Below are 57,548 nucleotides of genomic sequence, written 5' to 3'. Positions count from 1 at the left end.
TTGAAACTCAAACTGTAAAAACTACTGTTCCCGTTGAAAAAGAACGAGTCATAATTGAACGGACAACTCCCACAGAAACGCGCATTTCTGACACTCCTCGTGATGCTTTCCAAGGAGAACAAGCAATGCGAATGGAAGTTTACGAAGAAACTCCTGATATTAGAAAAGAAACTGTTGTCCGCGAAGAAATTAACATTAGAAAAGAAGTAGCACGGGATACCGTTGAAGTCAAAGACACAGTACGTCGTGAAGAATTAGATTTAGATACTGAAGGTAGTTCCAAGATTAATGAATTACATTCGCCAGATGACCATTAATTAATTAAAAATTACAAAATTTTGTTGATTTTTGGTTAGGGATTGATTGAAATCAAACTATTACAAAATACAAAACAGAGGAGGTTAGTTTATCATGCCCGAACGCTGGCATTTACCAATAATGAGTGCTATACTTGCTGTTCTAACAGCTTTTTCAGGTTTCATGGCTTTTTTGGGCAAACCTGAACAGGGAATAGCACAACAATCAGAGCAAAATTTTCCTGATGTAGCCCCTAGTTATTGGGCTTATCCATTTATTGACAAGTTAGCCGAAAACAACATTATTGCTGGCTATCCTGATGGTAGATATAGACCAGAACAGTTGATGGATAGAGATGAATTTGCTGCCATCATCCGTCAATCTTTTAATCAAGAAAGGATTAGAAGTATACCATCAGGAAGTGCCTTTAATGATGTTCCGAGAAACTATTGGGCAACCCAACCCATTGAAGAAGCCTATGAAATGGGATTTATGGGAGCTTTTAATGGATTTAGATTTCGGCCCCAAAATGAAATTACCAGAGCACAGGCATTAGCATCAATAGCAAAAGGTTTGAATTTGAATTACGATCGCTCTAGGTCATCTTCGTCGATAAATCGAGATAGAACTGCTAGGAATCGCTTGGTATTTCCTTTAGCAACGACTGCTTTAATGCAGCCATTATTACCAATAATTTCCCAGCGGCAACAACCCAAACCTAATAACGTTGAAGGAGCGAAAACAGCTGCTAAAATACCTGCACAAAGATATCTCAATCTTTACTATGATGATGCTAATCAAGTTTCGCCATCTTTAGTTAATCCTGTGGCAGCAACTACACAAGCAAATGTAGTGGTTAACTATCCGCAACCTCGATTGCTTAATCCTAACCAACCTCTTAAACGTAGTACTGCTGCTGCAATAATTTATCGAGCTTTAGTTTATCAAGGTAAACTACAACCGCTTCCTAATAATATCCAGGCTACTAAATATTATCCTAAGCCTGTGAAAAACGTTACTACTCCAGCAAAGTAGGAATTTAGTTTAGTGGAATAGTACTAACTCGATTTGCTAGTGATGATAATTGAGTTCAAATAAGGTAAGCTGTTACGCATTTAAAAGTCATATTGTAGGGTGCGTCAGATTTAGATATTTTCCTTTCTATATCAGGCTTTACTGTCTGACGCACCCTACTCGTTAATAAGTGATTTAAATGCGTAACAGCTTATGTTGTTGTGCTTTAGCAGTCTAATTTTTAGAGGTAATAAGAGCGTTAAAGTGCAACAACATACTTAGAACTTACGCACTCAGATCCCCCAACCCCCTTACCAAGGGGGCTTGAGAAATTCCCCCCTTTGGTAAGGGGGTTGAGGGATCGGGGTTTCAAGCTGAGAGTGCGTAAGTCCTAATACTAACTAGCAAATAAATTTATTGTCTTTGACGATCGCCAATGTTAGCAATATTTTTTTGCACCTAACTTTTTCAGGGTGTTAATTTCTGCATTCGTTAAACCAGTAATGTCACTAATGTTCATTTCCTGGTATGGTCGATCGCTTTTCCATATTTGCAAACATTCTCCGGTTTGAACATCCCAAATCCTGATAGTTTCATCTTCGCTGCTGCTAATAAGTTGACTACCATCTGGTGAAAACTTAATAGATAAAAGTTGATTTTTATGCCCGGAAAACTCTTTTAAGCATACTCCTTGTTGCGGACACCATAAACGAATTATGGCATCATTGTTTGCAGTTGCAATAATTTGACTGTCGGGACTCCAAGCGATCGCACTAACTACATCAGGATGGGATAATATATGCAAACAAATTATAGATTTACCTTCTGTAATTTCAGGATTTATAGACCAAATTCTTACAGTACGATCGTAACTACCACTTGCCAAATATTTGCCGTCAGGACTCCAACTAATACACCATAACCAATGTTGATGTCCAGTTAAAATTTGAACGCATTCCCCAGAATTTATATCCCAAATCCGAATTGTTTGATCGGCGCTACCACTGGCTAAAAATTTTCCCGTTTTGTACCAGTCTACTGCTACTACCCAATTACTATGACCTGGTAATGTTTGTTTTAATGTTCCCGTTTCAGAATTCCAAATTTTAATAGTTCGATCGACACTACAACTAGCTAAAATTGATTCGTTAGGATGCCATGCTATTGAGCAAATCCAGTTAGTATGTCCTTGTAAAATGTGTAAACATTGCTTAGTTGAAATGTGCCAAACTCTAATTGTGCGATCGTGAGAAGCACTAGCTAAATAATTACCGTCAGGACTCCACTTTACATCAGAAATTAAATTAGAATGACCGGATAAATGCTCAAAATTAATTTCTGCATTAGGTTGCCAAAGACGAATTATTGTGTCATCACAACCACCAGCGATTAAGTTATGATGAGGATGCCAAGTTAGCGATCGGATCGCAAATTGTTGTCCCTGCAAAGTTTTTAAACATTTCCCAGTTTGTCTATCCCACAACCGCAATGTGTTATCATGAGAACCGCTTGCTAATATTAGTTGATTGGGATGAATAGCTGTAAACCAAACCCAGTTTGTATGTCCTCGAAAAATTCTTAAACATTCCCCAGTTTGAGCATTCCAGAGTCGAATAGTGTTATCGTGCGAACTACTAAGCAAAGTTTTACCATCAGGATTCCAAACTATACACCAAACTGAATTTTGATGCTCAGAAAAACTTGCTTCCCATCTCTCAGTTTGCAGGTTAAAAATTTTAATTTCCCCATCTTCGCTACAACTAGCAAGTAAAGGTTGATTTGGGTGCCATGCTACACAACGGACTGGGGTATTATGTTCTGTGATTGTATGTAAAAGAGTGCCAGTTTCTTGATGCCAAATTTTGATTATGCGATCGTTACCTGCACTAGCTAATAGTGTACTATCGCAATTCCAACTTACAGTATTAATTGTGTCTTGATGTCCCTGTAAAACTTTCAGACATTCGCCATTTTGGGGATGCCATAACCTAATTATAAAGTCATTACTGCCAGAGGCGAGAATTCCGGTTTTGCTCCAGGCGATCGCTCGAATTGCGCCACTTTCTGGCATGATAGTATTAACTAAATTTCCCGTAGTAAATTCCCAAATTTTAATTGTTTGGTCTTCGCTACTGGTGGCAATATATTGTCGATCTGGACTAAGTGCGATCGACCAAATATAACTATCATGAGCGTGAATAGTTTGGATTGGTTGAATTTCAGGAACTCGCCACCAACGCAAATTTCCCGTACTATCTCCCGTTAATAAAGTATTTCCATCAAAGCTAAAAGTTCCTGAAAATAAACTACCAAAGGTTTCGGTAAACAGAGATTTAATAAAATGACATCCTGAAAAATTAACTTGTTTTAAGAAAATACCTCGGAAGTCTGCATGACGAATTGTTAGATGGGAAAAGTCGTAATGAGACAGGTCAATTTTTAGGAAATTACATAGATTAATTAAATTACCGATCGCATAACTTGATTGCATCGATACTGATTGGCGAATTTTGGTTAAAATGCGAAGGATTTGTTGCTCGATCGCTGCAACAGAAGTAAATTTAGTAGAGAAAAAATCAGCAATTTGTGAAAGGATTAACTGCTTTTGGCTATCCCGAATATAATCATAAACATTCGTTTTAATTAGGGGATAGTTAGCGAAAAATAAAAATTCAGTTGTTACTAATTCATTGCTTATTTGGTCAATTAAACATTCGGTAACATATTCCATTACTACAGGTTGCTGAGTATAACTTCCTGCGTTATTTTCAATTAAACCTCGCCATTTGAGCGACTCTAAAGCGTCAATTAAACGAGTACGAGAAACCGGAGGAACGATATCTTCTGCTAAAGTAGCGATCGCCGTCCATTCCCGATTAATTGCCAGCCAATACATGATAGACTGTTCTAAATTTGAAAGTCTTTGAAATTGTTCGTCAAGTAAGCGACGAATACTATTAAAAATAATAGTTTCTTCTGCTAAAAATTGAGAGATTTCCCCCGCAAACAAATCTTGAATTGTGGTAGAGACAATTTTCAGAGCGAGAGGATTGTAACTGTAGCGATCGCACAAAACTTGCTGCTGTTCAATAGTACCAATTAATCCTTTTGCTTGAATCAAAGAATGAGCAGTTTCCACCGATCCGCTCAACTGTAAAGAACGCACAAATCCATCTAATCCTTCTAAAGTAGCAAGTTCAATAGGCTTTTCCCGGCTAGTAATAATTAAACAACTTTGGTGCATTGTTTCACCAATTAATTTAAAAAAATCCCCGTATAATTCATAATTTTGGCGATAATAACCTGCGCGATCGCCTGCTTTAAGAATAGTTTCTATATTGTCAAGAATAATTAAACAGCGACGATTGCGTAAACAATGCAATAATTGAGGTAAATCAGTTTCGCTACAATGTTCTTGTGAGAGAAATGGGACAATTTCTTCTAATAAAGTGCTGAGATTTGGCGCATGACGGAGACTTCGCCAAATGATGCGATCGAATTGATTTTGTAGCGACTTTCCTAACTTAATCGAAAGAGTAGTTTTGCCAATGCCGCCCATACCCAGAATAGCAATTAAGCGGCATTGTTGCTCTAAAATCCATCGCTTGAGGATGCTTTGTTCTTCATCTCTTCCGTAAAATTGGCTAACATCTGGAGATTCTCCCCAGTCAGTTTTTAGAGAAGTTGATTCTGAGGATAAATTAACAATAGAAGAGGATTGTTGCTGATTTTTATGACGCTTAATAGCCGAGCGAAAATTCTTTTTATTAACTGATTCGCCCAAAGATTGACTTAACGCTTTCCAAAATTTTGGCCCTGCATCGGTAGTAAGATAATTAACAGAATAACCTGCTCGATCGGCAATTTGCGTGTAAGTTTTACTCTGCCAAGCACCTTGGAAAATCACCGTTTCAATGTCACTGAGTTGTCGCCCCAGTTGGTGCTGCATGAGACTGTTAATGATTGCGATCGCATCTTCTAAAGTCATGAAACTAACTGAAACATTTTAAGTTTCCCAAAAATCCTGAAATGCTGATTCTTCAACCAAATAAGCTTGTTCGCCATCTCGAATCGCCCGTTTATTGTGGCGAGGAAACACACCAATATCCACAGCAGCTTTCTCGCCCCCAACTAAATAAACGAGTTCTTCATCAAAAGGATTGCGAAGATGATGAGGTTTTTGAGGTAAACCAAACCCCATAAAGTCGCCAGTTTCTACTTCATATTCTGTATCGTCAATTTCAGCAATACCACGCCCCGACAAAATATAAATCCATTCTTCTTCATTGCTATGAGCATGATAAATAAAAGATTCTTTACCAGGAGGAATACGCGCCAAAGTAACAGCAATGCGATTTAAACCTGTTGCTTTACTTAGCGATCGCAAATACACTTCTGAATTAGAATTTAGAGGATGATGAAATTCAAACTCGCTGATAGCAGCAATATCGGATGCTTTGATTAACGAGGGTTTAGAGTCAGTCATTGAATTTAAATTTTAGGTGAATAATTTTACAGGTAAATTTGCGAGGTTAGACTAAAGTAAAAACTTTTTTGCTTATTCAATTAACACATTATAATAAATTAGCATAATTCCGCTCGCATATTCTTTAGTTGCTTGCAGAATTAATTTAGTTTGAGGAACTGAACTTTCAAATAATGGTTTTCCACTGCCAAATATAACAGGATTTAGTTTAATGATAACTTCATCAATCAGTTTTTCTGACAATAGTTGAGAAGCTAAATTAGCTCCACCGCACAACCAAATATCTTTACCATTTTGACTTTTTAGATCTTTGACAATTTCAACAACATTCTCGGAAACTAAATTAACACTCTCATCTGGGCTTTCTTTCATCGAACGGGAAAAAACATATTGCTGCATCGTTGGATAAGGGCTAGTTTTCCCCTCTTTTAAACCAACTTCATAAGTTTTTCTCCCCATTAAAACCACATCAAACCAACTGTATGAATTTATAAAGTCAGCAACAAATTCATCATCCCAAACAAATCCATCAAAAGAGCCATCTTCATGAGCAATAAACCCATCCAATGTAGTAGCAATATAATATTTTAGTTTTCTCATGATTTTCTCTCTCATACTTATGGTGGTAAATTTCGTAGGACAGGCATCTTGCCTGTCATCTCCAATCCCTAATCTAATTTCTAATCCCTAATCTAAAGATTGCCACAAATTAACATAGATTTCCATAGGTTTTCCGATCGCCAACTCCATAGGTTTTCGGTAACGACAATCGCTGAACTTCCTATTACTGTGGGAATTGAAAGTTAGATTGCACTGAAAGCAAAAAATCATATTTGCACAAACCTTTGCCGATCTCTTCAGTATGGATGATACTACCTGGAAACGTCATGCTAATCCCTGGTGTTTTTGGACTCGTCTTTCTGTTATTCCTGTTTTATTTTTAGCGGTTTGGAGTCGATTTTGGTTAGGTTGGTGGTCATTGTTACTAATAGCGATCGCACTTTTCTGGGTATGGTTAAATGCCAGAATATTTCCTGAACCAAATTCAACAAATAACTGGGTATCAAAAGGTGTTTTTGGCGAACAAATTTGGATAAATCGAAATCAAATCCCCATACCATCTCATCATCGTTATTTTCCCCACATTCTCACAACTATTTCTGCATTTGGTTTAATTTTTGCAGTTTGGGGTTTAATAACGCTCGATCTTTATTTCACTGCGCTAGGAACATTGCTGATTTATGTTGGTAAGCTTTGGTTTCTCGATCGCATGGTATGGCTTTACGAAGACATGAAAGATGCTAATCCAAAATATCGAAGCTGGCTATATTGAAAGGAGAAATTAATGGACATTAACGTATTTTCTAAATCGGAAGTACCAATAGTTTTAGGAGCATTAAAAACTGTAGCAGCCGATCCGCAAGCTTTAACAACACAAGAATTTCAATTTTTACAAACGCTCAATCAACTTTATCAGAATGATAAGTCTGTAGATAATTTGCCTGATATTAAATTGCTAGATGTTGCTGAAAAAATTACCGATTTTCATCGCCGGAAACGACTTTTACAACTAGCAATAGTTATGGCAATGGTAGAAGGTAAAATATTACCTCGGCAAGAAGTGGGGTTAAAAGCGATCGCTCAAATTTTATCTGTTAGCGATCGCAGTCTCCAAATCCTCCATGAAATTAACAAAGGTCATCAACTATTCGCCCAAATTTTGATGATGCAACGAATCATGGGTAACTTTCTTGTAACAGCATATCGAGAACAAGGACTAACAGGACTTAGCCAAATCCTTAAACCTTTATTGTGGCAACGGGGAGGCGAATATCCCCCATTAGCAGAGCGATTTTATCAGCTAAAATTGTTACCAAAAAACACTTTAGGTTATTGTTTTTGGCAACATTGCACCGAGCGAAAATTTAAATTTCCTGGGGAAGAGGGAGCAATTCCAGAACGGCTAGTATTTCATGATTTTGGACATATTTTATCAGGCTACGATACTAACCCAATGGGAGAAATTCAACAAGGCGCATTTCAAGCAGGTTTTGTCCGCGATGATGGTTTCAAATTTTTAGTATTTGCAATTCTCCAATTCCATTGGGGAGTAAAAATTACGCCAGTTGCAGATGCTCAAAAGGGATTATTTGATAGTGCGCGAGTTATGCAGGCGCTTCAACGGGGTGCAGCTTGCAAAGTAGATTTATCTAAAAATTGGAATTTTTGGGAAGTAGTAAATGTGCCGCTTGATGAGTTGCGCGATCGCTATAACATCCCCGCACTAGCCTCAGTCACCTAGCAATAATTAAAGAGGATAAGCCTTATGTTACACACAGAAATTAGCAAAAACTATGCTTTAAAAGCACCAATTATTTCCGCAGGAATGGCATTTGTTGCCACACCTCCCTTAGCTGCTGCTGTTAGTAATGCCGGAGGAATGGGAATGTTAGGTGCGGCAATGGTGCCACCAGAGGGACTAAAACAAATGATTCAATCAACTCGAACTCTGACGGCAAAACCTTTCGGTGTTGACTTCATTAGTGAATTTGTAACTGATGAACATATCCAAGTTTGTATTACGGAAAAAGTTGCTGTTGTCGTGTTTTTCTGGAGTTTTCCCAAACAAATTTGGGTAGAAAGATTGCAAGCTAATGGGATTCGAGTTTGGATGGAAGTCGGCTCAATTTCCGAAGCGAATCAAGCCAGAGAATTGGGTGTTGATGCGATCGTAGCCCAAGGAAAAGAAAGCGGTGGACATAACAAAGCCGAAGCCAGCACTTTTAGTTTACTTCCCGCAATTTGCCAAACAGTTGCTCCAATTCCTGTTATTGCAGCAGGGGGAATTATTGATGGTAAAAGTTTAGTTGCTGCCCTTTCTTTGGGTGCGGAAGCTGTCTGGTGTGGCACTCGTTTCTTAACAAGTTTGGAAGCAAATGCTCACTCAGAATACAAAACCAAAGTGTTAGATGCAAATGTGGGCGATACAGTCCGAACTACGCTTTTTGGCCCAGAATGGCCTGGACAAAATATGCGTGTAATTCGCAACCGAGTTGTCAAACAATGGGCAGGAAAAGAAGCAGAAGCGGTGAAGTTTGCCTCTACTAATGAAATCATTGGTTCAACAATTATGGATGGACAAACGATACCTTTACCAAAATTTTCTACTATGTTACCTACTCCTGAAACAACTGGAGATTTTGAAGAAATGGCTTTAACTGCCGGAGAAAGTAGCGGCAATATTACAGAGTTAAAACCTGCGGGTGAAATTGTGAAAACGATGCTGAATGAAGCAAAGGAAACAATTCAATCTCGTTTAAGTTCCCTGATTATTTCAGAAGTAACTGTTTGAAGAAAATCGCAAGGAGTTATTATGTCTAACAAAATTTTGCAAATCAACTTTAAGTTTAATCTTTCTGCTTCTGAACTTAAGGAATTATTTTCTCATGCAGTAGATGCGATCGCCAAATTCCCCGGTCTAGTTTGGAAAATTTGGATTATTAACGAAGACCAAAAAGAAGCCGGAGGAATCTACTGTTTTGAAAGTCAACAAGCACTTTCAGCTTACCTCGAAAGCCCAATAGTAGCTAACCTCAAATCTCATCCCGCAATTTCTCAAATCAGCGTTAAACACTTCGATCCTGTAGAAGATTTAACCACAACAACACGCGGCCCAGTCCCCATAAAAACTGCGTAATTTGTAGGGTGCGTTACGTTATTACTAACGCACCATCCACCGCACCAAACTTAATGTATTGAAACTAAAAAAACAGCAATGAAGATTACAATTATTACCGTTGGTTCTCGTGGAGATGTGCAACCTTATATCGCCCTTGGGGTTGGTTTACAAAATGCTGGCTACACTGTTAGATTGGCAACTCACGACACTTTCAAAAGCCTAATTATTAGCTACGGATTAGACTTTTTTCCAGTTAGCAGTGATATTCAATCAATCACTCAAAGCGAAACTGGCAAACAACTAATTGAAGCTGGAGGAAATCCGTTTACAGTTTTAAAACGCTTGAGTAAAGCATTTGAACCGATCATGGAAAGCATTTTAAAACAGAGTTGGATTGCTTGTCAGGATGCGGATTTAATTATCAGTGGTAGCATTGCTTTTTGGGGTTACGATATTGCCGAAAAATTAGGTATTCCTTTTGTTTTTGCATCATTACAACCCATTTATCCGACTAAAAGTTTTATTAATCCGTTATGTCCACCTTGGTTGCATTTGGGCGGATGGGTGAATCGACAAAGCTACATTTGGATTAGCCAAATTCTCTGGCAATTATTTCGTAATCCTGTCAATCGATGGCGTGTTGAAACATTAGGAAAACCATCAGATAATCAATGTTTATTTTTAACAGATGAATGGGATAATGTTCAGAAACTCTTCGGTTTTAGTCCTTCTGTGATTTCGAGTCCAAAAGATTGGAACGAATCATGTCACGTTACGGGATATTGGTTTTTGGAAACTCCCGATGATTTTGAACCACCTCCCGGACTTCTCGACTTTCTGGAAGCAGGAAAACCGCCGATTTATATTGGTTTTGGTTCGATGGCAAGTCGTAATCCTGAACAAATGACTACGATCGCTCTACAAGCCCTAGAAAAAACTCAACAACGTGGTATTTTACTTACAGGATGGGGAGGAATTAGTAATACAAATTTACCGAATTATGCTTTTAAGTTAGAATCAATTCCTCATGATTGGTTGTTTCCCAAAATGAAAGCGATCGTTCATCATGGTGGCGCAGGAACAACAGCAGCAGCGTTAAAATCGGGCATTCCTTCTGTTGTGATTCCCTTCTTTAGCGATCAACCATTTTGGGCCGATCGCATTACCAAATTAGGCGTAAGTCCTACCCCAATTCCCAAACAAAAGTTAACAGCAAATCGGTTAGCGAATGGGATTCAAAAGGCGATCGCAGACAACACAATACGTCAACGTGCAGCCCAATTTGGGGAAACAATTCGCGCCGAGAATGGCATGGGGGAAGCTGCCAAAATTATCAGAAATTTACAGTTTGCGGGAGGTAAATAGAATTGAGCGTTTAATTTGAAGTTAATTCTGGCAAAACTTTAGCACCAAACACTTCAATGAACTGCTCTTGTTCCCGGTTAACATTATGTAAAATCAGTTCATTGAAACCTAGTTCAATATCTTTTTGTAACCACTCAATATGCTGCTGTGGATCTGCCGAAACCCGAACGTGATTAAATAATTCTTCTGGTTGAACAAATTCCCCAGCAGCATCAAATTGAGCCGGAGTAATTAGTTCGGTTAACATCTTGCTTTTGAAAATATTATTACGCCATTGGTGATAAGCACCTTGTAATGCTTTCTCCTCAGAATTATCATAAGAAAGCTGTACTTTTAAAATCATTGGCTTGCCTTCTCCACCACCTCGACGAAAGGCATCAACGACTTTTTTTAACTTTTCTGGTGGGCGAGAAGTGGTAATTAATCCATCTGCCCAACTTCCCAACCATTCAGCAGTTTCGGGAGTAATTGCTGCCCCAATAATTGCGGGAAAAATTTCTGGGCGAGTGTAAAGTTTTGCCTCTTCAACTGTTACTAAACCGTGATGGGTAACTGTTTCTCCTGACCAAAGAGCGCGGATAATATCAACACATTCTTTTAAACGGGCGTTGCGATCGCCTTTTGTCGGCCATTTTTCCCCAGTAATATGTTCATTAACTGCCTGACCGCTACCCACAGTTAACCAAAAACGATTGGGAAACATTTCCGCTAAAGTTGCCGCAGCTTGGGCAATAATTGCCGGATGATAACGTTGTCCGGGAGCACAAACAACTCGATAAGAAAGTGTTGGCGTTGCCTGCATTGCTGCACCTAACCAAGACCAAGCAAAACCACTTTCTCCTTGCGCTTCTGACCAAGGATGAAAATGGTCTGAAGAAAGCGCCAAAGTAAACCCAGCTTGTTCTGCCAATTGCACATTTTTTAGTAATGTACTGGGTTTAAATTGTTCGTGTGACGAGTGATAACCAATGTTAGCCATAATTTTCAGTTGTCAATTGTTAATAGGAGAAATGCAAAATTCAAAAAGTTGTAGTTGTAGTGTGCGTCAGAAATTTTCATCCTCATACTCTCGATCGAATTTATGGTCTGACGCACCCTACTAATTGGGCTTGAACCTTTACCCCGTTCCCAGTCCCCTAATTAACACATTCGGTTAACTCGAAACCAACGATAACCGTAGCCTGATAAAGGAACAGAACTCAAATCTCCATCAAGGGAATCATATTGCCGATCGCCAAATAAGTCGAACAAATGAGTGTAATTATTCGCTTTCAGCGACACTCTACAGGGTTGGTCAGCCAAATTATGTAAAGCAATAACTGTCTTACCTTGCCACTCACAACAATGAGCGAAAACCGCAGGTTCATCAGTGTCTAAAATTGTCCATTCGCCCCAACCAAATTCTGGGCATTGTTTGCGAACTCGAATTGCCCGTTCCATCCAATTTATTAATGAATTAGGTTCCAGTTGTTGACGAGTAACATTCACTTTTTTATAGCCATATTCTCCGCCTTTAATTGTTGGTCGAGTCAATCGATCTGGTTCAGCTTGAGAAAAACCTCCGTTCTTTTCATCTGACCATTGCATCACTGTGCGAACACTATTTCGGTCTTCTAAAGACAAATCATCGCCCATCCCAATTTCTTCACCGTAACGGACTAAAGGTGTACCGGGAAGGGTGAAAAGTAAGCTGTAAACTAATTCAATTTGACAGCGATTTCCACCCATCATAGGTGCTAATCTGCGGCGAATTCCATGCCCGTAAAGCTGCATATTTTCTTCCGGTGCAAAGGCAGCGAAAATTTCCTGTTGTTCCGATTCGCTAATGCGATCGAGCGTTAATTCATCATGATGGCGAACAAAATTTAACCATTGACAAATCCCTGGACTTTTCGGCAGTGTTTTCAACCCATCTCGCAGAGTATTTGCATCTTTTCGCGCCAATGCCAAAAACATATACTGATTCAACAAAAAGTTGAATAGTATGTGCATTCTGTCACTTTCACCGAAATATATAGGAATATTTTCTGAGGAAACATTTGCTTCAGCTAACAACACCGCATCACCTCGACGTGACGCTAAAAACCTGTGCATTTCTCCCAAAAAACCTTCTAATTCTTCAGGATTAGCACCTTCAATGCCAATTCCTTTAATTAAAAAAGGAGCCGCATCAATGCGAAATCCAGACACACCAAGTTCTAGCCAAAATCCCATAATTCGACAAATTTCTTCTCGCACTTTGGGATTGCCAATATTCAAATCTGGCTGTTCTTTGTAGAAGTGATGCAGATAGAAAGCTTCGGCTTTTTCGTCATATTCCCAGATACTATCCTCGGCATTGGGAAAGGCGAGTAACCCTGGCTCAAAATCTTTCGGCGGGTTTTCTGTCCATACATAGTAATCGCGATATCTGGAGTTTTTATCGCTACGTGCTGCTTGAAACCAAGGATGTTGAATTGAGGTGTGGTTAACTACTAAATCAATAATTACTCGAATTCCTCTTTCCTTCGCTTGGTGCATGAATTCAACAAAATCTCCCAGCGTTCCTAAACGTGGATCGACACCGTAATAATCCATGACATCGTAACCATTATCTCGATTAGGAGAAGGATAAAAAGGTAGTAACCACAAACAAGTAATTCCTAATCCAGATAGATGATCTAAGCGATTAGTAAGTCCTGGAAAATCACCGACACCATTATCATCTGAATCTAAGAAAGTCTCGACATCGAGAGAGTAAACAATTGCGTTTTTGTACCAATGATTTTGCATGATTTACTGTTTTTAATTACTGCTGGAATATGCGATCGTACTAAGTAAAGCGTTCTCCGATTGCCGGGAATCTAGTCGTGTATGTTGCACCACAATTGGCACATCAGAAATAAATACGCTAGCGTAATCGGTATCACGAGGAATTGGTTCAGGATCGGTTAAATCATTAAAGCGTAAATGCAATGTCCGTCTGGCGGAAACTGTTACCCGATAAGGGCCTACAGGTTCTTTGTCTTTGAAATAAATGGTGATTTCTACATGAGCATCTTGTTCTCCAGTATTCAACAAACAAGCGGTTTCATGACTAGTAAATTGCGGTTCGGGGCCATTACCGTAAGCAGGAATGTAGCCTTCTGCGATCGCCCAACAAGTATTCCCAATTGCTTTGCTCATAATTTAACTCCTTGCTAGTAAAATTTGAAATTTAATCTCAATTAGCGTGCTGTTTCCCAACGATCCAACACATCCTTAATTACAACTTCTCTAACCCAAGTTTGCAGCACAATCAAAATTGGTAAGGCTAAAAACAAACCTAAAAATCCAAAGAAAACTCCAAAAGCTGTCAAAATAGCTAAAGTATAAGCTGGTAATAAGGACACCTGCTTTTCCATCACTATAGGAGTAACAAAATTACCTTCAATTTGTTGAATTAAAGTATAGAGTACAATGACAAAAACAGCTTTTATTGGAGAATATAACAAAGCCAGGAACATGGGCGGAACTACACTTAAAATTGCTCCAATATAAGGAATTAAAGCGAGAATAGTTGCTAAAAGTCCATTAACAAAAGGCAAAGGCACATCTAAAAACCATAACCCAATAGTTGAAGTTATGCCAATAAAAATCATACTTAAAGCTACTCCTTTTAACCAGCCGATTAAACCTTTTTCACATTCAGTAAGAATCTGATCTACTCGCCGACGATAAAATGCCGGAAACAGGGAAATAAAGACATTTCGATAAGGTTTGGGATTGACTAAAAGCATGATTGTTAAAACAATAATTAATAAAAAGTTAAGCAGTAAAGCTAGAGAATTTGATAAGACAAGATATAAATGAGTAACTACCCAACTAAAAAGTTTTTGTAATTGTAAACTTAAATCACTAAAACTAGGAACATTATTAATAAATTGACTGGGAACTCTTGCTTGCAGCGAAGTAGTCCAAGTTTCAATTTGATCTATTCCATAAGGAATTAGCTGAACCAATTGCTGTAATTGTTTGGTTAAAGGCGTGAAAATTAAGAAAAAACATAAAAGTGTAATTGTGATTACCATGCCCACAGTTAAGCCAAGAGCAATACCTCTTTTTGCTCCTGACTGTTGCAATCGTTTCACTACTCGATTAAGAGCAGTTGCGAAAACGACAGATGTGAAAAACATGAGAATTATCTCTCTAATTTGCCAGAGGATATAGAGAGATACAACTAAGACGAAAAAACCAATCCACTTTCCGAAATTCATAAAGCCGCCTTTTACTCGCCAACGCTTAATTGTGCTAAAGAAATTTGTTTGCACATACTTTCTACAGCTAAAGTAAGAGAGCGCATTAATTCCGAATTCTCCTCATATTCTGCGGGAGCTAAGTTAACAACTCGCTGACTTTCAGAAATACCAAGTTCCCGGCTCCATGCTTCGGCTGTACTATTTTTATGTACCCCAATTGCTACCCCTCGCTCTTCATTTAACAGGGAAAAACAGGGAATATCAGATGCTCCATCACCCACATAAATAACTTGGGATAAGGGAATGCGTAATTCTTCTTGTGGTAAATCCCGATAAACGTAACTTTTTCCATTATTTTGATGATCGTCATCTCCTTTAGCTAACTGGAACAAATAGCGGGTTTTTTCTGTGTGAGTGACAAGCTTTTTCATAAATTCTATACCGCCTTTTTCGTTGTAGTGAAACTCACAACCCCACATGGCTTTAAACTCAGAAGCAATGCAATTATGACGGGCTACTTCTACCATGCCACAAGTGATTAAATAAAACTCAATTTCTACTTTGGGGTTGATTTTTTTAGCACTTTTTCGCAGGCGATCGAACATTTCAGAAACACCTTTAAAAGGAGCTAATTTTCTGCCAAATTCGGCAATGTATTCCTGAGTTATTTTATGATTTTGTCGTTTTGATTCAGCAATCAAAGCGTAAAATCGAGCCATGATGTTATCCCAACCTTGATTAACTAGAGGTTGAATTTGTTGTTGCCGAAATTCTTGATGATCGATCGATAAACTTTCCAGCAAATTATCGACCGTATCTGGTACGAGAGTATCATCGAAGTCAAAGACAACAGCGATGTAATTAGAAAGGGGTTTAGTTGCGAGAGACATATTAAGCACCAAGTATTGTTAGCCTAAATAAATCGAAAGCAGGGCAAATAATGCAAAACCTCCTACAAAAGTAAATGTTTCTTTATAAGTTTCTTTTTCTTTAGCAACTGCTTCGGGAACCATATTTTCAATTACTACTGTTGTGAGTATTCCTGCTGTAAAAGCAAGCAATACAAACTTAATTAATTCTGATTGACCACGTACTGTCCAATAGCCAATAGTTGTGCCTAAAAGAGTAGGTAATAAAAAACCCAAAAATACGATTCGGCGTTGTTTTCGGGAAACACCTTTTTCTTTAAAACTAGCAAGGGTGACTAATCCTCCGGGAATGTTAGCCATTATTTGACCTAAAGCTAAAATTAAACCTAATCCAAAAGCAATGCTAGAACCAGTTCCTACCATTAGTCCATCGCTGAACAAATCTACTCCTACACCTAAAAAAATTAACCAAGCTGTTGCTTTTTTCTTAACTTTATTCACCCGGTTTTGTATCCATTTAATTAACCAACGAATGACAACGAAAAAGCCACCTCCACCAACAAAAGCTAAAATCACTAACCAAGGGGGATTTGCTTGCAAAATTTGCGGCATTAGTTCGACTCCAACAACTGCTAAAGCGATACCTGCGGCTGCATGAAGAGCTAAACTCAAGTTACGGTTGGATAGGGCTAAATATTCGGCCCACCATCCTCCTAAAATGCTGCCGATCGCAGGTAATGTAGATAAAGCTAAAGCAATCAGATACTCGGTCATTTATTCCCCATTTCGCTCTTTATTTAAGTAACTACTATTGACAGTAATTTTTACTATTTTTAACCTCCACTACCTGAACCAATAACACCTGTTAGTTGCAACAGATAAATTACAGCGAATACGGCAAAAAATAGCCCAGCAATTACAGTTCCACCCAAAGACAATTTAGAGGGTTTTAGTTCTTTGGGTAACATTCGATGATTTAAATAAAGCGTTAATCCGGTAACAACTGGAATATGTGCCGCTTCAATTCCTCCTGCTAATTGAAGTAACCCAACTGGTTGACCAAAAATTAGGTAAATTGCGATCGGTAAAGCTGCCACTAAGACAATAATGTAGGTTTTTTGCAGTAACTTTTCATTTGTCCAACGACCGCGCACCCCAAAGCCTTGTAAGATGATTTGAGTGCCATCAGCAAACATTCTGCCAAAGCCATCTTGAACCGAAAGAGTAGTACTACAAAAGGTAATAAAAACGATCGCAATCATGAACCAAAAACCAAATGGTCCCCAAAGATCGCCTAATAAATTACCTAAAGTTTCTGCCACTTGATTTTCTTGCGGAACTAACCCTTGAGGACGCAGTAATTCTCCGCCAAGAATCAAGAAAGCTAAAGCTGCTAACAGCGCACCAACAACCGCTAAAGTGTTAGATAAAGTCATTAACGTTACCCAACCACGCAAGCGTTTTTTCTCTTCATTACTAATTTGATCGGCTTGAAGAGGTTGTTCTTGATTTAATCCAGCAGCACCATATCCTCTAGCTTCTACCCAATAGGAATACCACATTAATCCGGCGGCTCCTGCTAACATAAAACCTAGCCAAGGTAGAATTTCTTGATATTTCACATCGGCAGGTATTTGCGGAACCAAACCAGCGGCTAATTCTCTGACATTGGGAAATACCAGAGTAGCCGCAACAACAACTGCAATTGTCCGAGCAATACCAATATAAGATGAGATTTTTTCTACTACGTTATATTGCCCCAAAAAAACAATTGCTGCGGTGACTAAGATAATAATTACCGTCCAAAGTTTGACCGTTCCTCCTGTTACTAAAATTAAGGCAGTAGCGGCGGCTCCTGCAAGTCCGGCAACAGTGGCGATCGCTACAAAAAATTGTGGCACTAAAATCAACCAAATTGCCCAATTTTTCGGCCCCGGAAGTCGTTTAAAACCTTCCAAAATTGTCGCCCCCGTACACACTGAAAACCGCCCAACTTCTCGGTTAATAAACCACTTCAAAATCACAGCTGCTAGTAACGCCCATAACAACGAATAACCGTAAAATGCGGCAATTCTCGGAGTAAAAAGTAACTCACCAGAACCAGCAGCTGAAAGCATCCATAAAAAACTCGGCCCTAACCATAAAAAGCGTGTCCATCCTCTTGGTGCTTCGGGTATTAATTCTTGGTTTTCCTGTTGTTCATTACCTGTATTTACTGAGGCAGAAGCTTGATTTTTTTTTGTCATTTTTGTGCCATCTCCTGATGTTCTTGAGATTGATTTTGCGAACTCCGATCGTTCTTATTTTTCCAATGCAACCAGAGCAATATACCGCCAACTACTGCGAAAATAATGTTTAACCAGAAGGTGTACCCTGACTCTGCTAATTGTCTCGGAAACCAAAATTTAGTAATGATATAAGCGTAAATAATCAGATGAAGAAATAAACCCAAAAAGACCTGCTAATATTGCCTGTTTTGCTCCACGTTTACCAAGTATTCTCGCCATTTGAGAACGAGTGACAATTACCTGAATTGCCGCCGAAACTGTATATCCAAATACCAGCGCCCAAAATGCTTTCCAAAGAATGCCTGCACTGGTAATTAATGCGGAAAGAATTTGGTCAAACATCATTTATTTCGTTCTCTGATACACAAAAAATAGAGAGTTTTAAGACTTACGCAAAAAACCCAGTTTTTGGGTAAAATCGTAGGTTTAGACGAGCGAGGTTAACGTAGAAGCCGAGTTTTTGGCTCTGTGTGAGTAAGTCCTGAGTTGTTCTCCCCTGTTAGAATAACTGTGATTATTAGTATCAGCCTCTACTAAAGGAAAGGTTAAATTTATATCTCAAGGTAGAGTTATATTTCCGGTTACTCCAAACTTTACTTATAAAACTGTTTGTTTAAATTACAAAAAACAAAGAGGTAAGCAAGAAAGGAACTTCTACTACTTTCCTTTCCTACTTACTCAAGTTATAATTTATGCTTTATTGAGCAACGGCAGAAGGATATACCCCTGTAGAAATTAACACAGGTTTGTTTCTGTATTTTGCTTCTAGTTCTCTTCTCACATTCAAGTCCCAAGTTATGTCATAGTCTCGCTCAATTTCTGTCACTACAAACGGACGTACAACACCAGTGACAACTACTTTTCCCCCATCATTAATCGCTGTTACAGGAGTGGTGTGAAGTACTAACAAATCTTCTCCACCAACTAATTTCTCTTCATCCAATGTGAAGGTATTTGGGCCAGTAACATTTTCAACTTCACCCGCAATGGCAACCGTTTTCCCATAAAATTGGGCAGGATTTTCAGTAACTTCACCCGGATTGGGAGCTAAAGCCAATGATTGAGCAATAAGTGCTGGTTTTCTCTCGAACTCTGCGTATAGGTTCGGGTCTAATGTTAAATTGTACTCGCGCTCGAGATCGGCAATTACAAAGTTGCGAACTGTACCTGTTACCTGAATTTCTGTAGCGTCATTTTCAGGCAGTAGAAAAGGTTGTCCTGAAGCATTAATCACTAGAATTGGTTCGCTACCAAAAAACTGTTCATCGCTAACGGTAAAAGATGCTGTGCCTATTTTTCTTAAAGGTTCACTTCTTATTGTTACTGTTCTACCAATCAGTTGATTAGTGTTATCACTTACTTCTTCAGTGGTAACATTTGTGGGAGCATTAGGAAGGTTAACTGTTTCCTGTTCGTTGGCGCAAGCAGGAAGCAATACAGCTGCTAATGCTAAGGCAAAAATCTTCTTCGGTTCTAGGATTTTTTTAACTATGTTAATTCTCTTGTTCATAGATTTTGATCCTCCTTAAATTTTTCTGTGAATTTGCTGAATAGGTTAGTTTCGCTGCTGTAATTTAGCTAGCAAATCTAACTTTTGCTGACTTTATATGACAACAAATTTTTTTTCTCTGCTAACTTCATTAGTTGGCAGATTGCTATTAATTTTTCGCAGGTTTATTTGACCTACAAGTTTATGGTACATTCCGGGACTATAATAGTCCTATAACCCTTGACTTAAAACTCTGCTGATCTAAAGAATTAGAATTAATATGGCAGTTTAATATTTTCTGTCGATCATCTATCTGGCGAAGTAAATCGACTGAGTATGTCGTAAATTTTAATGTTTAATAACTACAGATTAATCCTGATTACCAAGAGCTTTTAAATAGTTATTGATACTTAATGCCTATTGTGTTCATTTGCTCTGCGTAAGTTATTATGCTGATTTACTGAATTTCGATCGCGATTTGTCCATTCTTGCAAAGCCCAAAGACTAACAAAAGCTGCTACAATTGCCCCTAAAGTATCCATGACCAAATCGATAATTGTGTCGTTTAAACTTCCAATTATTTGAGTCGAAAGAATTTTCCCAGCTGACCATTCCGTAATTTCCCATAAAGCACCGATCGCAATCCCAAAACTAGCAATTGTTAACAAGTACAAAACTGTATGTTGCCGGAAAATTGTCAACATTCGCTGATATACCAAAAAACTCACTGCTAAAGTAATGGCAAAGGTAGTAAAAGCATGAACAATTTCATCATAAAGTCCAGGCATCCCAAACAAACCCCAAACCCAACCAGCGGCATTTAATAAAGCTGCTAAAACAAATAAAAAATCAAATAATGTCGGCAATCGATCTTCTTGAATTACAAACACTAAAGATGCGATTAAAAAACCACCAAGAGTAACTACATTCCACCAATTACCTTGAACTGCTGCAAAGATAACCGCTATTGTTAATAACCCTTGTCCTACCCATGCTGCTTGACGATAACCCCGCCATTTTACACTAAGCATAATTTTCTCCTAACTTTCGATCGCTTTAATCACTCTTTGATACTTCTCTTGTACTTGCAAACAATCTTCTTCTTCAGATAACCCTTCTCGACTACCTCGAAAAATCATTTCTGCGTGTTTATGTAGGTGATATTTATATTTGGAGTTTTCCGTATAACTAGCAATAGTAGCTAATGATTCTAGCAATTTTAAATTAACAGCTAAGTCTGAGTTACCGTATAACCTAATTTGACTAAAAGCTCGATCGACTATTTCATTAAAACCTGTAGTTTCAGCAATTATTCGCAAACTATTGTCTCGATCGTAACGGTAAGAAGAAGGGAATTTTCTTTGGCAAAGATGAGACAGTCCAGAGGTAATGCGATCGATACAACGAATTGCAGTAAAAGGATCGTTAATCCCAGGAGAAAGGGCACGCATTGCAATTTCTACCAATTGAGCGATCGGAAATTCGATATCTTGTTGTTCTGTGCGTTCTTGGCCTAAAATAAATACTTTATCTACTTCGTTGAGAACTTTTTGATTTACTCGTTGATCGGGGTAACTCATTACTAGAGTTTCCCCTTGAATTATAAATTCCCCTGGTCGAAATTCCAAGCGTAACAACAAATCATAATTACAAGCAATTTTCATCAGTCGTTCATTATCAATAGCTTGTAAATAACCTGTTTTAGTAGCTGGAATTGGGTAGGCTACGGTAGCAAAATTTTGGGGGATTTCAGCAACTATCCGTTCTGGTTTAGCTTCACCTTTTCCAATTTTTTCAGGATACAAATTATCGATCGTTCTGTGTAAATCCCTACTCACATCCTGAATTACATGAGATGCTTGAATAATTGTGGAAGCATGATGAATAAAGAAAATTAGGACAGCAATACTGGCGATTGCTAATAAAATTGCTATTGTTATTGAAAGCTGTGGTACAAATAACTTGTAATCTTCTCCGCGCACTGTTCGCAGAATTAGCAAACAGTAAATGAATGTGCCAATAAATGTTCCTAAAACAATCTGATTTCCCGTATCTTGCATGAAATTTCGTAGCAGTCTAGGGCCAAAATTAGCAGATGCTAATTGTAGCGCCACAATAGTAATAGAAAAAGCCGTAGCTGCCACACTTACCATTGAACCTGCGATCGCCGAAAGTAGCGATCGCGCCCCCTCTGGCCCACCCGTATAAATCCAACTCCATTCCTCCATTTTTACCTTATCCATCCGGTCAAGAGTTAGGGTAGAAAATGCTAAAATAATTCCCCCTAAAACCATCACCGATGGTAAAAACCAGTAGCTAGAATGCAGCGAATCCCAGATTTTTTTCAACTTAACATTTTTCATGACTTATTATTCGGTGAAGGTTGATTATTACCATTTTTCTGAGTCTGTAATTCAACTAATTTTCGTAAAGAACCGCCTATGCTGCGAGGTTTTGGCGCTTCATTTCTGCCAGCAGGCCAACCTTCTCTTTGACGAGCGCGATCGCCATCTGTCTCCTCTGTTTGGTCATGAAACAAAATTTGTTGCGTCGGAAATGGCAGATCGATTCCGTTAGCAGTCAGCTTATTTTTAATCCCAGTTAAAACTTTATCTTGCAACTCCAAAGCATCAGATCTTCGCGGAGGTTGAATCCACCAACGAGCGCGAATATTCACACTACTTTCAGCTAAATCTACTACAATTGCATCCGGTGCAGGTTCTCTTAAAACATCTTGGATTTCATACATTGCCTCCAGAATTAATTGTCTAGCTTGTTCAATATCATCACCGTAACCAATGCCAATGTCGTATTCCATTCTTCGGTTTTCAAAAGCAGTATTAACCGTTACTGAATTAGTAAAAAGTTCCGAATTTGGAATTACTATCCGTCGCCCATCATAAGTTCTAATTGTTGTCGCTCTGGTTTCGATATGTTCGACAGTTCCCTCAAAATTCTTAAATACAATTTGGTCATTAATTTGAAACGGTTCTGTTAACAAAATTAAAATTCCCGCTAGAAAGTTTTGCAAAATATCCCGAAAAGCAAAACCAATTGCTACCCCACTAATTCCTAATAGCTGCACCAAATCGTTAGCTTTTATCGAAGGAATCACAATTGATAGAGCCACAAACAACCCCACCAAAACAATAACACCCTGCGCTAACCTTCCTAACACTAATCCTAAATTTCGTGCTTGACGACGATTGCGTGTTATATGTCTGACTATTCTTTTAACCGATCTACCAACAAAGAAGAAAATTAAAAAGACGATAAAACCGATCGCAATATTCGGTAACAGAGCTAAGAAATCATTAATCATGCTCTGCAACTGTTGCCAAGCTGCCGATATTTTTATATTCATTTCACTTCCTAACTCATCAGTTACTACTGCTGTTATAAGCAAAACCAGCAAGTTAAAAATCTACCAGAAGTCAGTAATTTGAATCTCGGTTTACTAAAGTTTGGATTTCCTGACGTAAAGCCGCAATTTCCTTTTGTAATGCCGCAACTGACTTTGCTCCTGCTATCTCACCTTCCTCACTATCAGCATCACGACCAATAAAAAATGTCGCAATTGTAGCAGTCACATAACCAAAAACCGCAGAGGCATATAGCGCCAATAAAAAACAAAGTACTCGACCTTCAGCAGTTTTTGGCGAATATTCCGAACCCATAGTTGTAATTAACATCGCCGTCCACCAAAGAGCGTTACCATAACTTTTTAATCCAGATTCATCAGCAACTTGACTTTCAAAAGCATACATTCCAGCTGCACCCATTAAAGCAACAATTATAGTTAATCCCAACACATAACCAAAACCTCGACGATGAACCGTTGCTGCTAAAGCTTTCATTCCTTGATTAGTTCGAGACATTACTCTTAATAATTGCAATCCTCGCACAGCACGAACTGTTCGCACAAACCGAAAAATCCGAAAAATTCGCAACGCTGGTAACATCAGTGAAAGCGCAGTTAACCAGTTTCTTCGCAAATAAGCAACTTTACGAGGCGCTAAACTAAACTCCAGCAAGAAATCCACAATAAAAATAATCCAAATAGTAATGCTAACCGCATCTAATATTGGTGTCAAACCCCAAATTAACTCGATAATAAATAACAACAGCCAGACCAAAGCTAAAATTAACATTGGCATTTCTAGCCAATCTTCTAATTGTTGCAGAATTTCATTTCGCTCTTGTTCTAAAGCTTGTTTTTCCTCTAAATTTAAATTGCTCATAACTTCAATTATTCAACATAGTGAGACAACCTAGAAATTCCCGGTTTTTTCCCAAAACGTTGCCCATAAAATTTAGTAAAAGGTACAGCAATAGAACCATGCACAATTATTGAACCGCAATTAATGCTCCACTCCCAAACCCAAAGCAAGTATCGGGTTAGACAGCCAAAGACGTTCTTTAAAAAAACCAGAAAACAACCCTAATAACATTACTAAACCGCCCAAAGAAAGTAGGGCAATATTAATTTCGGTTGCACTTAAATAATTCATGGTTCCAGCACATTTACACTAACCAAAGGTGTAACATTAAAACCTTTTTCCTGTAAGCGGTTTTGCACAGCGCGAGTAATGCGTTGCTGAATTTCTGTATCTGACAGCTTTACCCCAGGTTTACGTTGCACATAAACAACAGAAAGCAGCGTATTTTGTCCGGGAATTTCCGGTCGAGTGAAGCGCACATTTGATTCAACTAATTGAGCTAAACCTACTTCCTGAATCGCCTTTTCTACTTGCACATTGGCACGTTGGGCACGAGTAGAACGTTCCAAACTCGGAGAATTGAAAAATTGCCAAGTTAAAAGTCCGACAAGGGCAATTAAAGTAACACTTAAAGCAGCTGGAAAAACTCCCTTTTTTCCTCGATCGTAACGACTTCCTTTAGTAGATAAACCAAAAATGCGGAATAAAATCGCAGCTGTTAAATTGATACCGCATAATTGCAGAAATAGCAAAAATAATCCACCTTTGACTAAATCCCATCTGCCTAGAGCAGTTGCCATTCCTACAATACCCGCTGGCGGTGCTAAAGAAGCCGCAACTAACATTCCCGTTGCTGCACCAGAAACTAAACTGCTACGCTCTGATTGCACTAAATTTAACGCTCCAGCTGCACCTGCGGCAATGGGTAATAAAACTGCTACTGCCGAAATTTGACTACTATCAATCATCAAAGTGGTAGCAACTTCTTGTTGCAGTATTAAACTGAGGAAAAAGGCGATCGCAATCGTTACCCCTAACGCACTAAAATAACGCAACAAACTGCGCCAAAGCAAAAATCGATCGCCCCTAGCACTAGCAATTGCCACATTCATCGCTGGACCCGCAAACGGTGCTATTAACATCGCCGCAACTAACAAATAACTCGTATTTGTATAAAGTCCAATCCAAACTACAACCCCGGCAACTGCCGCATATCCCAGAAAACCCCGCCAAGAACCAATACTTTGCAAACCCGAAAGAAAAATCTCGATCGGACTACGTTCTTGCACATCCTTAACTTGTTCCGGTGCTTCCGAAGCAGGCGGTTGCAACGCCATCACACCAGTAGGCATTAAACTAACGTGAACTTTTGATAAATTTTCTAACTCTCCTAAAAATTTCTCTACTTTACGATTAGAAACATGAACAATAATTACATCAATTTCCCCCCCATTGTTACTAGCCTCGAATTGAGCCAAATTCGCCCCATCGTAACATTTGGCAAGATCGAGAACCTCTTGTCCTTGTCCTTTTGGTACTTGAATTATTAACTGTCGCATATCACCCGCATCTTACCTTCCCACTGCAAATATTGCGCGTATATGTAGCGATCGCTCTCTAGCTAGAGGCATATTTTCTAATGTTAAGCTGACAAAAAATACAATTTTTCCCGTAATGATTGTTCCTCGCGATCGCGTAACGCACCTCTAAAACTTCATCCTTGTAACAAAGATTCCGCCCCATCAATCCAAATTTCTGTACCGCTAATATGGCTAGAAGCATCACTAGCTAAAAATAACACCAACTGCGCTACTTGTTCCGCAGTTCCCGGTTTACCATCAGTTAAAGGAATATTTCCTTCGGGAAATTCTACAGGTTCTTTTACCTGTTCCAAATTCCGTTGTTTAGTGCTTTCATTAATGTTAGTTTCAATTGCTCCCGGACAAATTACATTTACCCGCACTCGCTGTTCTGCTAATTCCAAAGCTATCATTTTAGTAAAGGCAACTTGCGCCGCTTTAGAACAAGAATAAGCCGTTGCACCAGTATTACTAAAAATTCTTGTACCGTTTACTGAAGAAGTAATAATTACCGAACCACCTTGTTTTTTTAAATAGGGAACAGCATATTTAACAGTTAAAAAAGTTCCCTTCAAATTAACATTTAAAGTTCTGTCCCACTCGGAAGGTTGCAATTCTTCAATTGGTGCCCAAACCCCATTGATTCCCGCATTGGCAAAAACAATATCAAGTCTGCCCCATCGATCGATAATTTGTTGAATTGCCTTTTCCATTGGTTCGGGTTGAGAAATATCAGCAATTAAACTAATTGCTTCCCCGCCATTACTATGAATTTGATTAATAGTTTGGGAAAGATCTTCTTTAGTCAAGGCTAAAGCTGCAATTTTAGCACCTTCTTTTGCTAGCAAATGGGCAGCAGCTTTGCCAATTCCTGAACCTGCACCTGTAATTAGCGCCACTCTTTCTGTAAGTTGCATATTCCCATTTTTAGCTCTAATTTCAGTAAACTATAAGGTTACTTTATTGTCACTCAGTCTAAAGATAGAAGCCGAAACTGGCACAATTAGTAGGGTGCGTCAGAAATTCAAACCTTGATGCTCTCGAGCAGATTTATCGTCTGACGCACCCTACAACTAAAGATAGAAGTCGAACAGGTGATTTATTAAACAGTTTCGCCCTGGGGACAGATGCAGGATTTTAGATAACAGTAGTAAACCAGATATTAAGTTAAAAGTAAAACCCTACATTTCCGTATTAAAAAATGCCACAAACTGTCAATCAGCAACCAACTTCCCGAACTAAACTAAAACAGCTAAATTTTCGGACAATCTGGCAAATTTTGCGACAGACTTTTGATGAATGGAGTGAAGATAAAGCTTCACGTTTGGCAGCAGCTTTAGCTTATTATACGGTTTTTTCTATTGCACCTTTGTTGGTAATTGTAATTGCGATCGCTGGACTGATATTTGGCGAAGAAGCCGCCAGAGGGGAAATTGTTACCCAAATTCAAGGTTTAGTTGGCAGAAGTGGTGCAGAAGTAATTGAAACAGCTATTCAAAACGCTAATCAACCAGCTACAGGAAGCATCGCTTCTATTATTAGTATTGTGGCTTTATTATTTGGTGCTATTGGTGTATTTACTCAACTCCAAGATGCACTTAATACTATTTGGGAAGTTCAACCAAAACCAGGTCGTCCAGTTAAAGGTTTTATCCGGCGTAATGTTTTATCTTTTACAATGGTGTTAGGAATTGGATTTTTATTGCTGGTATCTCTAGTTATTAGCGCCGTTTTAGCTGGAATTAGTACTTATTTTAGTCACTTAGTCCCAGGTTTTGACGTTCTTTGGCAAATAATTAATTTCCTGGTTGCTTTTGCTGTAACTACCCTTTTGTTTGCCATGATTTTTAAATTTCTGCCCAATGTACATATTACTTGGGGAGATGTTTGGATTGGAGCAATAATTACTTCTTTACTATTCAGTATCGGGAGATTTTTACTGGGTTTGTATTTGGGAAATGGTAGTTTTGGTTCGACTTATGGGGCAGCGGGTTCACTAATTATTATCCTGGCTTGGGTTTATTATGCGGCTCAAATATTGTTTTTTGGCGCAGAGTTTACCCAAGTTTATGCGAGAAGATTCGGTTCGCAAATTGTGCCTGATGAACACGCTGTATCGATGACTAGGAACGATCGCATTCAGCAAGGTATTCCCTATAAAGAGGATGTCAATGCTGCTAGCGAATCCGCCGAAAAAAATAGAGCGTATCGACGGCGTTCTCGCAAAATTGGATTGCCAGGATTTATCAGACGTTTAAGTGATAAAAGAAAAGGTCGTTAAATATTCTCTCCCATCAGATAGAAGCCTAATTGATTCCTAACTTCTAAGGTAAGGCTATTAATTCTAACTGCAACAGTACATAACTTAGTCGGAGCTTTTAATATGCAAGTCAATAATAGTTTCACTCAAAAAAGGGGTTGGCTCGGTCAAGTAACTTGTTTATTATTGTTGACAAGTGCGATCGCCGCTTGCGAAAATCAAAACACAGCCGTTAATCCCACTCCCGAAGTCACTCCCACTGTAGTTGTTACCCCTACTCCTGCACCAACTACCGTCGTTGTTACCCCCTCTCCCGTCCCCGCTAATACCATTGTGGCTACTCCCGTACCGTCGCCTACGGCTGCTTCTCCCGGTGCGATCGCCACTCCTGATACTCAAACTACACCCACAGCTAATCCGGTGGCGGGTTCTAGCGAACCAATTACTGATGTCAGCGTCATTACTAATACATCCGACAGACAATCGATTCTCAATAAACAAGTTCAGTTAACAAATGTGACTGTGCAAACTGTGAATGGCGATCGCACTTTTTGGATCGGACAACCCAATGGTCAACCAGTTTTTGTGGTTCTTGAACCACCTTTAGATGCTGGAAGCGCCGAAAATAAAATCGTCATTAAACCAGGACAAACCCTCAATTTAACGGGGGTATTAAAACCGTTACCAACTGACACACAAGCACAACAACAATGGGGTTTGAGTCCTGCTGAAACCCAAAGATTGCAAAATCAAGCTCTTTATTTACAAGCCGGACAAGTTCAATTTCAATAACTCAAAATTTTCATCAGATGATCGACAGCTTTATCTTTAAAATCCTGAAAATTAAGCAAGCTGCGATCGTCTTTGTTACTCGTTCTCAAACTTTCTTCCCATTGAATTGGGAATCTTGAATTCCTTACTCGCTAGCTGAATGACTCATTACCGGAAACAACGGCAACTTTTGTGCCAGGTTAGCTGCATGATTGTAGGTAACTCCAAACAAACACAATCCAGCTAATACTAAAATTAAAAACTTTGTCCCTTGGCGATCTTTGCGTACAACAACGCTGGGTACGTTTCCCGTTGTTTCCGGTATTTCGGGTAAATAATCTACTCCTTCGAGGATTTCTGGATCGACGTAGGGTTGTAAAGATTGTCGATAATGTCGAGAGATGTTAGCGCCCATAATCAGGTTAATAATGAAAGAATACTAACTCTATAACAATAGTCAAAATTTGGCTAATCCACATTCCCTCAAGAGGGTAATCTTTGGCAATTCTGCCCTTCTGCTTGAGACAGAGTTACAGAGGTTAAATTTGCCTATCTTTTTAGAGAGAATGCAATCTTTCTTTCCGCCAGAGCAGTAAGTTCTATACCCTTGTCAAGTTGGTTTCCTCTCTCATAGTCTTTACTAAAGATTAACAGGCAACTGGAGTCTACAATCAATCCCCCAGTACAAAAAGATACAAGTTATTTAAGTCAGTAGAAATATATAGTTATTTGCTTTGTTCTTATATGCTAGCATAATTTAGCAAAGCTACTAGGTTAAATCTACTGTAACGTCAGTTATTTAGTATACAGTATTGGCCTGATTTGTCAAACTTTTCTAACTTTCAGATGGATGACCTTTTAGCTAGAGGTTAATCTTTTCCTAAATAAACCGTTAGAATTAGGTGTAACTTACTACCATTAAGGTTTGTTTAAATATATTACTTATGGCTATTGAAATTGAGCGCAAGTTTCTGGTTAATGGAGATAAATGGCGATCGCTTGCTACAGGTACTATCTACTGCCAAGGATACATTTGCACGAAAAAAGAAGCTGTAGTTAGAGTACGTACTGTAGGTACTAAAGGTTATTTAACGATTAAGGGTTTAAGTGTTGGTAATTCTAGAGCAGAGTTTGAATACCCCATTCCCCTGAGTGATGCTCAAACCATGCTAGAAACAATGTGTGAGCCGCCATTGATTGAAAAAACTCGATACCTAATTAAACATGAAGAATTAATCTGGGAAGTAGACGAATTTTTTGGAGAAAATGCCGGATTAATTATTGCTGAAGTGGAATTGACAGCAGAAAATCAAGTGATACAATTGCCCGAATGGGTAGGAATGGAAGTCTCCCACGATCCCAGATACTTCAATGCCAATTTAATTAAATACCCCTTTAGTAAATGGACAAAATAGTTTTGAGTTTTAATTTGTCTTTCCTGTTCCCTTGCTGAATCCCTCTCATTAGATAGAAGAGTAAACAAATAGTAGCCTATAGGGTGGAGGTAACAGCAACCTAGCGGAAAAACTCTTCCTTTAGCTGTGATTGCTTGAAGGGAATTTTCCACTTTGGGAAACACAAGGCAGAAAAGGGAAGGTGAAATGATGAACGTTCCGCCCAATGGCAAACAGGCGAAGCGCCAGAAACTTTTCCTTCAGGGTTTTAATTTTTTACCACAGATATCCACAGATAAACACAGATGGACACAGATGGACATGAATAAAACACTGGAATACAACAATCAAGAAGTTTGGATTTCATCAGGTATCGTTAACTTAGAAGGTAGTTTAGCGCAACCGGAAAATGCCCGTGGCATCATTTTATTTGCTCATGGTAGCGGTAGCAGTCGCAATAGTCCCCGCAATCAATATGTGGCACAAGAGTTAAATAAAGCCGAATTTTCTACCCTGTTATTTGACTTATTAACACCTGACGAAGAAAGCACAGATCAAGAAAGTGAAGATCTCCGCTTTAACATTACTTTTTTAGCCGAAAGATTGGTTGATGCAACGCAATGGGTTGCCCAAAACTTGGATATACAAAATATCCAAATTGGCTATTTTGGGGCTAGTACTGGTGCAGCAGCAGCATTAGTGGCAGCGGCGCAATTTCCCGATGCTGTGGGCGCAGTAGTTTCGCGGGGTGGAAGACCTGATTTAGCTGGATCTTCGCTGTCAAATGTCCAAGCACCAACATTGTTAATAGTAGGTGAAAAAGACAGCCCTGTAATTGGGATGAACCAGGAAGCGTTAGCCCAATTATCGGGAGAGAAAAAGTTAGAAATTGTTCCCGGTGCTAGTCATCTTTTTGAAGAACCTGGAGCGTTAGAAGAGATAGCGAAAATGGCGCGACAGTGGTTTGAGCAATATTTAGTAAAAAGTTAAACTTTAGAGATGGTGTGATGCAACAAGAAGTCAGTGGAAATCGAACTTACAACTATTTACTGTTTCTGCCAAAAGGTTACGAAACAAAAGAAAAATGGCCGTTAATTCTATTTTTGCATGGTGCAGGAGAACGGGGGGATAACTTAAATTTCTTGAAAAGACATGGCGTTTCTAGGGTAGTAGAAGAACAGGCAGATTTTCCGTTTATTGTGGTTTCTCCCCAATGTACTCACCGACAATATTGGTCGGTACCATTATTACTTAGATTGCTGGATGAGGCGATCGCCAATTTCAAAGTTGACCCCGAAAGAATTTACTTAACTGGTTTAAGTATGGGCGGTTATGGTACTTGGCATTTAGCAGCTGCTCATCCGCATCTTTTTGCTGCTATTGCCCCCATTTGTGGTGGTGGAGATGTTGATGCAGCTTTTAATTTAAAAAATCTACCTGTCTGGGCATTTCATGGAGCAAAAGATCGGGTGGTTCCCATTAGTGAGTCGGAAGAAATGGTGAAGGCTGTGAAAAAAATTGGGGGAAATATTAAGTTTACTGTTTACCCGGAAACTGAGCATGATTCTTGGACAGAAACTTATAATAACCCCGAATTATACGAGTGGTTTTTAGCACATCAGCGGACTTCATTAGTGCATTAAAGGTTGAGGGAATGTTGGCTTATACTCCGGCGATCGTCTTAGGACTTTTTCTGCTGCTTTTACTATTAGAAAGGTGGTTTCCTTTACGAGAAAGAACAAATTCACTACTCGGAAGATTGACGATTAATTTCTGTGTGACTGCTTTGGCGTTTGTGGCAAATGCAGTCTTAGTGCAACCTGCGGCAAAGTTTATGTTGCATTGGACAAAAGCGCAATCTTTCGGGTTAGTACATTTAGGAGAATTGCCGAGTTTGGTAAAGTTTGCGATCGGTTTTTTACTACTAGATTTAAGCTTCTACTATTGGCATCGCGCCAACCATAAATTTCCCTTACTTTGGCGCTTCCATAATGCCCATCATATAGATCCAGACTTGGATGTTTCCACAGGGTTTCGCTTTCACTTTATCGAAATAGCCTTCTCAGCAATTTTCCGTATTGTTCAAGTTGGTTTAATTGGCGTTTCTTTCACAACATTTGCCATTTATGAATTAATTTTTCAGGCAAATACCTTATTTCACCATAGCAATGTGCAACTACCTCTACAATTAGAACGTTGGTTAAACATGATTTTAGTCACACCAAGAATGCACGGAATTCATCATTCTCAAGTACAAGAAGAAACCAATTCTAATTACTCAGTAGTGTTTCCTTGGTGGGATAGATTGCATCGAACATTAAGGTTAAATGTGCCTGTTTCAGAAGTTGCGATCGGAATTCCAGCCTACACCAAACCGGAAGATAATAATATACTAAAAATCCTCTCCATGCCCTTTCAAAAACAGCGAGATTACTGGTGCAAACCCGACGAAACACTTGTCAAAAGAAACCCTTCCGACTTAGGCGAAAATTTAACCCTTATGGTAGATACAGAAAACCTAACTTTAACCACAAATTAAGTTTTTCCAAATTGTAAACCCCTCCTTGTCTTCCCTCTGCGTCCTCTGCGCCTGGAGCCGTTTAAAAAATGACTATTTCCTACACCCTAAGATAGTTTAATCGCCTAAGTTTTATCCTTACCTTAAATATATATTCGGTTATTGTCATTAGAGGTAAAAAATATGCCGGGTGGTCATGCAAGTCATAAAGGCAAAAGTAATAAACCCAATACCAACGCAAATGATGTGTTTGTTTCTGCTGCTGACGATTCAGTAGATCCCAAAGAGATGTTACGGGAAAAAGCTACTAATAATGAAGTGCATAGAGCCGAACAATATGTAGATTTTCCTCCGGCTACTCAACGTCCTGGAGAAGAAGAAAAAGCTGCAAATACGGAGAAATAAAAATGGCACAACAACAAAAAGTCGGTACACCAAATGATGCCAAAGCAGATGAGTGGGATAAAGATTTACACCCGAATAGAGAAGCGGGTAAAAATCAAGGAATGACTGGAAAACACCCACCTGTAACATCAGCATTAAATGCCTTTGAAATTAAAGAATTGCATAGTCGAATGCAAGGTTTTTCCAGTGAAGAATTAAAAGAAATTATTGTGCTAGAATCTGGTACTCGTTTGCAACAAGGTGCAAAGTATATCGACCTCAACGATCCCGTATGGGAAGAGTTTACAGCTATGGCTAATATGCAGGCTGGAACTGATAATTATTACGTTCCCAAAACAGAGGTTGGTTATCAACTTTGGAATAAATTAATCGGTGTAGAAAACCCAGAACGTTTGGGCGAATCAAGCGAGTCATAACTAACTCTTCATCACTCAAATAATGCTCGACTGGATCACAAATACTATCAACTCTTTAGGTTATTGGGGAATTGTTTTCTTAATGTTTTTAGAGAACTTATTCCCACCAATACCTTCAGAAGTTATCATGCCCTTAGCAGGGTTTACGACTACCCAAGGAAGGCTCAGTATTACCTTTGTAATTGTGGCGGGAACTGTTGGTTCTGTGCTAGGGGCTTTATTGTGGTATTACATAGGTAAAAGCTTTGGTGAAAAGCGTTTAAAAAGATGGGCGGATAGACATGGTAAATGGTTAACTATCTCTAGTAAAGACATTGATAAATCAAAAAAATGGTTCAATAAATATGGTGGAATAGCTGTATTTATCGGGCGGCTTATACCAGGAGTTCGCACTTTTATTTCCGTGCCTGCTGGTTTAGATAAAATGCACCTTGTACCCTTTTTATTGTATTCAACTATTGGTAGTGTATTATGGGTGTCTTTGTTAACATTTGCCGGATATATTCTGGGAAGAAACTATCAGTTGGTCGAGAAATACTTAGGCCCCATTTCTAGCTTCATAGTCATTGCTTTAATTGTGGGGTTTGTCTTTTGGGTAATCAAGCGGAGAAGGAAAAGGAAAAAAGCCAAAGCAAAAAATGATTAATCATCAATAATATTGTCTATGAAACCAAACGACGAAAACGGTAAACTGCCGCCAGAATTACGTCCTTTAAGAGGGTTCTTTAGCAATCCCAGGATTAGGGCCGATATTTTTTGCAGGTTCTCAAGCGGCAATTGTTGGCACATTAGCTGGCAGTTTTTATGGCGCTGTTGGTGGTACAATTATTGGCGCAGTTTTGGGAAATGGTGTTTCCAATGAACAGGCAAATGTTTATAGCGATCGCCTTTCCCAAGGCAACTATTTATTTGTTGTAGATGGTGATTTGTCGGAGATCGATCGCGCCGAATCAATCCTCAAATCCCAAGGAATTGAAGATTGGGGTGTATTCAATACTCACGTAGATTAACTCACTCCCCATAAACAGTAACCATGACCTTTCTTTGACGTGCTTTGTTATCACAATCAAGGTGAAAAATTTGTTGCCAAGTTCCCAAAATTAATTTACCATTAGCGATCGGCACAGTCAAAGAAGGGCCAAGCCAAGTTGCTTGTAAATGAGAATGTCCATTACCATCATGCCACGTTTGTTCGTGAAAATAATCCCGACTGGGAGGAATCAATTTATTGAGAATTTCTGGTAAATCTCTTTGCAATCCCGGTTCAAATTCAATAGCCCCGATCGCCCCAGTACTACCAACATTAAATACATTTACCATGCCCTGTTGAATTCCCGAATTCTTCACAACCTGATTTACTTTTTCCGTCAAGTCGTGCATATCCCCATTTCCCTTAGTTGAAATATTGATTTGTTCTTGATGAACCATAAATTAACCTCTCTCACTTTTGTTTTATAATTACAATTAATACATATAAGATAGCACTCCTCAACAATTGAGAGTTAAAGATTTTTTGAACCGCGAAGACGCGAAGAACACGAAGAAAGAAGAGAAGAAGTTTTTACAATTGATTTAGAATTGCTAAAGATAAAAAATCAGAATAATCTCTCATAACATATTCGGATTGATTACCAATGTTATCTTCTTCGTCTTCTTCTTCGCGCTCTTCGCGTCTTCGCGGTTCAAAAAAAATATCGATCGCCACTCACCAAATACACATTTGCGGTTACAATTGAAAAGCGTTACCTCACCAGAGGAAGAGGCAAAAGAGTAAGAAAAGACTCAATTGCCCGATCGCAAATTTATCGATCGCCAATAACGCTATTAACAGGAAAAATAGGTCTGAAAATTGCAATTAAGACCTAAACATCTGCGATCATGCCATGTCGGAGAATCTATTGTGACAGTAAGAGTTAGAATCGCCCCAAGTCCCACAGGAAATTTACACATCGGTACGGCAAGAACAGCTGTATTTAACTGGTTGTTTGCCCGTCATCAAGGTGGAACATTTATTTTGCGAATTGAAGATACGGACGTAGAACGATCGCGCCCCGAATACACAGAAAATATCCTTGAAGGTCTAAAATGGCTAGGATTAAATTGGGATGAAGGGCCATTTTTTCAAACAAAAAGATTAGATTTGTATCGCCAAGCCATCCAAAAACTATTAGATAAAGGTTTGGCTTATCGGTGTTATTCCACTGAAGAAGAACTGGAAAAAATGCGGGCGGCGCAAGCAGCGAGAAAAGAAGCACCTCGCTATGATAACCGACATCGAAATTTAACACCGGAACAAGAAGCTGCTTTTAAAACTGAAGGAAGAAGACCAGTAATTCGTTTTAAAATTGAGGACGATCGCGAAATTTCTTGGAACGATATGGTGAGAGGAAGAATCACCTGGAAAGGCAGCGATTTAGGTGGTGATATGGTAATTGCCCGTCGTTCTGAAACCGAAGATTTCGGTCAACCTTTGTACAATTTGGCTGTAGTTATAGATGACATTGATATGCAAATTACTCATGTCATCCGGGGCGAAGATCACATTGCCAATACTGCAAAACAAATTCTTCTTTATGAAGCGTTAGGTGCAGCAATTCCCGAATTTTCCCACACTCCTTTAATTTTAAATAAGCAAGGACAAAAGCTTTCTAAACGCAAAGGTGTTACCTCAATTTTTGACTTTAAAAAATTAGGTTTTATGCCCGAAGCTTTAGCAAATTACATGACTTTGTTAGGTTGGTCGCCCCCAGATTCTACCAAAGAAATTTTTACTTTAGAACAAGCTGCAACTGAATTTACTTTCGATCGAGTTAACAAAGCGGGAGCCAAATTTGACTGGGATAAATTGAATTGGCTTAATAGTCAATATTTACATAAATTGCCAGTTAATGAATTAACAGATTTGCTAATTCCTTTCTGGCAAGAAGCGGGGTTTAAATTTGATTCAGAGAGCGATCGCCCTTGGCTAGAACAAATCACCGCTTTAATTGGCCCTAGTTTGATTCGTTTACCAGTTAGCGATCGAGCTTGGTTAACCGAAATGTTAACCAACATTCCTGACATTACTGCTGTCCCCGATCCAGTAGAAATGAGCCGCTATTTCTTCGTTACTCAAGTAGAATTCAGCGAAGAAGGCAAAGCCCAATTACAACAAGAAGGTGCAAAAACTGCCTTAGAAGCAATTAAAAATGCCCTGGATAATCAGGAATTAACCGCAGAATCAGCCCAAGGAATTATTAAACAGGTAACAAAAGAACAAAACCTAAAAAAAGGTGTAGTAATGCGGAGTTTAAGAGCCGCTTTAACTGGCGATGTTCATGGCCCTGATTTAACTGAATCTTGGGTACTTTTACATCAAAAGGAACTGGATAAAGCCCGCTTACAAGAAGCATTATCTCAGGCGAAATAAGTTCTGTTGTAGAGGCGTTTTATGAAACGTCTCTACCCAAAATTAAAATCTTTTCCTGTTTGGATAATAGAAGTTAAGTTAGAAAATTTGCTATTAACAGAGAGGATAAAACTATGAGTATTACATCTTTTCAAGAGATTATAGAATCAATCGAAAAACTTTCTATTGATGACCAAGAGTATTTATTTGAGCTAATCAAGAAACGAAGAATTGAAAAGAGACGTTTGGAGATTGCTGCAAATGCTAAAACGCTTCTAAACTCTCTAAAACAAGGAACAGCTAAAAAAGGAACTGTTGATGATTTGATTGCCGATTTATTGGATAATCATTTGGGAAGAACAAAGATTTTCTATAAAGGTCAAACACAGGTATGAATACTACAGACAATTCCCCAAGCTCTGATCAATCCTCGGCAGTAGAGATATCTGTCACAGAATTAGAATGCCAGCTTAATGAATTACTCAAGCAACTATCGCCACAGAAATTACAGGTACTTGCTGATTTTGCTGCTTATTTAGTTAATGTTGAAAGTGAAGCAGCAACTCAAGAACTTTTGGCAATTCCAGGGTTGTTAGAAAGAATTAAGCAAAATCAAGCTACTCCTAAAACCGATTACACAAACTGGAGAAACATTCAATCTGATGAAAGGTGCTAAGATAAAGCTATAATTATCAGAATCGAAAATAGGTAAAAACTATGTCAACAGTTTATCGGTTGAAAGCTAGCGAACTAGATAGTAATTTTTTAGAAGAAATTAAAGCGACTTTTGGAGATAAAGAGATTGAAATCATTGTTTCACAATTTGATGAAACTGAATACCTTTTAAAATCAACCGTCAACAAAAATCGACTTCTGAGAGCGATTGAAAATGTTAAAAAGCGGCAAAATTTAGTTGAAGTTAACTTACAGGATTAACAATGAGCAGAAGAATTGTTTTTGAATCTTCTGCATTTGAAGATTTTACTGAATGGTCAAAATTAGACAAAAAGATTCATCGCAAAATTGTTGAACTGATTAAAGATATAGACCGATCGCCATTTGAAGGATTGGGTAAACCTGAACCTCTGAAATATGAGTTAAGTGGTTTTTGGTCAAGGCGCATTGATAATGAACATCGTTTAGTTTACCAAGTTACAGATGAAGAAATTGTAATTGTAGCTTGTAAGTATCATTACAGTGAATAGAGAATGGGGTGTTTTTCCCCAGTCTAGGAGTGAACAGTAGATTTTGAGTTCTGTGAGGGTGCGGGGTTTGCCTTCTGTAGATTTGGGGCAGTAGTGTTTTTTGACGAGTTGTTTCTTAGATATCGGTGACGGGGCGATCCCGGTCATCGAATTTGCTACTGCTACTATCTCATGCCCCATCTTCATAAACTACTTTTGGAAAAGTTGAGAAACAGCAAGTAGTTTTGGTCCTTTAGCTTCTACAGTTGAAGAATCCTCCCTAATAAACGCTTTTTCGCCTACAAAGGAAATCTCTTTTTGAGGTGGGATATTAATTCTAATAACAGAATGTCCTTTATAAGTTATAGTATCAATTTTAATCAAAACTTGAGTCTTTAAAGGATTAGTCAATATAAATGTTGTTTCACAGGATGCCCACCAATCATGATAAAATAATCAACATTATTTACTCTCTCTGCACAAATCACTATGTACAAACCGATTTTGCAAGTTCTAAATAATTCTCGTTTCACTACTCTAAACTCAGTTTTAAGTTTATTCATACTGTTATCTTTTAACTTACTCTTAATTGGAAAAACTCAAGGGCAATTAACTCCTAATCCAAATATTCCTATTTTTCCAGGCATTACTATTAACCCGCAGTTTCGCCCAGATCCACAAATTGTGCGGGGGATTAGTGGGGGAATGGAATTTGCTAGGGAAATTGCTGGTCGAAGAGATACAGAAATTGGGCCTTGTACGGGGTTTGTCGATCGCAATCCTAACCACACATTACTAATAACTTCTCCTTTAAATTATTTGCGAGTTCAAGTAATTAGTCCCGCTGATACAACATTAGTAATTAGTGGCCCTGGTGGTACTTGGTGTAATGATGATTATCAAGGGAAAAATGCGGGTATTGCTGGTCAATGGTTGCCGGGAACTTATAGCATTTGGGTTGGTTCTTATCAGCAAAATAGATATGCACCTTACAAGATTTTATTCTCGGAAGTCAAGTAATTTTTTGCACCGCCGAAGTGTAGAGTTATAATTTAAGTCAAATAACTTTAAACTGGAAGCATGACTACAGTATCAATTCTGCCAATTTCTGATAGTAACGGCGAGAAATGTTATCGTGCTATTGCAGGAAATAAACATTCTGTTGGCAAAACTGCGGGGCAAGCTTTAGATGCGTTAACTGCTCAGTTGGGTGAGATGGAATTCAGTGCGCTACTCTTTATTCAAAGCTTTCATCCCGATCGGTTTTTTAGTGCCGAGCAACAAGAGCGGCTGTCGGAATTGATGAGCTTATGGCGGTTAGCACGGGAGCGGGGGCAGGAATTGCCAGCAGAACAACAAATAGAGCTTGAGAAGTTAGTTGAAGCTGAATTGAAAGCAGCAACAGCCCGTAGTGCGGCATTGATGCAACAAAAAAATTCATGAATCCTTTGTGTCAAACTAATGCTACCGACCTAGAGGTAAAAGAGTGAGTCGAATTGTTTTAACTACGATCGGTTCTTTTGGCGATCTGCATCCGAAAATTGCGATCGCACAAGAATTAAAAAAACGCGGTCACAATGTAGTGTTTGCCACTCACAAAGAATATCAAAGCAAAATAGAATCTTTGGGATTTGAATTTCATCGAATGCGCCCTGATAATACTGCTTTGAACGACTCTGAAGAAATGGCGCGAATGATGGATTTAAAAACAAGTACCGAATATATTATCCGCAATTGGGTTTGTGCAAATTTACGCGAAACCTACACAGATGTAATGAACTGTGCCAAAGATGCAGATTTTATTATTATCGGTGAAGGAGTTGTTGCGGCGCGATTTGTTGCGGAAAAGTTAGGGATTCGCTGGACAAATGCTGTCCTACAACCTGCCGCATTTCTATCTGTTTACGACCCATCAGTTATCCCTGTGTTTCCATTTTTATCTAAGTTTCGTGGGCTTGGTTCGATCGCCAACCAAGGCGTAATTCAATTATCAAAAATAATGACTAAATCTTGGGCAGAACCGATTCATCAATTACGACGAGAACTCGGCTTACCTCCCTTAGTTGGCAATCCCTTTATTGAAGATAAATATTCTCCTTTTCTTGTGCTGGCAATGTTCTCCTCAGCATTCGCCAAACCTCAACCGGATTGGGCAAAAAATACGGTGATTACAGGTTTTACTTTTTACGATGGTAGCGACGAAAAAGGGGAAATTACACCAGAACTTAAGCAATTTTTAGAAGTAGGAGAACCACCGATCGTTTTTACTCTAGGTTCAGCCGCAGTTATGACACCTGGAAACTTTTATCAGGAAAGTATTCAAGCTGCAAAATTGTTAAATCGTCGTGCAGTTTTGTTGATTGGTAAAAATGCACCTCCAGAGAATCTTTCGGAAAACACGATCGCGGTAGGTTATACTCCATATTCGCAAATTTTTCCGCGTGCTTGTGCGATCGTCCACCAAGGCGGCATCGGCACAACCGCCCAAGCTTTACGGGCGGGTCGTCCAACGCTTATAATGCCCTACAGCCACGATCAACCCGACAATGCCGCAAGAGTTGAACGTTTGGGAACTTCCAAAACTATTTCCCGCAAGCAGTATTCAGCGGCAAGAGTAGCCAAAAAGTTAGGTGAATTATTAGAAAATCCTAGTTATGCAGCGAAAGCAACAGAAATCGGGCAAATTATTCAAGCAGAAAATGGAGTTTGTGTGGCTTGTGATGCGATCGAAAAACAACTTCCAACAATCTCAAATTTCTCACAATAGGAAAGTGTACAATTTGGTTCAAAACGAAATTCCCTATGCCGACTGAACAAAACAAAGCCCTAGTTCTCCAGTTCTACAAAGCTTTTGACGATCGCAAAATCGAGCAAGCTTTAGAGCTTTTGGCTCCCGATTTTGTCGCTCATCTAGCAGGTATGCCAAAGCCACTAAATAGGGAAAGTTTCAAGCAATTTGGGATGTCGTTTTATTTAGCCTTTAGCCAAGGACAACACACTTTTGATCAAGTAATTATTTCCGGCGACAAAGTTGTGACGCATGGAACATTTACAGCAACGCACTTGGGAGAATTTCAAGGTATTCCACCAACAGGCAAGCAAATCAGCTTGTCAATCATGCACATTGATAAAGTTGAGAACGGGAAAATTGTTGAGCATTGGGGACAAGGCGATGCACTTGGATTGATGCAGCAGTTAGGAATCTTCTTCTTGCCGGGGCCAAAATTGTTGCCACACATTCTAAAAAGTGGTTTATCCAGACTGTTTAAAAGTACACTTGGCATAAGCAAAAAAAATGCTAACTTTATCTATTAATTTCGGACTATGCACAGTTTCATTCCCCCAAAACGCTTTTTTCCTTATCTAACTTGGAAAGATGTTCAAGAAATGCCCGATAAGGCAAATGTAGTGTTAATTTTGCCTGTGGGTGCGATCGAACAACATGGCCCTCACTTACCATTAATTGTCGATGCTGCGATCGGTGTCGCCGTATTAGGTAAAGCTTTAGAAAAATTAGACTCAGCAATTCCCGCTTTTGCTTTACCAACTCTTTACTACGGTAAATCAAACGAACATTGGCATTTTCCCGGTACAATTACTCTCAGTTACCAAACATTAATTACCACTATTTGCGAAATTGCAGACAGTATTTACCGTGCAGGATTTCGCAAGTTAGTATTAATGAATTCTCACGGTGGACAACCACAAATTATGGAAATAGCGGCGCGAGATTTACACTTAAAATATGATGATTTAATGGTTTTTCCTCTGTTTACTTGGCGAGTTCCCCACAATGTAAGCGAGTTATTAACTCCCAAAGAAAGAGAGTTCGGCATTCATGCAGGAGATGCGGAAACTAGTTTGTTGCTTTCCATTTTGCCAGAACAAGTAAAAATGGAAAATGCGATCGCAGAATACCCCCCAGAACTCCCAAAAGATAGCCTGTTAAGTATGGAAGGAAAGTTACCCTTCGCTTGGGTGACAAAAGACTTAAGTAAAAGTGGCGTTGTTGGCGATCCAACTACGGCGACTAGGGAAAAGGGCGATCGAATTTTAGAATCAGTTTCCGAAGGTTGGGTAAAAGTAATTAAAGATATCTACACCTTCCAACAACCCAAAGCTTCCCTATAAAATCATCTGAATTTCTCTTATTCTTTTCTTCGCGTCCTTCGCGTCTTTGCGGTTCAAAAAAATCTTAATAAATCGTGGAATACCAACAGCAAATTCAACAAGTAATCACCACACTCGAAAAAGACCTACCCACCCTTTTCGAGAGAGATATTTCTTATGAAATTTACACCAAAGATATCTACTTTCAAGACCCAGTTAACAAATTCAAAGGCAAATTAAACTATCGAATTATCTTTTGGACATTGCGATTTCACGGAAAGTTATTTTTCACCGAACTTTACTTCGATTTACATGACGTGAAACAAACCGCAGAAGATATTATTTTAGCAAATTGGACTGTTAGAGGAAAACTACGCCTTCCCTGGAAAGCTAACATATTTTTTAACGGTTACTCAACTTACAAATTAACCAAAGAAGGTTTAATTTACGAACATATCGACACCTGGGATCGTCAACCAAGCGAAATTTTAAAACAATTCTTACCCGAAAGAAACAACCCAAGTTAAAAGGTTAAAGGTTAAATTTCCCCTTGTTCTTGTGACACTTCATACGGATTTCATCTGGAATGTCGCTTTGAGGAATTGAAGTTAGAAAAAATTTGACTGAGAAATGGGGCGATTTACTCGCAATATTTCTACAGGACTGTCCGAAAACCATTGGTAAATGTAGACAGTATGATTAGTGAAGACAAATTAGTTCGCTTTGAAACCAAACAAGGTGTAAATTGGGCAATACTTGGCGGAAGTTGCTTAGTTATCTTGAGTTGGTTGTATTTGAATTTATCGAGTTTGCAATGGTTGGCGCAAACTTTACCAAAAGCGGCACCATTTAGTTTAATGTTAGTGGCTTTGGGAGGGTTGCTGCTAATTATTCAAGGATTACGGTATTTTGAAAAACTGAATTTTTCAGCCGTTCCTGTGTTGCATACTTTGCCTTTAATTGTGATGATGGGAAGTGCTATTGGGGCGATCGCCATTCCCCACTTCCTCGAAATCGAACAGCTACCCATCTTACTTTTCATTCTAGGAACTTACGGATTAATCGGGCTTTTTCTTAACCCGGAAAATTGGCGAAAAGGATTACCTTTAGCATTTGCCATTGCCTGTTTATTACCATTTAGCATCCAATTTACAACAGGTTTGGGCTTTCCCATGCGTCTTTTAACTGCCCATGCTGTCGAAAGGATTTTAGCACATTGGCACATTGCGGCAATTTCTTCCGAAGATATCATACTCTTAGAAAATGGCATTGCTCATGTCGATTTGCCTTGCAGTGGCATGAAAAGTTTGTGGGTGGGAACGCTGTTTCTGCTAGCAGCAACTTGGTTAGAAAATCGCCGCATTGGACTACATTGGTTACTCGTTTGTGTGGCTAATTTTGTTCTTTTAATACTTGCCAATATTGCGAGAGTGCTAACTTTAGTTGTCACAACCTACACTTTTGGACAATCAGAACTTGCCCATCTTCTGCATATTCCTTTAGGAATATTTGCCTTTACTACTACTTGTTTGCTGACTTGGGGATTGTTGCGAGGCGTACCGTTGCGGGGCAGAGGGGCAGAGGGGCAGAGGGGCAGAGGGGCGTTTAGCTTCTCTTTAGATGCTTCTCATCGTAACCCTTACTTAGTTCAAATAGTATTAATTGTGTGTATTTTGGGGTTGACTTTCGTTCCTCAGTCGCATTTAAAAGCAGCACCTCTGGCTTTAACAAATGTGCAAGCTTCTTTGTCTTTTCCGATTCAAAGTGTGCCTTTGAAGAGTGTTGAAGAGGAGTTTTTTGCTGATTATCCGGGTGCGATCGCGCAAAAACTCCGATTCGACTTTAACGGCATTTCCGGCACCATCCTACTAGTTTCTAGTACCACTCGGCAAGCGCAACACGCCCCAGAACTCTGTTTAGCTGGCATGGGATTTCAGGTAAATAGCATGGAAAAACGGCAATTTACCTCTGATATTACCGGACGTTGGCTATCATTAAATCAGGGAAATCACAAAGCAGTTTATTGGTTTCAATCTTCCCAACGCACTACAGATGATTTTGTTTCTCGGATTTGGGGAGAAGTGACGCGCCGAGAACTTAGTTGGGTAATGATTTCGGTTTTATTCGATCGATCTTATCAACCCGATAACCCGGAAGTTGTAACTTTCTTGACAGAAGTTCATCAAGCTATTGCCGATAAATTTCAAGGAGCTATGCTATGAAAAAGGCATTTGCGATTTTCTTTTGGATATTTAATGTAACGCTTTTGTTGATTGTTTATGTGGGATATTTGCCTAGTCTTGGTCCAGCAATAATTAATGATGCGATCGCCGGACAAGTTCCCTTAAACTTTCTTTTGCCCTTTGTCGGATTAGTCGGTGTACCAACAACTTGCACAGTCATCGGCGCACTTCCCAAACAACAACAATCAACTTCGCCAAAGCGATTTACCCGATCGATCTCCCTGTTTCAAATATTTTATGGCATCGAAGCACCTTTCCTACTTTTATGTCTGTTTCGCTTCTTCGGACTGCGAGATTTAAACCCAGTTACAACCTTAGTATTACTGACAGGATTAGTCGGAACTATTGCCTTTACCCATTGGCTATTTACCGCTAGTCATCCAGAATCTAATAACTCAAATTGGGCACATTTGGTAGGACATACGCTACTGTTAGGAATTGCCATTTACCTATTAACTTTAGCAGCATTTTATGTCCTGCCCATTACTTTATTTTCCATAGTGGGTAGCGCCTATTTAGTAGTTTTTGCCGTCATTCTATTTCCCTTAACAATCCTAATACTGGGATTTTTTAGTATGCCTTGGGGAATGGGAAGAACTTACTATCGCGCTTGGCGGCAAAGCTTTAATCAACTCTCTTCTCGCTATGGTCGATCGAAAACCGCTGCATTAACTGCGATCGTTGTTGTTACTTGGATCGGACTTTTTGCCCTCGTTCAACCACAACCCCAAATCGAAGCTTTTAAACTCCTAGCAACGCCACCACAAACCGAAAAAGCAAGACAAGAATTACTCCAAAAATCCAACTTAATTCGCAATGGATTGCTAACAGCTTACTTAGCATCCTACCGCTATCCTCGGTTTCAGGATGACACTATCTTTGAAATGTATCGATGGTTTTTGCCGGAAAGTTCTGCCCGAAGTTTGCAGGAGATTTATAACTTTTTAGTTTCTCCTTTTACTTATAAAGGTGCTGATTACGATCGAGAAAAAGCCGCCGGACTTTATGCTCAATTTTTCGATACTCCCATTATCCGCGCCGAAAGACCAGCCATTGAGAAAGCATTGCAATCTACCTTTATGCGAAATGAAGCAAAAGCAGGATTGTTAGATATTAATAAACAGCGGGTTTTACTGGCACAACAACAGATAACTGTTAAGCCTCAAGGCGATTGGGCAGATATCGAAATCTATGAAGTTTATCAGAATCAAACCTATAGCCAAGAGGAAATTCTCTATTACTTTTCGCTACCAGAAACAGCAGTGGTGACGGGTGTTTGGTTGGGTGAAAATGGCGATCGATCGCAGAGTTTTCCCTTCACTGTTTCCCCTCGTGGTGCAGCCCAAGAAGTTTACAATCGAGAAGTTGCCCGTCGCGTCGATCCTGCTTTACTCGAACAAGTGGGCCCGCGTAATTATCGTTTGCGTGCTTTTCCCATTCCCCAAAAAGATCGGGGAGAAATGCACCTGTGGTTAACTTACAAAGTACTCAAACAAAATGATAATTGGCCCTTACCTCAGTTGGAAGAACGGCGAAATCTTTACTGGAATTCTGCCACTCAACGCATGATTAATGGTAAGAAAGTAGCAGCAAAAGATCGCTGGCTTCCTGACTCTCTTCCAGCAAAAGATGGACAACCAACTCTGCATCAAGTTGCGTTACCTGAAAACTATTTAATCCAAGCAAAACCCTTTGATGCGGAATATAAATTACCTCAAAATCAGCGGTTTGCGGTAATTCTTGATGGTTCTTATAGTATGAATGACCATCGATCGGAAGTAGCCTCCACTTTTCGCTGGTTACAAGAACAAGTTCTCAAGCAAAATACTGCCGATCTTTATCTCACAGCGGCGCAAGGAACACCAAAACGTTTAGATGGTTTACAAGGTTTTAAACCCGATCGAGCAATGTTTTTTGGTACACTTGAACATCGCCAAATGTTGCAACAATTCCAGCAGTTACAGGGAAATAAATCTTACGATGCGATTATTTTGTTGACAGATGCCGGAAGTTACGAACTCACAGAAAATAATAAGATGGTGCTCAAGTTGTCTGCGCCTTTGTGGATGGTACATTTAGGTGGTTTTCCTGCTGCTTACGATGATGCAACATTGCAAGCACTTCAAGATAGTGGCGGCGGTGTATCGAGTGATATGAAAACGGCGATGCAGCGGATTGGTACGCAATCTAGTTTAGGAGAATCTGCGGTAAATTTGGCGGATGGTTATGCTTGGTTTATTAACCAAAATAATAATCAAGCGCCGCAAGCTGTTGGCGGATTTACTCCCATAGCTGCACGTCAATGGGTGACACATTTAAGTCGCCAAATGCAACCAAAAAATGTGAAACAGTTAGATGCGATTCATGCGGTGGCGAAGCAATATGAAATTGTTACGCCTTATTCTTCGATGATTGTGTTAGTAAATGACCGTCAGCGGGAGGATTTAAAGCGGGCGGAACAACGAAGCGATCGCTTTAACCGAGAAATCGAAGATCAACAGTTACCTAAACCTAGTAACTTGAGTGTTCCGACTCCAGTTTCCGCAGTTCCCGAACCTGGGGAATGGTTGTTAATTTTGGTGAGTGCGATCGGTCTTGCCTTAGTCTACTACCTCAGACGCAGCGCACAACTGAACTAAATTGTAGGGTGCGTTAGTGTAAAGTAACGCACCTTTCTACTAAGCTTTACTTAAATAACCCTCTCCATAAATTTGAGGGAAAACCCGATAGGAATTTTCATCCATCATTGTCTGACAAGATGAATTTTCTCGCCCCATGTTCACTAAGTTGTATTTAATATCTCCTGTATACACAGTGAGGATAATCTTAGTAATCTCCAGAAAGTTAATTACCCATTGACAATCCTCTTCTGAGTAATTTCCATAATAATCGATCAGTTTTGACATACATAGTTCTAAGTAAGTCCGTGAAGCAGGAGAGATTAATAATAGTTTGAGAATCAAAATTCCTAAAGTTAAGGGATTCCCTTGAGAAGCAATTAAAACAAACAGATCGGAGGGTTGCTTATTTTTGTTAATAGTTAAATGTTCAATCATCCGATTCGCAGTCCGCAAAATCAAACCATTTTGCAATACTTGCCGATCTTCATGTTGGTAAAGAGTAGCCAAATTCTGGGCTAGCTGCGTTTTGATAGATTCTCCTAAACCTGTACTTTCTAAAGAAAATATCAGATAATTCAGTAAACTTTCTTTAAACTGGCTGTAGCTTAGTTGTTTAGTTTGATTCAAGAAGATCGCAGCTAAATTAATATGACTAAAATGACCATTTTTGACGAGAATTTTCTTAATCAACCTTAAAGCTTCGTCACCCAAAGCAGTCGGATTTTTAACTTTGCTATTCTTAGATAAAGCCCGATCGGAATGAATCGTATATATTGCCAGATCGAACTTGAACTTATCTTGCAATTGTTGTGACAATCTTCTCGCAGCTTGGCGTTGTTCTAAAGGATTTTCTGCATTAAGATACTGAGGAGTGAGTAAATAAGAAGTATAACGAGATTTCCAGTTTCCAGTTTGCTGATTATCATATCTAGAAGCAAATAGTTTTACTTCTTGATAATCTGGGCTGTTAATAAAATTCACGAGCAAACTTCTCAAAGTCCGCAAAAATAGAGGTGTTTCACTATAGTTGAGATTAGTCACGGAAAGCTTTTCAATCAAAATTGGAGCATATTGGGATTTTCGGCTATAAATCCAGGTATTGAGGAGAATATAAATACAACGTTTTAGAGTATTTCTAAACTCTGACTCTCTATGAGATAAAACTATGAGCCTCAAAGCTTTGTCAATCTCAAGCTTCGAGTAAACGCTAGGATTAATAAATAAGTTTTCAAATTTCGCTAACACTATCTCTGGGGCAGCAGTTTTAGCAAGATTGAGGAAAAATCGCCAAATCTTCTCTTGTGCCGCACCAATATTGTTTGCCTGTTTCTTTGACTGACTGGGAAATGTATCAGAGGCAATATTACTTACTGCATTGTCAAAAGAGTGAGTTTTAATTACTCTTAACTGATTAGCTTTTGGTTGGGATACGAAAGTGTGTGTTAGCATTGGTAGATCCATTAACTCTTGATATCTTTCTCAGTTGACTAGGTAAATGAGGGCTTCTACAAATGATGAAATTAGTTTAAGTATTTACTTTCACTAAATACTTAAGCTTTGTGAGATCAATTATTGGGTAGACATTTTTGATTAACTTTCAGTACCATGAAGCCGATGAGTACATAAGTGTCTACCTTACTCGATCGAGAAATGCGATCGTTCTGCTCTTTTAAATTGTGGTAGATGATTTTGTAGAACTAGATAATTTGATTGATTAGTTAGGCTTCTGCCTGGGCAAACAACCAATTATTGAAAATGTCTAGATTAAAGACATTTAGCACCCTGTTAATGAAACATAAGAGTTTGGTTTTATGCTGAAAAACAATTTCGCTATGTCATAAAGATGCACCTCAGCAAAAGTTGATTAATTAAAGATTAATAAATTTATTCAAGTAAACAATAACCCGATTTTGCTGGATATAGCTAGAGTTTCTCATTAATTTTTACTGAAACAAAATAATTTTAGGTTGTTTTGTAAAGTTTGTATAAATTTCTACTCAATATCAAGTTTACATTTGTACTACCTGCGAATACCTAAGCCTTGCTATACTGCTCGGTTAAGCAAATCCGATCTGCTCTGTAGGGGCGTTCGCGTAGCGTGCCGTAGGTATTAGCTAGGGTTTAAGCAAAATTCTTACCCGTTCTGCGAAGCAGTTCCTCAAAGGTATGCTTCACCCCTACCCAAACCCGAGCAGTATGCAGTATTAAGTACTTATACCGCTGCATTTAAAAAGGAAAAGTGTGACTTAACGCACTATTCCCCATTCTGATTTATGGTAGAAACTCCCGCATATATTGATTTACCAAATCCGGCTTTTCCTGCTGTACCCAATGACTAGCATCAGGAATATACTTCAATTGAAAATCCTCAACATACGTTTCTGTTCCGAAAGTCAGTTCTTTACCAAGCGCAGTATCCTTTTCTCCCCAAATCATCAAAGTTGGTACTTCCAAAATTCCCCAATTTTGATGCAACAATTTCTGTTGAAAAATATTGCGATAATAATTCAAACTCGCGGTTAATGCGCCAGGTTTTGCTGCGGCATCTTTGTAAGCTTCAATATCTGCTTGACTAAAGGCATTTTTGTCCACTGCCATGCCAGTAAACAGCTTTTTAATTATTTGATAATCTAATTGTTGCAGCACTAATTCTGGTAGCCAAGGTAATTGAAACAAAAATATATAAAAACTGCGGAATAACTGTTGGCGAGTGCGTAAACCTTGAGCAAATTTAGCGGGATGGGGAATGTTTAATACAATCAATTTTTCTACCATTTCGGGATAGGTGTAGGCAAAATACCAAGCGATCGCACCACCCCAATCATGTCCTACCAAAATACATCGATCGTAACCCAATCCCTCAATTATTCCCTTAACATCTTTGATGAATTCATCCATCACGTAAGCGGATTTATTTGCAGGTTTTTCGCTATCATTGTAGCCACGCAAATCAACAGCTACTACTTTACGATCTTTGGCAAATTCAGGAATTTGATGTCGCCAAGAATACCAAAACTCAGGAAAACCATGCAACATTAGCATCAAGGAACCTTCTCCCTGAGTTACATAATGTAGCTTCACGCCGTTGCTGTAGATGTAATCGTGTTTCCCAGTATTTTCTGTTACAAACATTGCCGTTTCCTCAGTTGCTTTCTTTATGTTAACAACCTTGGTAACAATAGCACTATTTCTTAAAATAAGAAGTAATTATATAAGTAAATAAATTAGACACAGAGTTAAAAAGTAAAACTAAATTTATAAATCTTCACTAAAGGATTGGGAAAAAATTCGATAATAATCTTCATCTATCATTGTCTGACAAGGTAAATTTCTCTGTTCCATATTCACTAAATTATATTTAACATTTTCTGTGTACATTGTTAAGATCATCTTAGTAACTTCCAGAAAATTAATTACCCATTGGCAATCCTGCTCTGAGTAATTTCCATAATAATCAATCAATTTCGACATACATAATTCTAAATAAGTTCGCGAAGGAGGAGAAATTAATAATACCTTGAGAATTAGAATTGCTAAAGTTAAAGGATTGCCTTGGGAAGCAATTAAAATAAATAGATCGGAAGGTTTATTATTCTTGTCAATAGTTAAATATTCAACCATTCGATTAGAAGTTCTCAGAATCAAACCGTTTCGCAAAACTTCCCGATCTTCATGTTGATAAAGAATATCTAATTTATGTGTTAGCTGCATTTTTATAGATTCTACTAACCCTGCACTTTCCAAAGAAAAAATTAAATATTTTAGTAAACTTTGTTTAAACTGTTGGTAATTTAGTTGTTGAGTTTGATTTAAAAAAATATTAGCTAGATGTATATAATTAAAAAATCCCCGTTTTGCTAAGAGTTTCTTAATTAACCGTAAAGCTTCATTGCCTAAAGCAGTAGGATTTTTAACTTTGTCATTGGGAAATGAAGTAGCATGAGAATGAGCCGTATACATTGCCAAATCAAACTTGTATTTATCTTGTAACTGTTGTGACAATCTTCTAGCCGCTTGGCGTTGTTCTAAAGAATTGTGAGAATTAAGATATTGAGGAGTTAGTAAATAAGAAGTATAACGAGACTTCCAATTTTCTATTTCTTGATAATCATATTTTGCTGCAAAAACTTTTACTTCTTGATAATCTGGGCTTTTAATAAAATTAATTAACAAGCTTCTCAGACTCCGCAAAAACGTAGATGAGCCACGATAGGTAAGATGAGGAATAGAAAGCTTGTCAATTAAACTTTGAGCATACTGGTATTTTCTGCTATAAATCCAGGTATTAAGCAGAGTATAAATACAACGTTTTAGAGTATTCCTAAATTCTTGTTCATTGTGAGATAATACTATAATTTTCAGAGCTTTTTCTATCTCAGGATCGGACGAAAAACTGGGATTAATAAATAAGTCGTCAAATTCTTTTAATACTATTTCTGGTGCTGTAGATTTTACAAGTTTTAAGAAAAATTGCCAAATTTCTTCTTGTGCATAAGCAAGTTGTTTTCCCGGTTGATTTGACTGACTGGGGAATTCATCCTGCTCAATATAACTTGCTGCATTGCCAAAAGAGTGAGTTCTTAACACTCTTGATTGGTTAGTTTTAGCTTGAGATAGAAAACTCTGAGATGGCATTGCTAGATCAGTTAACTCTTGATAGTAATTTACTGTTTTTTCTCTGAGCAACAGGTGATTGAAGACTTTAATAAAAGATGATAGTAATCTCAGCATTTAGTGAGAGGAAATACTTAAAATTTGTGATGTTAATCACTGGGAATCGTTTAAGCTTTGCCGTAAATATTTTCAACTCCTTTTCAGTATGATGAAACGAAGCTTTCTATACTTACTTCGATCGCTCTAACTTACCCGACGAACAAGTTTGAACATCCTGTTACTGGAAAAACCAGTTTCCCTTTATACTGAAAATATCATCCTACCAAGTCAAAAGATGCACCGATAAAGAAGCAGAACTACCTACCCTAGAGATATCCCTTAAATAAAATAACCTGATTTTCCCGGATATGGCTAGGGTTTATCTGTAATCTTCACTAAAAAGATATACGGCAATGTTCTTTTTGAAGTTTCAGATAAACTCCCTAACCAATTGAAATGCGATAGATGAAAACACTTACTATTCTAAATTTATTTCCATAGAGCTTGATTATAATGTTAAATAAATTTATGTGATTTCACTGAATTTTTGATCGTTAAATTCCAATTAGCTTAAACAAACTTTATAAATTGGTAATAGAGTAAAACAACCAGAAAAATAAAAGTTAGTATGGTTTCCAGCAAAAGAGACTAAAAATGAGCGATAATTTCCCAAAAGCGCGATTAATTGAACTGTTTTCCGCAATTCAAGGTGAAGGACTTAACGTTGGTACACGCCAAATTTTCATCCGTTTCGCCATCTGTGACTTGCGTTGTCAGTATTGTGATAGCGCCCACACCTGGCAAACACCACCCACCTGTAAAATTGAACAAACACCGGGAAAACGAGATTTTCTCAACTATCCCAATCCCATTGAACTAACATCATTATTGAGTTGGGTAGAAAAGCAAAACCAACCAGCGTTGCATGATAGCATTAGTTTGACTGGAGGAGAACCGTTACTTCACGCAAATTTTTTATTTCAATTTCTCCCAGAAGTACGTAAAATCACGGGGTTGCCCATCTACTTAGAAACAGGCGGACATCGCCCGGAAGAATTAGCAATGGTTTTACCTTATTTGGATTCTGTGGGTATGGATATCAAATTGCCGAGTGTTAGCGGAGAAAATTATTGGTCAGCGCACCAAGAGTTTTTGAAGTTATGCCATGATGCTAACGTGGAAACTTTTGTTAAGCTGATTGTTTCCAGTCAAACTAATCCCAAAGAGTTAGAATTAGCGGGAGAATTAGTAGCAAATTGCGACCCAAAAATTCCCATATTTTTGCAACCTGTAACGCCTATTCCTAATCAACCAACAATCTTAGCACCTGCGCCAGATTTGGTTTTAGAATGGCAAGGTTTAATGAAGCGATTTGTTAAACAAGTGCGGGTGATTCCCCAAACTCATAAAATGATTGGTCAACTTTGAAAAGGTGTCATTGATGATATGGAATATCTAGTTAAAGTTTTGGAACCGACAGACTTGTGGTATCTGCAAAATAATATTAACAAAGAAACTAACAAATATTACCATCCGACCAGAAGTATTCCCTTTGTCCAACAAGTTGAAATTCGTCTGGAAAATTCGGGAGTAATTATTCAAAAAGGTAGTTTACACAGATGTATGGGTAAATTATCTTATGAAATTTATAAAACTGATAATCGGTTACGAGATATTTGGGTAGCTTTAACCACAGAAATTGAATATAACGCCCCGGTTTATAAAGGGACTGGTACTGTACATTTAGAACCGCGACAAAAAGGTAGTTTTTTGCATTATACAGCGATCGACATTTTAGAGAATGAACAATGGGAATTTGATGATGGGGTATTTCAATTTTGTTCCGATAATGTAGTCATTGGGGCGAAAAGATTGAAGTATCGACAAATGCTTGGTTCTAGCGATGGTACATGGAGAATTGCCATCAAAGCTTTGCCAAATAAAACAGCAAAAGCTGTATTGGGAACAACTGCACCTGCAAAAGTTGTGGAATTAAACAGAGGTGAAATTCTAATTGCTGATTTCGATATGGTGAAAGGTTTTACTAAGGGAATTGCTGAAGATTATCGCAAATTAGGTCACTTTGGTAGAGGTGGAGGTGAAGGTTTTGTTTGGGTTTATGAGGGAGAAGGTAAATTATTAGTTACGGAAAATGAGGGAATGGGATTGAATTAATTTGGTTTTCTCGTACTTGTGGTTTTGGGGACTGGGGACTGGGGACTGGGGATTGGGGATTGGGATTTTTTATAAATCAAGCATTTTAGGAATTGCTCAGTTTTACTTATTGCCATAAGTACGGGAGAACTATTATTGACGATTTAACCAGTTAATTAATCCTAAAGAAGTTACGGTTCCGATAAAGTGAGCCGTAATTCCATTCATGTTTGCTGTGGCTACAAAAATGTCTAATGACCTAATAATTCTGGTGGGGTCGTAAATTGCTACGCCTTGAGGTTGAGCAATAGATTTTGACAATAATACACCAAGCGTTGTTCCACCTCCTAAAATAGTTAACAACATTCCCACGAAACCTGTAATTACACCCCAACGAAGAACTTGTAAAACCTCAGATTTTTGGGGATGAATTAGCTCGTTTGTTTTAAATAATCTCTTCGCTAAACGAGTTTGCCGAAAAGCGATAAAAAGAGCAAATAATAATACTACAATTCCGCATCCCGCCCAGAATATGCCTATTCCTATTCCAGGTGTTGTTGCTTCACTGTAATTAACTGCTGCTACTCCAACTTCTGGTGTTACTGCACGATTGAAACTGCGACCGGAAATTGCCAAAATTAACATTATTGTTGCCGCAGCAAGCAATATTAACTGTAGCCAAAAACTTGCCCATCCTGTCCAGCGCAAAACGTTGGCAATTCTTCTTAGTTTGTCGTCGGTTGTGGTTTTTTCTAAATTGGTTTGCATGGAAATTTCCCTATCTTTTAGGGGATTGACATCAGGTGATTGAAGGACTGAAGTCCTGACAACAGACCTTTACTTTACGATAGTGATGCGATCGCCAATCTTCGACTTCCATAAGAAATAAAATCTCTCGGCTATTCCCTGAACTTTTGGCTGAATTTGTTGGTTTAACAGCGAATTCATGCGGGAATTATTCCTTTTAAAATCAAAGGAAGACATTTGTCTAAATTAATCTGAAGATCCGATCGGCTAAGTTGAAAAATCACAAAACTCATCAGTAACAAAATCCGTAAACCGGAATACGCTATCTGTAGATGAAATTAAATCCAGTTATTTTGCTCATCAGTCAAAGTTTACTGAGTGAGCAAAAATACCTGTATAATGTTAATCTTAAAGAATTATTAAGTCGCTATGCAACTAAGAGCTTTGATAGCAAACTCACGATTAAAGTCAAAAAAATCAGCTTTGAGCCGCAAAAAATGGCGACTCTCGCCTAAATACTTTGGCTTGCTCGCTATGGCATCACTGATCGCAGTTTTGCTCATTGGTCAACCAATCAAAGCATTTGCCCAACTGAGTTTCATCCCCCAAGAACAGATTGCGCCACCAGTTGCACAGCCACCAGCGCAGGAAATTCGGGGAGTTTGGATGACGAACAATGATACTGATGTGTTGATGGATAGCGCCAAATTGCAAAATGCGGTGAATCAATTAGCACAATTGAATTTCAATACTATTTATCCAGTGGTGTGGAATTCTGGCTATGTGCAGTACCCCAACAGTGCAGTAGCGCAACGAACAGGCATTTATCAATCTTATATTGGTAAAGGGTTACAAGGACAAGATATCTTGGCAGACTTAGTGAAATTTGCTCATAGCAAAGGATTACTAGTAATTCCCTGGTTTGAGTTTGGTTTCATGGCTCCCCAAAGTTCCGAATTAGTCTTAAATCATCCCCATTGGCTAACACAAAAACAGGACGGTAGTCTAACTTCAAATAGTGCAGCGGGGGAAGTAGTTTGGTTAAATCCTTTCCTTCCCGAAGTGCAGCAATTTATTACTGATTTAGTGGTAGAAGCGATCGCTAAATATAATGTTGATGGCATTCAATTTGACGATCACACTAGCTTACCGAATCAGTTCGGATACGATCGCTACACCCTAGCTTTATACAAACAAGAAACTGGTAAAAATGCACCCAGAAATCCCCAAGATCCTGCTTGGGTACGTTGGCGTGCGGATAAAATTACCGCCTTCATGACTCAATTAAATCATGCAGTCAAACAGAGAAAACCTCAAGCAATTTTCTCCGTTGCACCTAATCCTTACATCACCGCTTACAATAGTTTTTTGCAAGATTGGGTAACTTGGGTAGATCAAAATATTGTTGATGAATTAATCGTGCAGGTTTATCGTCCTGATATGACTAGTTTTCTCGATCAAATTGGGCGATCGGAAATTCAAGTAGCGCAACAAAAAATTCCTACCGCAATTGGTGTTCTCACAGGTTTAAGAAATCGCCCCATGCCCATGCCATTAATTAAGTCTAAAGTAAAAGCAGCACGCGATCGGGGTTTAGGCGTAGCTTTCTTCTTCTACGAAAGCCTTTGGGAATACGCACCAGAACCTAGCGCCGAACGCAAATCTAACTTTAAAGCTTTGTTTAATTCTCCCGCTTCTCGCATCACAGCACAACAATAAAATACTGCTTGGTTAAATGGAAAATGAGAAAGGGAAAGGGTGGAATTATTCCTTTCCCTTTCTCCTATTATCCACTTCATTCATATAAATTTCACCTGTTACCGCTTGGGAAATTAGTTCTTGTTTTTTATCTTCTTGTTCTTTTTTCTGTTCTTTAGATTGCCATTGATTAAGTATATCCTTAACCAAGGCTTCCTTCAACCAAATTTGTACCACAATTAATAACGGAATTGCTAAAAATAAACCCAAAAATCCAAAAAAGCTGGAAAAAATTACCACTGATAAAATAGTAAATACGGGTAACAAAGACACCTGCTGCTTCATCACCATTGGTACTAAAATTAAGCCTTCAAACTGTTGAATGATAATATACAAAATTATCACTGCACCAGCTTTCCAAGGTGTATCAAGTAAAGCCAGCAATGCAGGTGGAAATACACTTAAAGTTGGGCCAACATTAGGAATAAATTCTAACAAACCTGCCAATAACGCATTAACTAAGGGCAATGGCACTTGTAAAATTAATAGGCCAATATAACTAACTATAGCAATAACCAGCATATCAAATAGAGTGCCTCTAATCCAGCCAACCAAAGAGCTTTCGCACTCGGAAAGAATTTCCTCAACTCGCCGCCGATAAAATGCCGGAAATGCCAGCACAAAAACTCGACGATATGGCGCAGGATTCACCAGAAACATGATAGTTACTACTAAGAATAGGAGAAAATTTAAGAGAATATTCAAAGAATTGTTGAAGATAGTAAAAAAGTTGCTGAACAGCCGACTTGCCCAATTTTGTAAATTTTGTGTCATTCCTTCCAAGCTACGAATATTATCTACTAGTTGTTGTGGAACTACAGTTTGTATCCAGTCAAACCAGAGACGCAATCTTTGTAAAGATAGGGGTAATAAATCAACTAATTTTTGTACTTGATCGATAATTGGTGGAAATATCAGTGCAAAGAAACCAACTATACATAATAGTAAAAGTAAAACTGTTAAACCAACAGCAACACCTCGTTTCATCCGAGTTCGCTGAAATAATATGACTATTCTATTCAAAACCGTTGCCAAAACTACTGCACCAAATACTAACAATACAATCTGGTGAATTTGCCACAATATATAAACAGATATAATGAAGGCAAATACTCCTAACCATTGCCCAAAACGCACAATTATGGCTCCTATTTTGGCTATTATTGTCAAATATTATCCTGGGTTTATTTCGGTTTGGCATCTATCTTAAGGTAGCCAACAAGAAAAAACTTATTACGCCTATACTATGGTAATTGTAATTATTGCTACGAGGAAAACCTCTGTAATTTATAAGTTTAGCTTACGGTTCGCTCATTTGTTAGGGAGTTAGAGAAATTGGGCAATTGAACCATGAAGCCAAACAGTGTTAAAATGGCTAAAATCATTATTTTGCAAGAATTACAAGCTTGTAAACTTGGACGA

62 protein-coding genes (1 of these 62 only partly in view) are annotated in these 57,548 nt (G+C 38.6%); 34 read left to right on the top strand and 28 right to left on the bottom strand.

The window, feature by feature from the left end; translation table 11 throughout:
- Together ACE1B6_RS04905 and ACE1B6_RS04900 are read left to right on the top strand one after the other, a co-directional pair.
- A protein-coding gene (locus ACE1B6_RS04905) for a DUF2382 domain-containing protein (protein ID WP_413256124.1) crosses the window boundary here: on the top strand, positions 1-317 show its final stretch. 619 nt of this gene lie to the left of the window's left edge; the window shows 317 of its 936 coding nt (coding positions 620-936); its start codon lies off the left edge, out of view; the stop codon is at positions 315-317.
- A gap of 94 nt (positions 318-411) precedes the next feature.
- Positions 412-1,332, top strand: coding sequence for an S-layer homology domain-containing protein (locus tag ACE1B6_RS04900; RefSeq protein WP_413256123.1), 921 nt, complete (start codon positions 412-414; stop codon positions 1,330-1,332).
- A gap of 418 nt (positions 1,333-1,750) precedes the next feature.
- Here the strand turns inward: ACE1B6_RS04900 and ACE1B6_RS04895 are convergent, their stop codons facing one another.
- From ACE1B6_RS04895 to ACE1B6_RS04885, 3 genes are all read right to left on the bottom strand, one after another.
- Positions 1,751-5,299: a WD40 domain-containing protein gene (locus ACE1B6_RS04895; RefSeq protein WP_413256122.1), complete on the bottom strand. Its 3,549-nt coding sequence runs from the start codon at positions 5,297-5,299 to the stop codon at positions 1,751-1,753.
- Positions 5,300-5,317: 18 nt separating this feature from the next.
- Complete coding sequence (locus ACE1B6_RS04890; RefSeq protein ID WP_413256121.1) at positions 5,318-5,797, bottom strand: cupin domain-containing protein; 480 nt, start codon at positions 5,795-5,797, stop codon at positions 5,318-5,320.
- 72 nt (positions 5,798-5,869) lie between these two features.
- On the bottom strand, positions 5,870-6,397 hold the full coding sequence (locus tag ACE1B6_RS04885) for a dihydrofolate reductase family protein (RefSeq protein WP_413256120.1): 528 nt from the start codon (positions 6,395-6,397) through the stop codon (positions 5,870-5,872).
- A gap of 226 nt (positions 6,398-6,623) precedes the next feature.
- On the opposite strand from ACE1B6_RS04885, the gene ACE1B6_RS04880 reads away from it, so the two are divergent.
- The 5 genes from ACE1B6_RS04880 to ACE1B6_RS04860 all read left to right on the top strand — a co-directional run bounded on the left by ACE1B6_RS04880 (position 6,624) and on the right by ACE1B6_RS04860 (position 10,841).
- Positions 6,624-7,130: a DUF6653 family protein gene (locus ACE1B6_RS04880; protein ID WP_413256307.1), complete on the top strand. Its 507-nt coding sequence runs from the start codon at positions 6,624-6,626 to the stop codon at positions 7,128-7,130.
- A 12-nt stretch (positions 7,131-7,142) separates the two neighbouring features.
- Positions 7,143-8,099 carry a hypothetical protein gene (locus ACE1B6_RS04875; RefSeq protein ID WP_413256119.1) on the top strand — a complete coding sequence of 319 codons (957 nt, stop codon included), beginning with the start codon at positions 7,143-7,145 and terminating at the stop codon, positions 8,097-8,099.
- A 24-nt stretch (positions 8,100-8,123) separates the two neighbouring features.
- Positions 8,124-9,149 (top strand): NAD(P)H-dependent flavin oxidoreductase, encoded by a 1,026-nt coding sequence (locus tag ACE1B6_RS04870; RefSeq protein WP_413256118.1) that lies wholly within the window; start codon positions 8,124-8,126, stop codon positions 9,147-9,149.
- Positions 9,150-9,170: 21 nt separating this feature from the next.
- Positions 9,171-9,494 (top strand): YdhR family protein, encoded by a 324-nt coding sequence (locus ACE1B6_RS04865; protein ID WP_413256117.1) that lies wholly within the window; start codon positions 9,171-9,173, stop codon positions 9,492-9,494.
- 78 nt (positions 9,495-9,572) lie between these two features.
- Entirely contained in the window at positions 9,573-10,841 is a 1,269-nt protein-coding gene (locus ACE1B6_RS04860) for a glycosyltransferase (protein WP_413256116.1), read from the top strand.
- Between the two features lie 10 nt (positions 10,842-10,851).
- Here the strand turns inward: ACE1B6_RS04860 and ACE1B6_RS04855 are convergent, their stop codons facing one another.
- The 16 genes from ACE1B6_RS04855 to ACE1B6_RS04780 all read right to left on the bottom strand — a co-directional run bounded on the left by ACE1B6_RS04855 (position 10,852) and on the right by ACE1B6_RS04780 (position 26,421).
- Complete coding sequence (locus ACE1B6_RS04855) at positions 10,852-11,820, bottom strand: TIGR03885 family FMN-dependent LLM class oxidoreductase (protein WP_413256115.1); 969 nt, start codon at positions 11,818-11,820, stop codon at positions 10,852-10,854.
- 161 nt (positions 11,821-11,981) lie between these two features.
- Positions 11,982-13,613 carry an alpha-amylase family protein gene (locus ACE1B6_RS04850; protein ID WP_413256114.1) on the bottom strand — a complete coding sequence of 544 codons (1,632 nt, stop codon included), beginning with the start codon at positions 13,611-13,613 and terminating at the stop codon, positions 11,982-11,984.
- A gap of 12 nt (positions 13,614-13,625) precedes the next feature.
- Complete coding sequence (locus ACE1B6_RS04845; protein WP_413256113.1) at positions 13,626-14,006, bottom strand: sensory rhodopsin transducer; 381 nt, start codon at positions 14,004-14,006, stop codon at positions 13,626-13,628.
- Positions 14,007-14,047: 41 nt separating this feature from the next.
- Complete coding sequence (locus ACE1B6_RS04840) at positions 14,048-15,130, bottom strand: AI-2E family transporter (protein WP_413256112.1); 1,083 nt, start codon at positions 15,128-15,130, stop codon at positions 14,048-14,050.
- Positions 15,088-15,948 (bottom strand): HAD family hydrolase, encoded by an 861-nt coding sequence (locus ACE1B6_RS04835; protein ID WP_413256111.1) that lies wholly within the window; start codon positions 15,946-15,948, stop codon positions 15,088-15,090. Before ACE1B6_RS04835 ends, ACE1B6_RS04840 begins: the two co-directional genes overlap by 43 nt.
- Positions 15,949-15,966: 18 nt before the next feature.
- Positions 15,967-16,701, bottom strand: a complete 735-nt coding sequence (locus ACE1B6_RS04830) for a ZIP family metal transporter (RefSeq protein ID WP_413256110.1) — start codon at positions 16,699-16,701, stop codon at positions 15,967-15,969.
- Positions 16,702-16,760: 59 nt separating this feature from the next.
- Complete coding sequence (locus ACE1B6_RS04825; protein WP_413256109.1) at positions 16,761-18,173, bottom strand: Nramp family divalent metal transporter; 1,413 nt, start codon at positions 18,171-18,173, stop codon at positions 16,761-16,763.
- Positions 18,174-18,332: 159 nt separating this feature from the next.
- Entirely contained in the window at positions 18,333-18,560 is a 228-nt protein-coding gene (locus ACE1B6_RS04820; RefSeq protein ID WP_413256108.1) for a hypothetical protein, read from the bottom strand.
- A gap of 352 nt (positions 18,561-18,912) precedes the next feature.
- Positions 18,913-19,725 (bottom strand): hypothetical protein, encoded by an 813-nt coding sequence (locus ACE1B6_RS04815; protein ID WP_413256107.1) that lies wholly within the window; start codon positions 19,723-19,725, stop codon positions 18,913-18,915.
- A gap of 389 nt (positions 19,726-20,114) precedes the next feature.
- Positions 20,115-20,735, bottom strand: coding sequence for a hypothetical protein (locus tag ACE1B6_RS04810; RefSeq protein WP_413256106.1), 621 nt, complete (start codon positions 20,733-20,735; stop codon positions 20,115-20,117).
- Positions 20,736-20,744: 9 nt separating this feature from the next.
- Positions 20,745-22,067 (bottom strand): DUF2254 domain-containing protein, encoded by a 1,323-nt coding sequence (locus ACE1B6_RS04805; RefSeq protein ID WP_413256105.1) that lies wholly within the window; start codon positions 22,065-22,067, stop codon positions 20,745-20,747.
- Positions 22,064-23,068 (bottom strand): mechanosensitive ion channel family protein, encoded by a 1,005-nt coding sequence (locus ACE1B6_RS04800; RefSeq protein WP_413256104.1) that lies wholly within the window; start codon positions 23,066-23,068, stop codon positions 22,064-22,066. The genes ACE1B6_RS04805 and ACE1B6_RS04800 overlap by 4 nt, the downstream gene beginning before the upstream one ends.
- Positions 23,069-23,138: 70 nt before the next feature.
- Positions 23,139-23,945 (bottom strand): potassium channel family protein, encoded by an 807-nt coding sequence (locus ACE1B6_RS04795; protein WP_413256103.1) that lies wholly within the window; start codon positions 23,943-23,945, stop codon positions 23,139-23,141.
- A 120-nt stretch (positions 23,946-24,065) separates the two neighbouring features.
- Positions 24,066-24,215: a hypothetical protein gene (locus tag ACE1B6_RS04790; protein ID WP_413256102.1), complete on the bottom strand. Its 150-nt coding sequence runs from the start codon at positions 24,213-24,215 to the stop codon at positions 24,066-24,068.
- Complete coding sequence (locus ACE1B6_RS04785; protein ID WP_413256101.1) at positions 24,212-25,483, bottom strand: DUF389 domain-containing protein; 1,272 nt, start codon at positions 25,481-25,483, stop codon at positions 24,212-24,214. The genes ACE1B6_RS04790 and ACE1B6_RS04785 overlap by 4 nt, the downstream gene beginning before the upstream one ends.
- A gap of 155 nt (positions 25,484-25,638) precedes the next feature.
- The gene (locus ACE1B6_RS04780) at positions 25,639-26,421 is read right to left on the bottom strand and encodes an SDR family oxidoreductase (RefSeq protein WP_413256100.1); all 783 of its coding nucleotides are present in this window, start codon (positions 26,419-26,421) and stop codon (positions 25,639-25,641) included.
- 284 nt (positions 26,422-26,705) lie between these two features.
- Here ACE1B6_RS04780 and ACE1B6_RS04775 point away from each other — a divergent pair, with 284 nt between their 5' ends.
- Both ACE1B6_RS04775 and ACE1B6_RS04770 read left to right on the top strand, forming a co-directional pair.
- A complete protein-coding gene (locus tag ACE1B6_RS04775) occupies positions 26,706-27,785 on the top strand; it encodes a YihY/virulence factor BrkB family protein (protein WP_413256099.1) in 1,080 nt (359 codons plus the stop codon).
- A 102-nt stretch (positions 27,786-27,887) separates the two neighbouring features.
- Complete coding sequence (locus tag ACE1B6_RS04770) at positions 27,888-28,556, top strand: hypothetical protein (RefSeq protein WP_413256098.1); 669 nt, start codon at positions 27,888-27,890, stop codon at positions 28,554-28,556.
- A gap of 124 nt (positions 28,557-28,680) precedes the next feature.
- Here ACE1B6_RS04770 and ACE1B6_RS04765 read toward each other — a convergent pair whose 3' ends face one another.
- Complete coding sequence (locus tag ACE1B6_RS04765) at positions 28,681-28,950, bottom strand: hypothetical protein (RefSeq protein ID WP_413256097.1); 270 nt, start codon at positions 28,948-28,950, stop codon at positions 28,681-28,683.
- 529 nt (positions 28,951-29,479) lie between these two features.
- On the opposite strand from ACE1B6_RS04765, the gene ACE1B6_RS04760 reads away from it, so the two are divergent.
- The 8 genes from ACE1B6_RS04760 to ACE1B6_RS04725 all read left to right on the top strand — a co-directional run bounded on the left by ACE1B6_RS04760 (position 29,480) and on the right by ACE1B6_RS04725 (position 34,278).
- Entirely contained in the window at positions 29,480-29,950 is a 471-nt protein-coding gene (locus ACE1B6_RS04760; RefSeq protein WP_413256096.1) for a CYTH domain-containing protein, read from the top strand.
- A gap of 300 nt (positions 29,951-30,250) precedes the next feature.
- Positions 30,251-30,919 carry a dienelactone hydrolase family protein gene (locus ACE1B6_RS04755; RefSeq protein WP_459562973.1) on the top strand — a complete coding sequence of 223 codons (669 nt, stop codon included), beginning with the start codon at positions 30,251-30,253 and terminating at the stop codon, positions 30,917-30,919.
- A 17-nt stretch (positions 30,920-30,936) separates the two neighbouring features.
- Positions 30,937-31,572, top strand: a complete 636-nt coding sequence (locus ACE1B6_RS04750; RefSeq protein ID WP_413256094.1) for a carboxylesterase family protein — start codon at positions 30,937-30,939, stop codon at positions 31,570-31,572.
- An 11-nt stretch (positions 31,573-31,583) separates the two neighbouring features.
- A complete protein-coding gene (locus tag ACE1B6_RS04745) occupies positions 31,584-32,468 on the top strand; it encodes a sterol desaturase family protein (RefSeq protein ID WP_413256093.1) in 885 nt (294 codons plus the stop codon).
- A 162-nt stretch (positions 32,469-32,630) separates the two neighbouring features.
- Positions 32,631-32,852, top strand: a complete 222-nt coding sequence (locus tag ACE1B6_RS04740) for a hypothetical protein (RefSeq protein WP_413256092.1) — start codon at positions 32,631-32,633, stop codon at positions 32,850-32,852.
- A gap of 2 nt (positions 32,853-32,854) precedes the next feature.
- Positions 32,855-33,268 carry a hypothetical protein gene (locus ACE1B6_RS04735; protein WP_413256091.1) on the top strand — a complete coding sequence of 138 codons (414 nt, stop codon included), beginning with the start codon at positions 32,855-32,857 and terminating at the stop codon, positions 33,266-33,268.
- 22 nt (positions 33,269-33,290) lie between these two features.
- On the top strand, positions 33,291-33,914 hold the full coding sequence (locus tag ACE1B6_RS04730) for a DedA family protein (RefSeq protein WP_413256090.1): 624 nt from the start codon (positions 33,291-33,293) through the stop codon (positions 33,912-33,914).
- Between the two features lie 193 nt (positions 33,915-34,107).
- The gene (locus ACE1B6_RS04725; RefSeq protein WP_413256089.1) at positions 34,108-34,278 is read left to right on the top strand and encodes a hypothetical protein; all 171 of its coding nucleotides are present in this window, start codon (positions 34,108-34,110) and stop codon (positions 34,276-34,278) included.
- 1 nt (position 34,279) lies between these two features.
- Here the strand turns inward: ACE1B6_RS04725 and ACE1B6_RS04720 are convergent, their stop codons facing one another.
- Together ACE1B6_RS04720 and ACE1B6_RS04715 are read right to left on the bottom strand one after the other, a co-directional pair.
- Complete coding sequence (locus tag ACE1B6_RS04720; protein WP_413256088.1) at positions 34,280-34,696, bottom strand: secondary thiamine-phosphate synthase enzyme YjbQ; 417 nt, start codon at positions 34,694-34,696, stop codon at positions 34,280-34,282.
- Positions 34,697-34,829: 133 nt separating this feature from the next.
- Entirely contained in the window at positions 34,830-34,973 is a 144-nt protein-coding gene (locus ACE1B6_RS04715; RefSeq protein ID WP_413256087.1) for a hypothetical protein, read from the bottom strand.
- Positions 34,974-35,168: 195 nt separating this feature from the next.
- Between ACE1B6_RS04715 and gltX the strand changes: the two genes are divergently transcribed.
- From gltX to ACE1B6_RS04690, 5 genes are all read left to right on the top strand, one after another.
- On the top strand, positions 35,169-36,677 hold the full coding sequence (gltX, locus tag ACE1B6_RS04710) for a glutamate--tRNA ligase (RefSeq protein WP_413256086.1): 1,509 nt from the start codon (positions 35,169-35,171) through the stop codon (positions 36,675-36,677).
- A gap of 113 nt (positions 36,678-36,790) precedes the next feature.
- The gene (locus tag ACE1B6_RS04705; RefSeq protein WP_413256085.1) at positions 36,791-37,051 is read left to right on the top strand and encodes a hypothetical protein; all 261 of its coding nucleotides are present in this window, start codon (positions 36,791-36,793) and stop codon (positions 37,049-37,051) included.
- Complete coding sequence (locus ACE1B6_RS04700) at positions 37,048-37,332, top strand: hypothetical protein (RefSeq protein WP_413256084.1); 285 nt, start codon at positions 37,048-37,050, stop codon at positions 37,330-37,332. The genes ACE1B6_RS04705 and ACE1B6_RS04700 overlap by 4 nt, the downstream gene beginning before the upstream one ends.
- A 41-nt stretch (positions 37,333-37,373) precedes the next feature.
- Positions 37,374-37,592, top strand: a complete 219-nt coding sequence (locus tag ACE1B6_RS04695; RefSeq protein WP_413256083.1) for a hypothetical protein — start codon at positions 37,374-37,376, stop codon at positions 37,590-37,592.
- Positions 37,593-37,594: 2 nt separating this feature from the next.
- Positions 37,595-37,861 (top strand): Txe/YoeB family addiction module toxin, encoded by a 267-nt coding sequence (locus tag ACE1B6_RS04690; RefSeq protein WP_413256082.1) that lies wholly within the window; start codon positions 37,595-37,597, stop codon positions 37,859-37,861.
- A gap of 189 nt (positions 37,862-38,050) precedes the next feature.
- Here the strand turns inward: ACE1B6_RS04690 and ACE1B6_RS04685 are convergent, their stop codons facing one another.
- Complete coding sequence (locus ACE1B6_RS04685) at positions 38,051-38,251, bottom strand: hypothetical protein (RefSeq protein WP_413256081.1); 201 nt, start codon at positions 38,249-38,251, stop codon at positions 38,051-38,053.
- Between the two features lie 78 nt (positions 38,252-38,329).
- On the opposite strand from ACE1B6_RS04685, the gene ACE1B6_RS04680 reads away from it, so the two are divergent.
- The 8 genes from ACE1B6_RS04680 to ACE1B6_RS04645 all read left to right on the top strand — a co-directional run bounded on the left by ACE1B6_RS04680 (position 38,330) and on the right by ACE1B6_RS04645 (position 46,832).
- A complete protein-coding gene (locus tag ACE1B6_RS04680; protein ID WP_413256080.1) occupies positions 38,330-38,860 on the top strand; it encodes a hypothetical protein in 531 nt (176 codons plus the stop codon).
- Between the two features lie 60 nt (positions 38,861-38,920).
- Positions 38,921-39,283, top strand: coding sequence for a hypothetical protein (locus ACE1B6_RS04675; RefSeq protein WP_413256079.1), 363 nt, complete (start codon positions 38,921-38,923; stop codon positions 39,281-39,283).
- Positions 39,284-39,326: 43 nt separating this feature from the next.
- Positions 39,327-40,607: a glycosyltransferase gene (locus ACE1B6_RS04670; protein WP_413256078.1), complete on the top strand. Its 1,281-nt coding sequence runs from the start codon at positions 39,327-39,329 to the stop codon at positions 40,605-40,607.
- A 35-nt stretch (positions 40,608-40,642) separates the two neighbouring features.
- Complete coding sequence (locus ACE1B6_RS04665) at positions 40,643-41,155, top strand: ester cyclase (RefSeq protein WP_413256077.1); 513 nt, start codon at positions 40,643-40,645, stop codon at positions 41,153-41,155.
- Between the two features lie 9 nt (positions 41,156-41,164).
- Complete coding sequence (locus ACE1B6_RS04660; RefSeq protein ID WP_413256076.1) at positions 41,165-41,971, top strand: creatininase family protein; 807 nt, start codon at positions 41,165-41,167, stop codon at positions 41,969-41,971.
- 71 nt (positions 41,972-42,042) lie between these two features.
- Entirely contained in the window at positions 42,043-42,477 is a 435-nt protein-coding gene (locus ACE1B6_RS04655) for a DUF2358 domain-containing protein (protein WP_413256306.1), read from the top strand.
- Positions 42,478-42,645: 168 nt separating this feature from the next.
- On the top strand, positions 42,646-44,172 hold the full coding sequence (gene xrtO / locus ACE1B6_RS04650) for an exosortase O (protein ID WP_413256075.1): 1,527 nt from the start codon (positions 42,646-42,648) through the stop codon (positions 44,170-44,172).
- Entirely contained in the window at positions 44,169-46,832 is a 2,664-nt protein-coding gene (locus ACE1B6_RS04645; RefSeq protein ID WP_413256074.1) for a TIGR02921 family PEP-CTERM protein, read from the top strand. Before xrtO ends, ACE1B6_RS04645 begins: the two co-directional genes overlap by 4 nt.
- 39 nt (positions 46,833-46,871) lie before the next feature.
- Here the strand turns inward: ACE1B6_RS04645 and ACE1B6_RS04640 are convergent, their stop codons facing one another.
- From ACE1B6_RS04640 to ACE1B6_RS04630, 3 genes are all read right to left on the bottom strand, one after another.
- Complete coding sequence (locus ACE1B6_RS04640) at positions 46,872-48,263, bottom strand: hypothetical protein (protein WP_413256073.1); 1,392 nt, start codon at positions 48,261-48,263, stop codon at positions 46,872-46,874.
- Positions 48,264-49,085: 822 nt separating this feature from the next.
- Positions 49,086-49,946, bottom strand: a complete 861-nt coding sequence (locus ACE1B6_RS04635; protein WP_413256072.1) for an alpha/beta fold hydrolase — start codon at positions 49,944-49,946, stop codon at positions 49,086-49,088.
- Between the two features lie 123 nt (positions 49,947-50,069).
- Positions 50,070-51,449, bottom strand: coding sequence for a hypothetical protein (locus ACE1B6_RS04630; protein WP_413256071.1), 1,380 nt, complete (start codon positions 51,447-51,449; stop codon positions 50,070-50,072).
- Positions 51,450-52,121: 672 nt separating this feature from the next.
- Between ACE1B6_RS04630 and ACE1B6_RS04625 the strand changes: the two genes are divergently transcribed.
- The gene (locus ACE1B6_RS04625) at positions 52,122-52,895 is read left to right on the top strand and encodes a 7-carboxy-7-deazaguanine synthase QueE (RefSeq protein WP_413256070.1); all 774 of its coding nucleotides are present in this window, start codon (positions 52,122-52,124) and stop codon (positions 52,893-52,895) included.
- A gap of 18 nt (positions 52,896-52,913) precedes the next feature.
- The gene (locus ACE1B6_RS04620; RefSeq protein ID WP_413256069.1) at positions 52,914-53,642 is read left to right on the top strand and encodes an AIM24 family protein; all 729 of its coding nucleotides are present in this window, start codon (positions 52,914-52,916) and stop codon (positions 53,640-53,642) included.
- Between the two features lie 132 nt (positions 53,643-53,774).
- On the opposite strand, the gene ACE1B6_RS04615 is transcribed toward ACE1B6_RS04620, so the two are convergent.
- Entirely contained in the window at positions 53,775-54,389 is a 615-nt protein-coding gene (locus tag ACE1B6_RS04615; RefSeq protein ID WP_413256068.1) for a DUF3611 family protein, read from the bottom strand.
- Between the two features lie 311 nt (positions 54,390-54,700).
- Between ACE1B6_RS04615 and ACE1B6_RS04610 the strand changes: the two genes are divergently transcribed.
- Positions 54,701-54,883, top strand: a complete 183-nt coding sequence (locus tag ACE1B6_RS04610; RefSeq protein ID WP_413256067.1) for a hypothetical protein — start codon at positions 54,701-54,703, stop codon at positions 54,881-54,883.
- Positions 54,798-56,087, top strand: coding sequence for a glycoside hydrolase family 10 protein (locus tag ACE1B6_RS04605; RefSeq protein WP_459562969.1), 1,290 nt, complete (start codon positions 54,798-54,800; stop codon positions 56,085-56,087). Before ACE1B6_RS04610 ends, ACE1B6_RS04605 begins: the two co-directional genes overlap by 86 nt.
- A gap of 45 nt (positions 56,088-56,132) precedes the next feature.
- Here the strand turns inward: ACE1B6_RS04605 and ACE1B6_RS04600 are convergent, their stop codons facing one another.
- Complete coding sequence (locus ACE1B6_RS04600) at positions 56,133-57,263, bottom strand: AI-2E family transporter (RefSeq protein WP_413256065.1); 1,131 nt, start codon at positions 57,261-57,263, stop codon at positions 56,133-56,135.
- Between the last annotated feature and the right edge of the window lie 285 nt (positions 57,264-57,548).

This window comes from Floridaenema fluviatile BLCC-F154 (genome assembly GCF_041929135.1).
GTDB lineage: Bacteria > Cyanobacteriota > Cyanobacteriia > Cyanobacteriales > Aerosakkonemataceae > Floridanema > Floridanema fluviatile.
Note: the sequence above shows the minus strand (reverse complement) of the source record. Positions and strands in the feature narration are given on the sequence as shown.

Bases quoted from the DNA above. Each gene is read 5' to 3' on its own strand.
- ACE1B6_RS04900 (WP_413256123.1), top strand. From the start codon at position 412: ATGCCCGAACGCTGGCATTTACCAATAATGAGTGCTATACTTGCTGTT.
- ACE1B6_RS04895 (WP_413256122.1), bottom strand. From the start codon at position 5,299: ATGACTTTAGAAGATGCGATCGCAATCATTAACAGTCTCATGCAGCAC.
- ACE1B6_RS04890 (WP_413256121.1), bottom strand. From the start codon at position 5,797: ATGACTGACTCTAAACCCTCGTTAATCAAAGCATCCGATATTGCTGCT.
- ACE1B6_RS04885 (WP_413256120.1), bottom strand. From the start codon at position 6,397: ATGAGAAAACTAAAATATTATATTGCTACTACATTGGATGGGTTTATT.
- ACE1B6_RS04875 (WP_413256119.1), top strand. From the start codon at position 7,143: ATGGACATTAACGTATTTTCTAAATCGGAAGTACCAATAGTTTTAGGA.
- ACE1B6_RS04870 (WP_413256118.1), top strand. From the start codon at position 8,124: ATGTTACACACAGAAATTAGCAAAAACTATGCTTTAAAAGCACCAATT.
- ACE1B6_RS04865 (WP_413256117.1), top strand. From the start codon at position 9,171: ATGTCTAACAAAATTTTGCAAATCAACTTTAAGTTTAATCTTTCTGCT.
- ACE1B6_RS04860 (WP_413256116.1), top strand. From the start codon at position 9,573: ATGAAGATTACAATTATTACCGTTGGTTCTCGTGGAGATGTGCAACCT.
- ACE1B6_RS04855 (WP_413256115.1), bottom strand. From the start codon at position 11,820: ATGGCTAACATTGGTTATCACTCGTCACACGAACAATTTAAACCCAGT.
- ACE1B6_RS04850 (WP_413256114.1), bottom strand. From the start codon at position 13,613: ATGCAAAATCATTGGTACAAAAACGCAATTGTTTACTCTCTCGATGTC.
- ACE1B6_RS04845 (WP_413256113.1), bottom strand. From the start codon at position 14,006: ATGAGCAAAGCAATTGGGAATACTTGTTGGGCGATCGCAGAAGGCTAC.
- ACE1B6_RS04835 (WP_413256111.1), bottom strand. From the start codon at position 15,948: ATGTCTCTCGCAACTAAACCCCTTTCTAATTACATCGCTGTTGTCTTT.
- ACE1B6_RS04830 (WP_413256110.1), bottom strand. From the start codon at position 16,701: ATGACCGAGTATCTGATTGCTTTAGCTTTATCTACATTACCTGCGATC.
- ACE1B6_RS04825 (WP_413256109.1), bottom strand. From the start codon at position 18,173: ATGACAAAAAAAAATCAAGCTTCTGCCTCAGTAAATACAGGTAATGAA.
- ACE1B6_RS04820 (WP_413256108.1), bottom strand. From the start codon at position 18,560: ATGATGTTTGACCAAATTCTTTCCGCATTAATTACCAGTGCAGGCATT.
- ACE1B6_RS04815 (WP_413256107.1), bottom strand. From the start codon at position 19,725: ATGAACAAGAGAATTAACATAGTTAAAAAAATCCTAGAACCGAAGAAG.
- ACE1B6_RS04810 (WP_413256106.1), bottom strand. From the start codon at position 20,735: ATGCTTAGTGTAAAATGGCGGGGTTATCGTCAAGCAGCATGGGTAGGA.
- ACE1B6_RS04805 (WP_413256105.1), bottom strand. From the start codon at position 22,067: ATGAAAAATGTTAAGTTGAAAAAAATCTGGGATTCGCTGCATTCTAGC.
- ACE1B6_RS04800 (WP_413256104.1), bottom strand. From the start codon at position 23,068: ATGAATATAAAAATATCGGCAGCTTGGCAACAGTTGCAGAGCATGATT.
- ACE1B6_RS04795 (WP_413256103.1), bottom strand. From the start codon at position 23,945: ATGAGCAATTTAAATTTAGAGGAAAAACAAGCTTTAGAACAAGAGCGA.
- ACE1B6_RS04790 (WP_413256102.1), bottom strand. From the start codon at position 24,215: ATGAATTATTTAAGTGCAACCGAAATTAATATTGCCCTACTTTCTTTG.
- ACE1B6_RS04785 (WP_413256101.1), bottom strand. From the start codon at position 25,483: ATGCGACAGTTAATAATTCAAGTACCAAAAGGACAAGGACAAGAGGTT.
- ACE1B6_RS04780 (WP_413256100.1), bottom strand. From the start codon at position 26,421: ATGCAACTTACAGAAAGAGTGGCGCTAATTACAGGTGCAGGTTCAGGA.
- ACE1B6_RS04775 (WP_413256099.1), top strand. From the start codon at position 26,706: ATGCCACAAACTGTCAATCAGCAACCAACTTCCCGAACTAAACTAAAA.
- ACE1B6_RS04770 (WP_413256098.1), top strand. From the start codon at position 27,888: ATGCAAGTCAATAATAGTTTCACTCAAAAAAGGGGTTGGCTCGGTCAA.
- ACE1B6_RS04765 (WP_413256097.1), bottom strand. From the start codon at position 28,950: ATGGGCGCTAACATCTCTCGACATTATCGACAATCTTTACAACCCTAC.
- ACE1B6_RS04760 (WP_413256096.1), top strand. From the start codon at position 29,480: ATGGCTATTGAAATTGAGCGCAAGTTTCTGGTTAATGGAGATAAATGG.
- ACE1B6_RS04755 (WP_459562973.1), top strand. From the start codon at position 30,251: ATGAATAAAACACTGGAATACAACAATCAAGAAGTTTGGATTTCATCA.
- ACE1B6_RS04750 (WP_413256094.1), top strand. From the start codon at position 30,937: ATGCAACAAGAAGTCAGTGGAAATCGAACTTACAACTATTTACTGTTT.
- ACE1B6_RS04745 (WP_413256093.1), top strand. From the start codon at position 31,584: ATGTTGGCTTATACTCCGGCGATCGTCTTAGGACTTTTTCTGCTGCTT.
- ACE1B6_RS04740 (WP_413256092.1), top strand. From the start codon at position 32,631: ATGCCGGGTGGTCATGCAAGTCATAAAGGCAAAAGTAATAAACCCAAT.
- ACE1B6_RS04735 (WP_413256091.1), top strand. From the start codon at position 32,855: ATGGCACAACAACAAAAAGTCGGTACACCAAATGATGCCAAAGCAGAT.
- ACE1B6_RS04730 (WP_413256090.1), top strand. From the start codon at position 33,291: ATGCTCGACTGGATCACAAATACTATCAACTCTTTAGGTTATTGGGGA.
- ACE1B6_RS04720 (WP_413256088.1), bottom strand. From the start codon at position 34,696: ATGGTTCATCAAGAACAAATCAATATTTCAACTAAGGGAAATGGGGAT.
- ACE1B6_RS04705 (WP_413256085.1), top strand. From the start codon at position 36,791: ATGAGTATTACATCTTTTCAAGAGATTATAGAATCAATCGAAAAACTT.
- ACE1B6_RS04700 (WP_413256084.1), top strand. From the start codon at position 37,048: ATGAATACTACAGACAATTCCCCAAGCTCTGATCAATCCTCGGCAGTA.
- ACE1B6_RS04695 (WP_413256083.1), top strand. From the start codon at position 37,374: ATGTCAACAGTTTATCGGTTGAAAGCTAGCGAACTAGATAGTAATTTT.
- ACE1B6_RS04690 (WP_413256082.1), top strand. From the start codon at position 37,595: ATGAGCAGAAGAATTGTTTTTGAATCTTCTGCATTTGAAGATTTTACT.
- ACE1B6_RS04680 (WP_413256080.1), top strand. From the start codon at position 38,330: ATGTACAAACCGATTTTGCAAGTTCTAAATAATTCTCGTTTCACTACT.
- ACE1B6_RS04675 (WP_413256079.1), top strand. From the start codon at position 38,921: ATGACTACAGTATCAATTCTGCCAATTTCTGATAGTAACGGCGAGAAA.
- ACE1B6_RS04665 (WP_413256077.1), top strand. From the start codon at position 40,643: ATGCCGACTGAACAAAACAAAGCCCTAGTTCTCCAGTTCTACAAAGCT.
- ACE1B6_RS04660 (WP_413256076.1), top strand. From the start codon at position 41,165: ATGCACAGTTTCATTCCCCCAAAACGCTTTTTTCCTTATCTAACTTGG.
- xrtO (WP_413256075.1), top strand. From the start codon at position 42,646: ATGATTAGTGAAGACAAATTAGTTCGCTTTGAAACCAAACAAGGTGTA.
- ACE1B6_RS04645 (WP_413256074.1), top strand. From the start codon at position 44,169: ATGAAAAAGGCATTTGCGATTTTCTTTTGGATATTTAATGTAACGCTT.
- ACE1B6_RS04640 (WP_413256073.1), bottom strand. From the start codon at position 48,263: ATGCTAACACACACTTTCGTATCCCAACCAAAAGCTAATCAGTTAAGA.
- ACE1B6_RS04635 (WP_413256072.1), bottom strand. From the start codon at position 49,946: ATGTTTGTAACAGAAAATACTGGGAAACACGATTACATCTACAGCAAC.
- ACE1B6_RS04630 (WP_413256071.1), bottom strand. From the start codon at position 51,449: ATGCCATCTCAGAGTTTTCTATCTCAAGCTAAAACTAACCAATCAAGA.
- ACE1B6_RS04625 (WP_413256070.1), top strand. From the start codon at position 52,122: ATGAGCGATAATTTCCCAAAAGCGCGATTAATTGAACTGTTTTCCGCA.
- ACE1B6_RS04620 (WP_413256069.1), top strand. From the start codon at position 52,914: ATGGAATATCTAGTTAAAGTTTTGGAACCGACAGACTTGTGGTATCTG.
- ACE1B6_RS04615 (WP_413256068.1), bottom strand. From the start codon at position 54,389: ATGCAAACCAATTTAGAAAAAACCACAACCGACGACAAACTAAGAAGA.
- ACE1B6_RS04610 (WP_413256067.1), top strand. From the start codon at position 54,701: ATGAAATTAAATCCAGTTATTTTGCTCATCAGTCAAAGTTTACTGAGT.
- ACE1B6_RS04605 (WP_459562969.1), top strand. From the start codon at position 54,798: ATGCAACTAAGAGCTTTGATAGCAAACTCACGATTAAAGTCAAAAAAA.